Annotated in this window: 29 protein-coding genes, 1 tRNA gene, 1 rRNA gene and 1 other RNA gene (1 of these 32 only partly in view); 21 read left to right on the top strand and 11 right to left on the bottom strand. The window is 58.5% G+C overall.

The window, feature by feature from the left end; translation table 11 throughout:
* The 13 genes from OXE05_11295 to OXE05_11235 all read left to right on the top strand — a co-directional run.
* Positions 1 to 92, top strand: a 16S ribosomal RNA gene (locus tag OXE05_11295); the annotation flags it as partial.
* A gap of 288 nt (positions 93 to 380) precedes the next feature.
* On the top strand, positions 381 to 1253 hold the full coding sequence (locus OXE05_11290) for a hypothetical protein (GenBank protein ID MCY4437903.1): 873 nt from the start codon (positions 381 to 383) through the stop codon (positions 1251 to 1253).
* A gap of 132 nt (positions 1254 to 1385) precedes the next feature.
* Positions 1386 to 2546, top strand: a complete 1161-nt coding sequence (locus OXE05_11285) for a class I SAM-dependent methyltransferase (GenBank protein ID MCY4437902.1) — start codon at positions 1386 to 1388, stop codon at positions 2544 to 2546.
* Positions 2547 to 2649: 103 nt separating this feature from the next.
* Positions 2650 to 3528, top strand: a complete 879-nt coding sequence (locus tag OXE05_11280; GenBank protein MCY4437901.1) for an ABC transporter ATP-binding protein — start codon at positions 2650 to 2652, stop codon at positions 3526 to 3528.
* Entirely contained in the window at positions 3528 to 4340 is an 813-nt protein-coding gene (locus OXE05_11275; protein ID MCY4437900.1) for an ABC transporter permease, read from the top strand. Before OXE05_11280 ends, OXE05_11275 begins: the two co-directional genes overlap by 1 nt.
* A gap of 39 nt (positions 4341 to 4379) precedes the next feature.
* Positions 4380 to 5930: a class I adenylate-forming enzyme family protein gene (locus tag OXE05_11270; protein MCY4437899.1), complete on the top strand. Its 1551-nt coding sequence runs from the start codon at positions 4380 to 4382 to the stop codon at positions 5928 to 5930.
* 244 nt (positions 5931 to 6174) lie between these two features.
* An RNA gene (gene rnpB, locus OXE05_11265) (RNase P RNA component class A) lies at positions 6175 to 6500 on the top strand.
* A 55-nt stretch (positions 6501 to 6555) separates the two neighbouring features.
* Positions 6556 to 6630 (top strand) — tRNA-Met (locus OXE05_11260).
* A gap of 62 nt (positions 6631 to 6692) precedes the next feature.
* Positions 6693 to 7115 carry a hypothetical protein gene (locus tag OXE05_11255; protein MCY4437898.1) on the top strand — a complete coding sequence of 141 codons (423 nt, stop codon included), beginning with the start codon at positions 6693 to 6695 and terminating at the stop codon, positions 7113 to 7115.
* Positions 7116 to 7154: 39 nt separating this feature from the next.
* Positions 7155 to 7619: a nucleoside 2-deoxyribosyltransferase gene (locus OXE05_11250; protein ID MCY4437897.1), complete on the top strand. Its 465-nt coding sequence runs from the start codon at positions 7155 to 7157 to the stop codon at positions 7617 to 7619.
* Between the two features lie 113 nt (positions 7620 to 7732).
* Positions 7733 to 9007: a sulfite oxidase gene (locus OXE05_11245; GenBank protein MCY4437896.1), complete on the top strand. Its 1275-nt coding sequence runs from the start codon at positions 7733 to 7735 to the stop codon at positions 9005 to 9007.
* A 136-nt stretch (positions 9008 to 9143) separates the two neighbouring features.
* Positions 9144 to 10160 (top strand): ABC transporter ATP-binding protein, encoded by a 1017-nt coding sequence (locus OXE05_11240; protein MCY4437895.1) that lies wholly within the window; start codon positions 9144 to 9146, stop codon positions 10158 to 10160.
* A 33-nt stretch (positions 10161 to 10193) separates the two neighbouring features.
* The gene (locus OXE05_11235; GenBank protein ID MCY4437894.1) at positions 10194 to 10964 is read left to right on the top strand and encodes an ABC transporter permease; all 771 of its coding nucleotides are present in this window, start codon (positions 10194 to 10196) and stop codon (positions 10962 to 10964) included.
* A 172-nt stretch (positions 10965 to 11136) separates the two neighbouring features.
* Here the strand turns inward: OXE05_11235 and OXE05_11230 are convergent, their stop codons facing one another.
* Positions 11137 to 12288, bottom strand: coding sequence for an iron-containing alcohol dehydrogenase (locus OXE05_11230; protein ID MCY4437893.1), 1152 nt, complete (start codon positions 12286 to 12288; stop codon positions 11137 to 11139).
* 343 nt (positions 12289 to 12631) lie between these two features.
* Between OXE05_11230 and OXE05_11225 the strand changes: the two genes are divergently transcribed.
* From OXE05_11225 to OXE05_11205, 5 genes are all read left to right on the top strand, one after another.
* On the top strand, positions 12632 to 14029 hold the full coding sequence (locus tag OXE05_11225; protein ID MCY4437892.1) for an extracellular solute-binding protein: 1398 nt from the start codon (positions 12632 to 12634) through the stop codon (positions 14027 to 14029).
* A gap of 508 nt (positions 14030 to 14537) precedes the next feature.
* The gene (locus tag OXE05_11220) at positions 14538 to 24962 is read left to right on the top strand and encodes an SDR family NAD(P)-dependent oxidoreductase (protein ID MCY4437891.1); all 10425 of its coding nucleotides are present in this window, start codon (positions 14538 to 14540) and stop codon (positions 24960 to 24962) included.
* A gap of 152 nt (positions 24963 to 25114) precedes the next feature.
* The gene (locus tag OXE05_11215) at positions 25115 to 25360 is read left to right on the top strand and encodes an acyl carrier protein (GenBank protein ID MCY4437890.1); all 246 of its coding nucleotides are present in this window, start codon (positions 25115 to 25117) and stop codon (positions 25358 to 25360) included.
* Between the two features lie 141 nt (positions 25361 to 25501).
* Positions 25502 to 26203, top strand: coding sequence for a 4'-phosphopantetheinyl transferase superfamily protein (locus OXE05_11210; GenBank protein MCY4437889.1), 702 nt, complete (start codon positions 25502 to 25504; stop codon positions 26201 to 26203).
* Positions 26204 to 26232: 29 nt separating this feature from the next.
* Positions 26233 to 27141, top strand: coding sequence for an alpha/beta hydrolase (locus OXE05_11205; GenBank protein MCY4437888.1), 909 nt, complete (start codon positions 26233 to 26235; stop codon positions 27139 to 27141).
* A gap of 217 nt (positions 27142 to 27358) precedes the next feature.
* On the opposite strand, the gene OXE05_11200 is transcribed toward OXE05_11205, so the two are convergent.
* The 5 genes from OXE05_11200 to OXE05_11180 all read right to left on the bottom strand — a co-directional run bounded on the left by OXE05_11200 (position 27359) and on the right by OXE05_11180 (position 34212).
* Entirely contained in the window at positions 27359 to 29098 is a 1740-nt protein-coding gene (locus tag OXE05_11200; protein ID MCY4437887.1) for a hypothetical protein, read from the bottom strand.
* Positions 29099 to 29180: 82 nt separating this feature from the next.
* Positions 29181 to 29969: a phytanoyl-CoA dioxygenase family protein gene (locus OXE05_11195; GenBank protein ID MCY4437886.1), complete on the bottom strand. Its 789-nt coding sequence runs from the start codon at positions 29967 to 29969 to the stop codon at positions 29181 to 29183.
* Positions 29970 to 30210: 241 nt separating this feature from the next.
* The gene (locus OXE05_11190; protein MCY4437885.1) at positions 30211 to 31179 is read right to left on the bottom strand and encodes a hypothetical protein; all 969 of its coding nucleotides are present in this window, start codon (positions 31177 to 31179) and stop codon (positions 30211 to 30213) included.
* A gap of 214 nt (positions 31180 to 31393) precedes the next feature.
* On the bottom strand, positions 31394 to 32791 hold the full coding sequence (locus OXE05_11185; protein MCY4437884.1) for a hypothetical protein: 1398 nt from the start codon (positions 32789 to 32791) through the stop codon (positions 31394 to 31396).
* Positions 32792 to 32850: 59 nt separating this feature from the next.
* Positions 32851 to 34212, bottom strand: a complete 1362-nt coding sequence (locus OXE05_11180) for a neutral/alkaline non-lysosomal ceramidase N-terminal domain-containing protein (protein MCY4437883.1) — start codon at positions 34210 to 34212, stop codon at positions 32851 to 32853.
* A gap of 82 nt (positions 34213 to 34294) precedes the next feature.
* Between OXE05_11180 and OXE05_11175 the strand changes: the two genes are divergently transcribed.
* Entirely contained in the window at positions 34295 to 35080 is a 786-nt protein-coding gene (locus OXE05_11175) for a Nif3-like dinuclear metal center hexameric protein (protein MCY4437882.1), read from the top strand.
* 167 nt (positions 35081 to 35247) lie between these two features.
* Here OXE05_11175 and OXE05_11170 read toward each other — a convergent pair whose 3' ends face one another.
* On the bottom strand, positions 35248 to 35739 hold the full coding sequence (locus tag OXE05_11170) for a MarR family winged helix-turn-helix transcriptional regulator (protein ID MCY4437881.1): 492 nt from the start codon (positions 35737 to 35739) through the stop codon (positions 35248 to 35250).
* A gap of 524 nt (positions 35740 to 36263) precedes the next feature.
* Here OXE05_11170 and OXE05_11165 point away from each other — a divergent pair.
* Positions 36264 to 37031 (top strand): HAD-IA family hydrolase, encoded by a 768-nt coding sequence (locus tag OXE05_11165; protein ID MCY4437880.1) that lies wholly within the window; start codon positions 36264 to 36266, stop codon positions 37029 to 37031.
* A gap of 54 nt (positions 37032 to 37085) precedes the next feature.
* On the opposite strand, the gene OXE05_11160 is transcribed toward OXE05_11165, so the two are convergent.
* From OXE05_11160 to OXE05_11150, 3 genes are read right to left on the bottom strand one after another with little or no spacing between them, the layout of a single operon-like run.
* Positions 37086 to 37910, bottom strand: a complete 825-nt coding sequence (locus OXE05_11160; GenBank protein MCY4437879.1) for a phosphosulfolactate synthase — start codon at positions 37908 to 37910, stop codon at positions 37086 to 37088.
* A gap of 11 nt (positions 37911 to 37921) precedes the next feature.
* On the bottom strand, positions 37922 to 38743 hold the full coding sequence (locus OXE05_11155; protein MCY4437878.1) for an amidohydrolase family protein: 822 nt from the start codon (positions 38741 to 38743) through the stop codon (positions 37922 to 37924).
* Positions 38744 to 38757: 14 nt separating this feature from the next.
* On the bottom strand, positions 38758 to 39636 hold the full coding sequence (locus OXE05_11150; protein ID MCY4437877.1) for a sugar phosphate isomerase/epimerase: 879 nt from the start codon (positions 39634 to 39636) through the stop codon (positions 38758 to 38760).
* 254 nt (positions 39637 to 39890) lie between these two features.
* Here OXE05_11150 and OXE05_11145 point away from each other — a divergent pair, with 254 nt between their 5' ends.
* On the top strand, positions 39891 to 41249 hold the full coding sequence (locus OXE05_11145; GenBank protein MCY4437876.1) for a sulfatase: 1359 nt from the start codon (positions 39891 to 39893) through the stop codon (positions 41247 to 41249).
* 107 nt (positions 41250 to 41356) lie between these two features.
* On the opposite strand, the gene serS is transcribed toward OXE05_11145, so the two are convergent.
* On the bottom strand, positions 41357 to 41899 hold the final stretch of the coding sequence (serS, locus tag OXE05_11140; protein MCY4437875.1) for a serine--tRNA ligase. The gene runs 741 nt beyond the window's last position; 543 of the gene's 1284 nt are visible here — the last part of the coding sequence; its start codon lies beyond the right edge, outside the window — the gene reads right to left on this strand; the stop codon is at positions 41357 to 41359.

The following is a 41899-nucleotide window of genomic DNA, read 5'->3' as shown; positions in this document are numbered from 1 at the left end:
CGGGGACGCGCGTCGTGAGGGTGGGGCTGATGATGGGGGTGAAGTCGTAACAAGGTAGCCGTAGCGGAAGCTGCGGCTGGATCACCTCCTTTCTAGGGTTTTTTACCCATTCCCGCCTATCCCTTGTTCACATACTCTCTCCTACCAACACCCCCCTTCATCACCCTCCACCTGCTAAAATAGCCTTCCCCTATATCCTCATTCAGTGCCTGCCTCATTTACGGTCTTTCTTGTGCCGTGTCCGGCCCAGAGAAGTTGAGCCATTGATGAAGCCGTTCGGCCTTCGTATCCTCGCCTACGATCCCTTCTTAAGTATCCCTTTTAAATCATTTATCAGCATCATCAGATTTCTTAATCATTAAATCCTTGACATCTACAATATGATGCTGTTACTCTTCAGAAAGTACTCTGATTCCAGTATAGAAGGAGTTCTCATAGCTGCTGTTACAGTTCCTGAACCACCGCGCTCGGTACTTGCCGAGGTTGATCTTGAGGGGGAATTGAATGGGTATAGCTTAGATGGATCTGCTTTGGCCTGGTACGATGCGCCCACAAATGTAAATGGGGGAGTGATAGATTGGCAAGACGTTCCTGAGCTTGGTAATGCTATGATGGCGGCAAGCAAGTATTCCATACTTTCTATTAATTTCTGCATATACTCTAGGTCGATCAACGGCGCTGTCAATCTATTCAGCGTGATAGGATTGCCGCATCACGCTGAAGTAGACTATACGCTAGTCCATCCTGACGGGAGCGTTATCGGTCAATACCAGCAATCATCACACTTCGAGATGGCTAAGCCTTGGCATCCTGGAGAAACTATGATGAAGAGAGGCAAATCAACTGTAACGGGGCATTTTGAAGGAGATTTGCCGAAGCGCATAGAAACGTCCCCAGGCTATTCCATCTTCTTAAGCCAGTCTGATAGAGGGTTGGTACATGGAATATACGGGCAGACTATGTTCTGCGAAAATGGCGAATACTTCTATGAGTTAGTTAGGCGTCGATACATGTTTGACAACGATAACTCGCTTCCCTTCGATGAAATATGGAACTTCAAGTTCCTACGTGATCACTGGGAGGTGAAGGACGATCGCCGAATCATGGAGTATAGAGCAACTTCCTACTATACACCTGCAGAGGCTCAACATGGTCACATCGATGAGTTTGATCGAGCGTTTTCGGATGCTCTACAGGAAGAAGGGATCTCAATTCCTCAGCGGGAAGTTGCTGTTCCTGTGTTTGGAACCTAAGACCTGCCTACCGTAGTCTCTTCCAACAAAACAGAAGTGGCTGGGGGTTTACCTATGCGCCTCGTGCTGGAATTCCGGCGCGAGGCGTATGCTTTGAGTTCGTAACTGATGTCTCATCTATAGGTGGCGGTTGTGGTTCAGGCATACATACAAAGATACGTAAATCGTCTGAATATGCAGGGAGTAATATTCTCGTCCGCAATGGAAAAAGCTCTCTGTACTGTGCAAATTCATAAGCTAATCGACGATTTCTACCTGGCCAACTGTGGCAAGTATCGGAGAGCAAGACTGGATCGCCTGGCACCTGATTTTGAACATCTCAGAGCGATCTATTCTGGAGGTCCTATCATTGTGTCAGATGATACAGGGGCTCCAAGACGTACGCTCGCGGCTGAATTTGTCACATTTATGATTGAGAGTCTTGAGCTTCAAAGTGGGATGAACGTGCTTCACATCGGTACAAACACTGGTTACGAGGCGGCACTGCTCTCAGAGATTGTCGAAAGTCAATTGAAGGTAGTCACGGTAGGCGTCAACAGGAACTTGGTGGAGGGCATAACCAACCGTCTAGCGGAGGAAGGCTACGGAGACATTGAAGTTCTTCATTTGGATGGGTTCTACGGAAGAACTGCTAAAGCGCCATTCGACAGAATTTTGGTGACCGTCGGATGTACGGACATTTCACCGCATTGGATTACTCAGTTGGGTATCCATGGTTATCTGCTCGTCCCAATGTATTTTGGGGGATGGTATTCCCTTTTGAAAGTATGGCGGGAGTCTGACAAAGTCCTAGGCCGCGTGGTCGGTTCGGTTGGCGCAGCGATCGAACAGATTGAGGGTGAGGGGCAACTCTATAGCGAGGACATCAGGGGGCTCCGGTTCAAGCAGCTCGATGAAAGAGTATGTGAGTGGCCCCTTTGGGATGGAATAGTGGAGGATAGACTAGAGAGACTGAGAGATTTCTGGTTTTACGTGGGTTTGCGATCAGGGCAGTGTTGTCTAATAAATCTTAGACAAGGCCGTCAAGTAGTCGCAAGCGGCATAGGTCTCGATATGGAAGGAAAAGGGTGGGCTGCCATAACGTCCGGGGTCTACCGCCTAGTTGGTCATGAAGTTGCAATTGAGGAATTAAGCAAGCTCTACACAGAATGGCGTGACCTTGAGATGCCACAGATGGCAGAATTCAGAATAGAAATCGTTGGCGGAACGAGGGATAGAGCTATCAAGGCAAAGCCACACTGGATCGTAGATCGACCATTACACAACTATATCATTTCATTAGACGAAACATAGCAATGGTTTCGATTCATGCTCGTCTAAAGGGCAGGTTAGCAAGGTCGAGTCTAACCAGGTGTTTTTTGCCCATTTTACTAATAGCGTTGGGATTTTATTCTCTATGCAAGCACCACCCGTTGAAATCAAGCAGATCAGCAAGCGCTACAAGAACGGCACCTGGGCGAATCGAGAGCTTTCGCTAACCGTTGAACCCGGCGAGTTGCTGGGCATCCTTGGTCCCAACGGCGCGGGCAAGACCACACTCGTGCGGCAGATCACCACTGAGCTGATACCGACCTCAGGCGAAGTCTGTGTCTTTGGGATCGATGCGGTGGCCCACTACAATGAGGCTAAGGGCTATATGGGCGTCATGCCGCAAGAGGCCCAAGTCTACTACAAGCTATCGGTACGCCACCACCTGCGTATCTTCGGTAAATTACGCGGCCTCTCTGCCCGGATGGCGTCACGCCGGGCCGATGAATTGATAGCCGACCTGCGGCTTGAGGAGCACCGGGATAAGCCCGCCGAAGAGTTGTCCGGAGGCCTGAAGCGTCGCCTCCTCGTCGGCATCGCCGCGCTGGTTGACCCTCCGCTCATGGTCTTGGATGAGCCCAGCGCAGGCCTCGATCCCGAGGCGCGCCACGACTTGTGGGAACTGCTGCTTGGCTACAAGCGCAAGGGCACGACCGTTCTGCTCACGACCCACAACATGGAGGAGGCCGAAGTCTTGTGCGACCGGGTTGGCATCATCCAAGACGGCACGTTGTTGGCTCTCGATACTGTAGACAATCTCAAGGCCGGACATGGGTTCGAATTCAAGATTACATTCGACACGGAGGACAAGACCGAGACTGTCTATGGCGCCACCGACCAAGAACTCGTCGCACAGGTGCAAGCCAAGGGCATCCGCCAGTACACCGTCTCCAGGACAACCCTAGAAGACGTTTATCTCGGTCTCACGCGCAATAAACGTCCACTGGACGAAGAGGCTGCAACCTAATGGATGATTCGCCACGGCAAACCGAGGGCTGGGTAAACCCAGACCCTAACGCTACTCGGGGCCACTATCGGACCAGAGGCTTCACAAAGTTCATGTCCGATGTCGTCTCGGTCTTCGAGCTTAATTTCATACCTATTATGCGTCAGTGGTATCTGATCGTGCTGGCGGCAGCCGCCTTCCCAATTCCGTGGTTCTACGTAACCAAAGCGATTGCGCCTGACGATCCGGCCGTGGTGCGCCGCCTGCTCGCCGGCACGTTGGTTTTCGGTGTGGCTTTTTCCATCGGCATGCTCGTCGGACAGAACGCGGTCGCGCAACGATTCATGGGTTACCTCAAGCTGCTCATTACGATGCCGGTGTCAAAAGGCGCGTACATCCTCGGCTCACTGGCCTATTCATCCATATCCGGCGTCATAACGGTTGTGATGCTGCTTGGCTTCGGGGTCGCGGCCGGCGTGGATATAAGCATCACTTGGGGTCTCGTACCCTGCCTTGTCTTGACGGTTCTGACGATGGCTGGCTTAACCATTTTCGTCGTCAGCTTCGCCCCCACGCTGCAGGCCGGTAACATCAGCGCCTCTCTGTTGGCGATCGTGCTTGCGGCCTTGTCGCCCGTTTACTTCACGATGGAGCAAGCGCCCTTGCTGCTAAAGGCGCTGGGCTACATTTCGCCGCTACGCTATGCCGCTGATGGGATCACGAAGTCGTTGTCCGGTCGCACCGATGTTGTGGTCGAACTCGCTGTACTGGCAGGCTTCGCGCTAGTATGCATAGCGCTGGGGCTCTGGCGTCTGCCGTGGCGAGAAGACTAGCGGCGTAATAGCCCGAAGCAACAGAAACGAGGTGAGGCGATGAGGGCAGAGGCTATGAGGACACTCCCGGATGTAGTTCGTATGCGAGCGGCCACTCATCCTGACGAACTTGCCGTAATTGTGGATGGAGGCGAGGCAGTAACTTACGCCGAATTGGACAAGCGATCAAATGCAGTTGCTCGTGGACTGATCGAACGTGGTGTCAGAAAAGGTGATCGAATCGGTCTGCGATTTGACAATCTAAATTGGATCGATTGTTCAGTGGCATACTTTGGAGTGCAGAAGACAGGCGGAATCGCCGTGCACCTTCGAAGCGAGGGGGCTGTTGAGGATGTCAATTACAGGCTCGACCACTCTCAGGCCAGTGGCGTTATTTGTTTGCCCGAGTTGGCGCCAATTGGCTTTTCAGGGTGGATAAGTAGTCTTGATGAGCTAGAGAACGGACATCGACAAGAGCCATTCAAGAGTTCGGTCGTGCCAGACGACATATGTCATATCCTCTATACCTCTGGAACCACAGGACCACCCAAGGCCATCGCATGCTCTCATGGCAACGCCAGCTATCCCTGCCGCTATTACTACTCTCACCCTCCGGACCCAGAATTCAATGATATAGAACACCCAGTGGCCATCGTGACTATAGGGTTAGAAACAGCCGGGACTCTAATAATGCTGCACCCTTTCCTCATGCTGCCGGGAACTCTGCCACGACGTTCCATTATCATGCGTGAGTTTGATCCTGAACGTTTCTGTGCCCTCATAGAGGAGCATAGAGCTCATTTTACAGACCTGATTCCGACCATGGCACAGCAAGTACTCCTATCGGGGGCCTATGAACGTTACGATGTTTCATCATTGAGGCGCATCTTCCTCGGGTCCCTTAGAACACCCCCCGCACTACTTCCGCGGCTCCAAGCCGCATTCCCCCAAGCGCTGCTTACTATCAGATATGGCACGAATGAAGCTTCGCTTCCCGGGATTAGGGTGACCTATGATCCAGCACGCCCGTTTCCAAGCGGCCTACTTGGGCGTCCCGTGGGCATAGCAGATTCTCAAGGGTGCGTGGTTGGCAGAGAAGAAGTACGCATTTCAGACGATAATGGTCTGGAAGCACCTCCTAATCAAGAAGGAGAGATTTGGCTGAGGTGCGTCGGCTTTCCTCGGCGCTGGTATTTTCGTGATCCGAAACGCACGGCGCAGGTATTTCTTGAAGACGGTTGGATACGAACAGGAGATTTGGGGTTCGTTAATGAGAATGGAAATCTTTACCTACTTGACCGTTCGGAAGACAATATACGCAGAGGTACTCAGGGATTCTCGTCATTAGAAGTGGAGGACGTGCTGTACGAACATCCAGCCGTCGCTGAAGCGGCGGTATTTTCAGTGCCAGATGATGTTCTTGGTGAGGAAGTAGCAGCAGCGATCGTGCTTCGGACTCCTGCTACGGCTGAAGAACTCCAGCGCTTTGCTCGTGAGAGATTATTCGCATACAAAGTTCCGAGGAAGATATTCTTTTTTGATCATCTGCCTCGTAACGCGAGTGGGAAAGTGCTTAAAAGACTACTTCGCAAGCAGGTACCTAGAGCGTAAACATCGATTGCCGAATAGCAGGTCCAAATTAATCTCAAGGCTGGCCAAAACAGGAGGGTGCTGCGACCCTCCCGCATGACAGGCCCCCTGTCGATAGGGACTCGTCGGTGGGAGTGGCTTCCAAACAACTTGGTCAGGCCAAGCCGCCCGATGGCCTTTCTCCGTTTCTCACACCGAACTGTGGTGCTAACCGTAGCATCGCCCGGTTGTGTGGTGAGGCATGCCGTGCTATACTGCCTAATGCTGAGTAGACTAGACAGCCGCGCAGAGTCCACACTTCACGTTGTGGACAGAGTGAGGAAAGTCCCCACTCCAGAGAGCAGGGTAGCGGGTAACACCCGTCCGCCGTGAGGCGAGGAATAGGGCCACAGAGACTACGGCCGGTTGCCATCGTTACATGCGATTGCGACCGGAGTGAAAAGGGTAACCTCTACCTGGAGCAAGGCCAAGAGAGGGACGTTGAGGCGGCTCGCGGAGTCCCGGGTAGGCCGCAAAGAGGCGCGGCGCAAGCTGCGGCCCAAGATAGATGGCTGTCCGCGACAGAATGGGGCTTATCGGTCTACTCAACACGCACCAGAGATGTGTACTCATCTGCGATGCGGACGCATTTACAGTGCGTATGTGACGCGGGGTGGAGCAGTGGCAGCTCGTCAGGCTCATAACCTGAAGGTCGAGGGTTCGAATCCCTCCCCCGCTACCAAATTGCCAGCTTCTTCAAACCATGTGCTCGGTTGTGTCTCTATGCTGTAGGGAGGGTTCAGCATGGCTGCGCTCAAGCGTTTGGCAGGCGTTTACTTGCTCGTGGTAGGTGCTGCAGTTACCTTGCACTTCCTCGCCACCCAGTTCTACGATCCAACCTGGTCCGATGCGTCACTTCCGGTTTGGCAAGTATTGAATCCACTTCAGATCATTGGCGTGATCGCAGTCCTTCTCATAGCGATCGAACGCAAGCGCAATGCTGGTGCTGAAGGGAGCGACTCGCCGGTTACTCGGAGGTACTTGGAGGCCAACGTACTCTTCTTTTGCGCGGCAGCAGTGCTCATCGCACACCTGTGGAACTGGTTTGGCGTGCAGTGGTCGGATCCGGTTAATAGCGATACCCAGCTCTGGATCATCATCGACATAGCGCTTGCGCTGATGTTCATTCCTACGTCGATATCGCTTCTGCTCGATCCGTCCGAATAGGATCGTTGCCGCAGTCACTCTCGGCGAAAGAGGCGCGCATTGGCAAAAACCGTCTACCTCGCCAATCCTTATGGGTTCTCTGACCAGCAGAAAGCCTTGCTGCTTCCTCCGTTGATTTCCGCGCTGGAGAGTCTCGATCTGGAAGTGTGGGAGCCTTTCGAGCGCAACAACCAGGTGGACTTTTCGGCGCCCGGTTGGGCGTATCAAATCGGCCAGGCGGACTACCGTGACGTTGCGGCGGCTGATGCCATCTTTGCCGTCGTCAATGGCGTTCCCCCGGATGATGGCGTAATGGTCGAGTTAGGCATGGCCATTGCATTGGGCAAGCCGACGTTTCTCTTCCGGGATGATCTGCGCACCGCGACCGACAGCGGCATGTACCCCTTGAACCTCATGCTCTTCACGGGCCTACCCGAAGAGGGGTGGCAGGACTACTATTACACTGCGATCGAGGAACTCGCCTCGCCGCAAAAGGCGCTCGCCAGGTGGGCACGAGACCCGTAACGCGGAATGCACCTACACTTGCTCTGCCCCCGTGCATGGGGGTCTTTTCTTGTCGCCGCCCGTGCCGGCGCGTAGATTGCCAGATGTGAAAATCACTCTCAACGAGAAGCTCAATGATGCAATCAGTTTCTGAACTGCCGGATTGGCTTACTTCACTGGCCCGGGAACGAGGCGTCGACCGCCGTACGCTCCTGCATCTGTTGGGAACCGGAGGACTGGCAGCGGTCCTCATGGCGTGCGCTGAGATTCGCGTCCCCGCTGACGCTGAGCACGCGCCGGAAGAGTCTACACGTTCAATAGAGGGTTCATCCAACGCAGCTTCGGACAAACCAGCGGCCTATTTCAAAGAAACAGCGCCCTTTCTCAGGCATGGGGAGAATGGCTTGGAGTCCCGCCTGGAGAACATGCAGGGATTCATAACACCAAGCCGCCTATTCTTCGTACGCAACAACTCTGCCAGTATCGACGTCAACGTTGACGGCTGGCGGCTCTCCGTAGAAGGCGATGCGGTGACCCGCCCACGGGAATTCTCTTTCAAAGACATCCAGCGCCTGCCCAGTAGGACGGTGATTTCCTATCTCGAGTGCGCCGGTAACCAGCGGGCAATGTTCGATCTGGTGATGGGACAGGCGGCCCAGGGCACCCAATGGATGACCGGCGCCGTAGGGAACGGCGTTTGGACCGGTGTTTCCCTGGGGAACGTGCTTGAGTTGGCGGGGGTCACGTCAGACGCAGTCAGTGTGCTGCTCATCGGTCTGGACACTGAGTCGCCGGAGGAAGGCTGGCGCCGTGCCCTGCCAATTGAGAAGGCTCGGGACCCCGACACTCTGCTGGCCTACGGTTTGAACGGTGAAGACTTGCCCCAGGACCACGGTTATCCGCTGCGGGCGCTCGTGCCCGGTTGGGTGGGAAGTGCCAGCGTCAAGTGGCTGAGCCGCATTGTAGTCTCTGCTAGCCAATTCTGGACGCGTAACAACACGACCTCCTACGTGCTCATAGGCGACGCGTATCCAGGTGAGGGAGAAGCGCTGGGCAAAGTGCTCACCACCCAGGTGATCAAGAGCGCACTGGCGCTCCCGTGGCCTGCTGAATTGGACGCAGGGCCGCACCGTTTGCACGGGTACGCGCACTCGCCGTTTGGCGCGATAGCACGCGTGGACTGGAGTGTCGATGCCGGCGCAACCTGGAATGAGACCAGGGTACTTGAACCGCAGATCCAGCACTCTTGGGCGCGTTTCGAATTCGCCTGGGATGCGCAGGCAGGAGCGCACACCCTCATGACCCGGGCGACGGACACGGCCGGGAATACCCAGCCTGACAAGACTCCCTTCAATGAGAAGGGCTATCTCTTCAACCAACCGCTGCCCCATCCGATTTCGGTCAAGTAATCGGCCACGCTTAGCCCGATGCACCGTTCAACCGGCAGAGTCTGGGTCTTCCTCGACTTGGAGTGTGATGGCACAAGACGGTACAGTGGTTAAAGAGACGGGGCGAAATTACGCGATCACATTGAGGAGCACGCACTTGAAAACCCCTGGACTTGCTGTCGAGGCAACGGAACTGACCAAAGTTTACCGCAATGGCGTGCTGGCAAATGACCGACTGGACGTTGCCGTGCCTCGCGGCCAAGTTTACGGCTTGCTCGGCCCAAACGGCGCAGGCAAGAGCACATTCGTCCAGCAGGTCATGGGTCTCGTTCGGCCTACCTCGGGGAACGTCTGGGTATTTGGCGTAGACGCGGAGCAGGATCCTGAGCGCGTCAAGCGCATGATTGGCTATTTGCCGCAGACGTCGTTTGCAATGCGCGACTTGCTGGGGGAAGAAGCCATTTATTTTACCGGACGTCTCAAGGGTCTCCCGCACAAGGAGGCACTTCGCCAGCGAGACGTGTATATCGAGCAGTTTGAGGTCGATGAAATCCGGCGCAAGCCGATAAACCAGCTCTCAGGCGGCATGCAACGCATGACGGGCTTCATCATGGCCCTGCTTGGCAGCCCGCCGCTGCTGGTGCTCGACGAACCGACGAACGATCTCGATCCGTTGCGGCGTCGGGCAGTTTGGGATGCTATCCGCCGGGCAGTAGTCTATGATGGCGCCGCCTGTCTCTTGGTAACGCATAACGTGCTCGAAGCCGAGCGGGTAGTGGACAAGGTTGCCCTAATCGACGAAGGTCGCGTACTCGCCGAGGGTACGCCCGGCGCAATGAAGGGCCGCCTGGGCGATACAATCCGACTCGAACTCTGGCTGCGGGACGGCGCTGCGCTCTCTCGAGCCCAGGAAGAAAAACTGAGCACTCTCGGCGCGCTGCATCTCCCCCGACCGCAGCACGTACTCTTGCGGGTGCCGCAAGCGCGGGTAGGGCAGACCATAGACCAGGTCTTGGCTGAAATCGGCGCCGATGCGGTGGAGGACTTTCGCTTGGCAACGGCTTCTCTCGAGGACGTCTACGTAGAGGTTGTCGGTCGATCCCTGGAAGACACGGAGGGTGAAGAACCGGCAGAAGTGTCCGAGCCGGACCCTGTGGGCGCTGAACGGTTGTAGTGTGAAAGCATCATTATGACAAGCACTAGCAGTATGCAACTACATGCGGCGTGGACGAGCCTGAAGCACTTCTGGCAAAACTACGTTCATTTGTCTGCCGTGATCATATTGGAATTTCGGCAGTGGCTGACGATGATTCTCTCTATTTCAGTACTGCTCAATCTTGGTATGGTCTTTGCATTTTCATTTATCTCCGGATCGCGGGAACCGGAGTTAGGCCGGTACTTTGTATCAGGCGCAGCCGTTATGTCGCTGGTCACGCTAGGGATCATGATGGTGGCCCAAGACATGGCCCAATCAAGGCGCAACGGCGCCATTCTTTACTACGCTTCGCTGCCCATCAGCAAGACGGCCTTCATCTTGGCGGTGGTCACCGGCAACGGCATGGCCGCCATTCCCGGCATGATAATTACGCTGCTGGTGGGTAGCTGGTATTTTGGCTTTCCGCTGGCATTCAACCCGCTCATATTCGCTGTCGTACCGCTCAGCGCCATTTCGCTCGCGGGCGTGGGTGCCGCGATCGGCCTGGGAATCCCCAACTGGCGCGTCGCAGGCCTTGTGGCGCAAGCAACGATGTTCTTCATCATGTTCTTTGCGCCGGTAATGATTCCCTTCGACCGCCTTCCCGCCATCCTGCAGTACACCGGCATGGTCTTGCCGCCAACCTACGCCGCCCAGGCCTTTCGCGCCGCCCTGCAGCCGGAAATCACTGCCACCTTGCTGAGAGACTTGGCAATCTTGGCAGTCTTCGGCTTGGGCTCGTTGGCTATCGTCGCACGCTCTCTCAAGTGGCGGCTTGAATAGACTTCGTGCCATTCCAATTTCAAGGCGCGCGAGGGAAAGACAGTCGTCGTAGGGCCAACTGAGATGGTTTAGTACGCGCGCCGCCTTTCCACTTACGGCAATTGGATTGGCGTGGCAAGATTCCTTGGCAGTCACGGTGGGCAGGCTGGCAGCACTCTAAAGTGAGATGTCCCTACAGCGCCTTGTAGAGAATCTGTAGGATGTCATCTTCGGTCACTTTGCGTGGATTGATGCCGACGTTGCGGCTGCGGAAGGTGTCCTTGACAATGGCATCGAAGTGCTCGTCGGTTACACCCGTTTCACCCATCGATGCAGGAATGCCAATGTCGGACTCCAAATCTCTGATCGCGTCGATAGCCGCGAGTGCGGCTTCTCGTTCGGTTTGACCGGGAAAGGTCGCATCGAATTCGCGGGCCACTGCCGCCAATTGCGGTTCACAGCCAATGCGGTTGAAGTCGAGGCAGTGGGGGAGCAGGAGCGCATTGCTCAGCCCGTGCGGCAGGTGATGGTACGCGCCGACGGGATGGGCCATGGCGTGGACGATGCCAAGTCGTGAGTGGGCAAAGCCTATGCCTGCGATGCAGGCAGCCGCCTGCATCTCGCCAATGGCAGCCATGTCGCCGCTGTTGGCAACCGCGGCGCGGAGGTTCCGGCTGATTAGATGAATCGCGTGGAGATTGAAGGCATTGGTAAAGGGAGTCGAAAGCGGCGACGTCATGCCCTCCACCGCGTGGGTCAGGGCATCCATGCCCGAATGCGCCACGACATGAGGCGGCAACGTGGTCAGCATGGCGGGATCGAGAAAGGCTATGCGGGGCGCCAGACGCGTGCTCAGGATGGACATCTTGAACTGCTGGCTGGGTAGGGTAATCACTGCGGCAAACGTGACCTCGGAGCCGGTCCCTACAGTGGTTGGCACAGCGTAGAGCGGCGGCAGGTCGTTCTCAAATGCGTCAAAGCCCTCGTAATCGGCCACCGCGCCGCCATTAGAGACTACGACACCAGCGGCCTTGGCCACGTCCAACGAACTGCCGCCACCGACTGCCAGCAGACCGTCACAGCCGGCCTCTTGATAGGCTAAAACTACGGCCTCCACGATGCTCTCTTCCGGGTCGGCTTGCACCTCAGCGAAGATTGCATGTGCTATCCCGGCATCTTGCAGCGATTGGGTAACCGGAGCGAGCAAGCCGGCGTTTACGATGCCTTGGTCCGTGACGACGAGAACACACGTGTGATTTTGCGCCGCAAGCGCGGGGCCAATCTCTGCTATGGTCCCAGTGCCGCTGAGCACCTGGGTAGACACTTGAAAGGCGTGAACCGCCATATGTACGCGCTCCTCTTGCTGCAATGCAAAATGCTGGCATGAGTGTAGCAGGGCGATTTCGACGTGGCAAACAGCCGGTCAGATCGCCCACGGTCGTGGGGTGCCCGGAAGTGCCGTTCACTTGAGCTCTTCAAGTATGTGCAGTTCGGAGCGGCACAACGTTGCACGTCGATGCAGTCCGCCCGCAACGCCCTGGCATCCAATCCAAGACTTGGGGCTGCTTGACTAACCCGCGAATGCTTATGTATATTGCTCACAAGGCAGCTATGGCGGCAAAGCGTGTGTACGCCGCCGGGGTAGTCTTGGTTCGTATCAAAGCACCACCTTGAAGAGGGAGAGGACTATGCGAATTTCGCACATGACTCGACGTAGTTTGCTGGCTTCCGGCGCTACGATTGGCGCACTTGGCTTGCTGGCAGCCTGCGGACAAGTAGAGACACAGACCGGCGAGATGGACGGCGACCAGCCGAAGGCTGCGGAGCCGGCTGCGGAAGCAGGGCCAAAGACAGAGGAAGTCAAGCTTAGCGTGCAGGACGGCGGCCGCTGGCAGCCATGGGCGGAAGGCATCCTGAACGAACGCTTTCAAGCGAAGTATCCCAACGGCGAAGTGGTCTTTACGCCCCGTACGGGGGGACAAGCCCATACCTTTGTGGAACTTTCGGTTGGCTTGGCCGCCGGCCAGATGCCCGATCTCTTCAAGATGGGGCAGGCAATTGCGCCTTCAATCTACATGGCGGGGCTGTCAGTACCGCTCAACCCCTACTTTGCCACCTGGGGCATGGAGCCGGACTTCCTGCCCAGCACGCTGGATACCGTTCGCGTCAAAGGGCAATTGCAGGGCATGCCCATGATGGCGGCCAATCGCTCGTACTGGCTCCGAGATGACCACATGTCCGAGGCCGGTTTGACGCCGCCAACCGCGTGGACCATGGATGATCAGGCCGATTTTGCCACCACCATGACAAAGTGGAAAGTATTGGGTAAAGAAGTCGAGCGCTATGGGTTCAGCCCTGGCAATCTCGGTCGTGATCCCGAGGAAGCCGAATTGAACGGCATTGTCGAGTCGAACGGCGTGCAATGGGTCACCAATGGTAAGGCATCCGGGTTCGTCAACAGCCCTGAAGCTATCGCGGGACTGGAATTCCAATTGCGCCGCAAGCGGGGCTTCAATCCTCATGGCTCGTCCTACGTCGGGCCGGAATTCAGTGGCTACGGTGCGGGCTTTGCCGGCGGCTATGTCTCCATGATTTGGGGTAACGCCGCCATCGGCCGCCGCGTTGCAACAGATGCCCCGGAAAACGTCGACGAAATCTACGTCGCGCCGGAGCCCATGGGCGACCAGCGGGCCGTCAGCCTTTCCTTCAACGACTGGCTGGGTATGGGCGCCGCCACCAAGAACCCAGACGTCACATGGGATCTCTTGCTCACGGTACATGAAGACGACGTGCTCATCGCCTATGACGAGTTGACGTTCTTCTTGCCGCCGCGTGTGTCGGTGGCTGCCAAGGCTCCCTACGTGCAGGAAAACGCTTTCTTGTCCGGCTTGTTGAACAATCTGCAGAGTGTAGGTCTTGGTCGCCAGCCAATCCCAGGTTGGGATAGAATGCGCCCCATCATTTTGGAAGAGTTGGCGAAAGCCGGCGCTGGTGAACTCGACGCCCGTGACGCGCTCGATAACGTTGCCGCTCGTTGGGACGTCGTGCTCCAAGAGCCGGCCATCCAGGAATTCTACAACGAGTAAATTGAATTCTAGGTTAGCTTCGGACCAAGCTAAGCACACACGAGCCGGTTCTGCGAAAGAACCGGCTCGTGTGACTCTCTGGTTGGTCCATCCCGTGGCATTGCCTAGTACGAAACTGGGGACAGGCAATCCATCACCTTACACGCAGATGAGCACTGGCAAGCTGGCCTGCGGCCTGGAGCCACATGCCGTTGCATGATCGGGCACGTAGGAGGATAGTTTGTCCGACGGTAGCTGCAGCCGCTCATCGTTGAGTTCGCTTGAACCATACAACCGCACCGCGATTGACTCTCGGTTGCATCGCGGAAATTGTCGTGTTCGTTGCGAGCCCTGCCTCGCTCCAAACCCTGCCGCGTCTCGGCATGCCGGCCGGTGTATTATGGACTCTAGGTATTCGCACCGTTTCCGTTGGGGCGCATACCAAGAATGGCTAGCCTCAGACGGCCACATGCAGAGACGAGGATGCGCTCTCGCCCACACTGCTGCCCAAGAATGAAAGAGGTTGACAATGACGTCAGCTTGGAAAGGCGATGTTTCCGTGAGCACGAGTTCTCCCCTGGAAGACTCGCAACCCTGTCTGCGCCATTCTGCAGAACCGATAGCAATTGTCGGCATGGCGTGCCGGTTTCCGCAAGCGCCAGATGTGGCGGCATTCTGGGATCTGCTGGCAGCGGGCAAGACTGCGGTTATTCAAGGCGTGCCGGGGTCCGGTGCAGGACGTGTGGGCCAACTCTTCCCGGACGCCGCGGTACAGAACGAGGCGTGTCTCTTTGGGGCGTATCTTGACGAAGTCGACCAGTTTGACGCCGAGTTCTTCCGCATTTCGCCAGTCGAGGCCCAACTGCTGGACCCGCAACAGCGGCTCATGCTGGAAACGAGCTGGCGGGCCCTCGAAGACGCCGGCATCGATCCGGAAAGTCTTAAGGGCAGCCGCACCGGCGTATTCGCGGGCATCAGCAACATGGAATACCGCGACCTCGTCTTAGACTCCAGCCACACGGCTGAACCCGCGACAAGCCTCTACTCTGTCAGTGGCACCTCCTTCAACACCGCCATCGGCCGCGTTTGCTTTGCACTGGGCCTGCAGGGTCCGGCAATTGCTCTGGATACCGCCTGTTCGTCTTCTCTGGTAGCAATCCATCAAGCGGTGGTCGGCTTACAGAGACGCGAAGCGAACCTGGCTCTTGCCGGCGGCGTGCACACGATACTGTCCGGCCGATTGCTGGAACTGCGCGGCAACGCCGGCATGTTGGCGCCCGATGGACAATGCAAGACATTCGACGCGGCGGCAAACGGGTACGTGCGCGGTGAAGGGTGCGGCCTCATTGTACTCAAGCGACTCAGCGACGCCGAAGCGGACGGCGACCGCATTTGGGCGGTCATCCGAGGTTCGGCCATCAACCAGGACGGCGCGAGCCAAGGACTGACCGTGCCAAACGGTGAAGCGCAGGAAAGCGTGATTGCCGATGCGTTGCTGAGCGCCGGAATTTCGCCTACGGAGGTGGATTATGTAGAGACCCATGGCACAGGTACGCCGGTGGGCGATCCCATCGAGGCGCAAGCGACCGGCGCCGCCTATGGGATCGGGCGCGATCCAGGCCAGCCGTTGCTCATTGGCTCCGTAAAGACGAACGTGGGCCACCTGGAATCCGCGGCAGGCGTGGCCGGAGTCTTGAAGGTAGTCCTGGCGATGAACCACGGTGTCATACCCAAGCATCGCAACTTCAGCACCCCAAACCCAGAAATCGATTGGGGAAATCTCCCGTTGCACGTAGCCTCGGAGCCTACGGCCTGGCCGCGCAATGCAGACCGCCTGCCACTCGCCGGCGTGAGCGGGTTTGGCTGGTCGGGAACTAACGCCCACGTCATCGTGGAGGGTTACGCCGAACTCGATGCCGCGTCCGCCGGCACAGACACCCAGGCCTGGCCGACAGGCGCTCCCTACCCGATTGCGCCGGCGCTGCCACATGACGTCGCCGAGCCGACTCGAGCGGAAGATCTCACCCCACGCCAGACACGGCTGCTGCCAGTTTCCGGCAAGACCAACCAAGCGCTCAAGGATGCGGCAGGCCGCTATCTCGAGTGGCTCGCTACGCAGTCTACAGAGCTTGCTTCAAGTGAACCGGCCGTGAACCCGTTGCTCTCCGACTTGGCGTGGACTGCGGGCATTGGGCGCAGCCACTTCTCGCACCGCGCGGCGCTGCCTTTCCGCGATATTGCTTCACTGCGCGAGCAGCTAGGGCAGGTGGTGGACTCACCGCCGGGTACGGAGAATGCCACCCCACGCAAGATTGCGTTTATGTACACCGGACAAGGTAGCCAGTGGCTTGGTATGGGAGAGACCCTGTACGACAGTGAGCCGGTGTTCCGGGCGGTCTTGAACCGTTGTGAGGCGGTGTTTCGGGAAGAGCGGTCGGCGTCTTTGCTCGACGTCATGTTTGGAAAACCTGAGGCGGTCGGGGACTTGAATGACACCGCCTGGGCGCAACCGGCCATCTACGCGCTGGAGTGCGGCTTGACGGCACTCTGGGCCAGTGTCGGCATCTACCCCAGCGTAGTAATCGGACACAGTCTTGGCGAATTTGCCGCCGCGCACGCTGCCGGTGTGTTTAGTTTGGAAGCCGGCATGCGCTTTGTGTCCAGGCGTGGCGCATCGCTGGCGACGCTGGCCGATGCAGGGGCAATGGCGGCCATTTTTGCCACCGAGGCGCAGGTGATTGCCGCGATGGAAGAGGTAAATGCCGCGGCCGACGGCGCTGAGGTGAGCATCGCGGCCTATAACGGAGCACACCAAGTTGTCAGCGGCCCGGTGTCTAGCGTTGAAGCGATTATGGACCGCTTCGAATCGCAAGACGTCCGCGTGCGGCGCTTGAACACAAGCCAGGCGTTTCACAGCGCTTTGGTGGAACCCGCTTTGGACGATATCGAAGCCGCCCTGGAAGACATCGAAGTTGCGTCGCCGTCAGTTGATTTGATCAGCAATGTCAGCGGCCGGTTGGTGGCGCCGGGGGAGTACCTCGACGGGGCGTACTGGCGTCGGCACATGCGCCGTCCGGTGGCATTCAGGCAAGGTGTTGCAACGCTCGCCGAATTAGGCGTAGATTTGGTGATCGAGCTTGGCCCACACGCCGTGTTAGGACCCATGGCGACAATGGCCTGGCCAGAATCACCGGCAGGAAAGGTGGACGAGGGCCCGGCAGTGATCGCCAGTTTGCGCCGACCCGACAGGGAAAGTTCCACGCGGGAACCTGAGTCCAGCTTTGTAGACGCAGTCGCCGCGGGCTATGCGGCGGGTCTTGAAATCTCCTGGCAAGGCCTGTTTGCAGGTGAGAGTCGCTGCCGCATTTCGTTGCCGGACTATCCCTTCCAGCGCCGCCGTCATTGGGTTGATAGGCCGACACGCCGCCGGTCCGGCACAGACCATCCCCTATTGGGTTCACGTCATGAATCGCCACGCGGCGAAATCCATTTCGAGACTGATATATCGGCTGCCGATCCAGCATGGTTAGACGACCACCTCGTGTTTGGCCGCCACGTCGTGCCGGCAGCGCTCTGCGGAGCCATGGCGGTGTCGGCGGCTTGGCCGGACAGTGAAGGCACTGTAGTCGTTGAGGATTTCCAGCTCCACAATCCAATAGTCTTGCCGGAGCGAGATCAAGAAGAGGATGCTGAGCCGCAGAGTCGGAAACTCCAGCTCGTGCTCAGCGAGAGCGAAACGCCGTCTGCCCAACGGGTTGAGGTGTTCAGCAAAGGCAGCGAAGAAGATGGGTGGACTCTGCACGTGGAAGGCCGGGTTGCCACCGGGGCACAACAAACCGGCGGGTCAATCGATGTGGAAGCCGTGAAGCAGGGCCTGGCAGCGGAAGATGTAACGGCGTTCTATCGTGCGAGGGCCGATGTTAATGTGAATCTCGGGCCGCAGTTTCGCACACTGCAGTGGCTCTGGGCCGGGGATGGCGAGGCCGTGGGCGAGATTTCCCTCTCTCCTGAGATTGAGCAAAGCACCGCAGAAGTGCACCCGATCGCGCTGGATGGCTGCTTTCAGGTAATGGCGGCCGCGCGCCGGCAGTCAGCAAGTGAAGATGGTGATGCATATCTGCCGTTCGGTTGGGAACGGCTGTGGCTTACGGAGCAGCTACCAAACCGGCTCATCTGCCATGCGCGCATGCGAGAGAGAAATCGCGAGTCCGAGGCAGAAGGCGTTGCGGAAGCTACACCTGAAGTCATATCAGGTGATCTGCGCCTCTATACGCCGGAGGGGCGAGAGATTGGGGGATTGGACGGCTACACCGTCAAGCGCGCCACGCGCGCCGCGCTGCTGTCGGCTACTGAAAACGTAGAAGACCTCCTGTACGAAGTAGTCTGGCGAGACCGACCCCTGCCGCAAGGAATGCCGTCTGCGGACTTCCTCGCGAGTCCAACGGCTATCGCCGCCGATTCTAAGACTTTCCCGGAGTATCTGGCGGCTGAGGGCGTTGAAGCCGACGATAGGGACGCGTTGCTCTCCGACTTGGAACACCTATCGTGGCGTTGCGCGCTCGCGGCCCTCGAAGAACTGGGGTGGGAGCGTGCAGTCGGCCAAGCGATAGACCCAGAGGCGCTGCGCCAAGAGTTGGGAGTCTTGGACGAGCATCGCAAGCTCTTCCGCCGCATGCTCGAAATGCAGGTGCTCGCCAGCGTCCTGGCGGAGTCTGGAGATGACTTTGTCGTGCAATTGGGTCCCGACGACCCGTTGCCGGATGAGGTGCCATGCGATCCTGACGCATTTTCCGTCCAGATGGAGTCACGCTACGCCCACGGCACCAACGAGGTCGGCCTCTTTCGGCGCAGCGCAGGCGCATTAGCCGACGTGCTGCGCGGCGAAGCAGACCCACTTACGCTTCTCTTTAGCAGCGGCGAACCGAGCGCAGCAGACTTGTACCGCAAAGCGCCCGTAGCGCGGGCCGCCAACAAGATGCTGAGCGACGCCGTTGCCGCGCTTCTCAGCGACATGCCGGCAGATCGGCGACTAAGGGTCATAGAAGTCGGCGCCGGTACCGGCTCGGCAACGGCTTCGGTGTTGCCGGAACTCCCGGAAGGTCGCTTTGACTACGTTTACACTGACATATCCGCAGGCTTCTTTGCGGAAGCCGAAGCGCGCTTCGGCGGCACGGAGGCCGCAATTGAATACCGGGTCTTGGACGTTGAGAAAGACCCGATAGCACAGGGGTTTGACCCCCATGGCTATGACCTGGTGGTTGCGTCCAACGTCCTGCACGCCACACGGTATCTGCGAGAGACTCTCGGCCATTGCCGGGAGCTGCTGGCGCCGTCCGGCCAGCTAATTGCCCTTGAGAATCTCCGCGGTCAAGGCTGGCTGGACCTGACGTTCGGTCAGTTGGACGGCTGGTGGCGTTTTGCCGACCACTACCGACCGCACCATGCCCTCGCGAGCCCGGAAATCTGGAGTCAGGCACTGCGCGACGCAGGCTTCGGGGAAGTGGAAGTCCTTGGTGTGGAACGGACTGAAACCGGCAGGGAACCTGACCGGGGCGTCATCCTGGCGCAGGGGCCTACTCAGGTCTTGGAGCCTGCAGGAGCCTGGGTATTGACTCCCGATCGCAACGGTTTCGCAGAAGAGCTAACGGCGGCGTTGGCGGCTCGCAATCAGACCGTAGTGCTGGCAAGCTGCGAGCAACAACCGGACGCGCAGCAGGCCGAGTCGGATTCCAAGATTATCCGCACGCCTGTCGCACTCTGTGATCGCGAATCTTGGCAAAATCTCTTCATGAGCCTACCCAGTGACGTACCGCTGGAGGGCGTAGTTCATCTCGCCGCTTTGGACGGCAGCGGTCCGGAAGCCACGACCGCAGAGCTGGCGGACGACGCACAGCATGCCACGGCGAGTGCGCTGGCAGTGGTGCAGGGCATGGGCGATGCAGACGTAACCCCAGGCAAGGGAACATGGTTCATCACACGTGGCGGTCAGGTGCTGGAAAAAGAGAGCAGCGGAGAACTCTTCGGAGCGGCGCTCTGGGGTTTCGGCAAAGTGGTTGCGCGCGAAGCGGGCGACTTGCAGCCGCGTATGCTCGACGTGGAACCGGGACGGGAAATTCCCATCGCCGACCTGGAAAATGAACTGCTGTATCCGGATTCCGAGAATCACGTTGCCTACCGTGGAGGTCTGCGCCAGGCGGCACGCCTCGAACGCATCGGTGCCGTGCCCGAGCGCTTGACGCTGCCCGATAACTCAAATTGGCTGCTGGAACCGGACGCAGGCGGTGCGCTGGAAGGCATCCATGTCGGGCCGTTCCCTGCCAGGCCTTTGCAGCCGCGGGAAGTGCGCGTAGCCGTCGATGCCACCGGGCTTAACTTCTGGGATGTCTTCCGCTCGCTTGCGCTCATCGACGAAGGTCTCCTGGGTGGCGAATTCTGCGGCCGGGTGCTTGAGGTCGCAACCGATGTTACATCTGTTGCGGTCGGTGACCGCATCGTCGGTCTCGCGTTTGGTACGTTTGGGCCTGAGGCGATAACGCGGGAAGAAATGGTTGCGCTGGCTCCGCCGGGCTACACGGCCACTGAACTTGCCACCATGCCAACGGTGTTTGTTTCGGCCGCGCTCGCGTATGACATTGCAGCATTGAGGGTTGGCGAGCGTGTGTTGATCCATGCTGGCGCCGGCGGCGTGGGATTGGCAGCCATCCAATTGGCGCAGGCCTTGGGCGCGGAAGTGCACACAACGGCGAGCGCACCCAAGCAAGCATATCTCCGCTCGCTGGGTGTTGAGCACATCTACGACAGCCGGCAAACAGACTTCGGCCGGCAAATCCTCGAAGCCACCAACGGCGAAGGTGTTCACGTCGTCTTGAATAGCCTGACGAGTGAGGGCTTCATCGAGTCGAGCTTATCCTGCCTTGCGCAAGGCGGCCGGTTCGTGGAATTGGCGCGCGTGGGCATTTACAGCGAAGAAGAGATGGCCGCGGCACGGCCGGATGTGGCCTACGACATCCTGGAATTGGATACGCTCAAGGAGCACGATCCGGCGCGCCCGGGAGACGCCTTGCGGCGCATGATGGCACAACTAGCTCGGCGTGAGATTACCCCGCTCATTCACAGCAGGTGGGCGCTCAATCAAGCCGGGGCCGCCATGGACTTCATGCGTTCTGCCCGTCACATCGGCAAGATCGTCTTTTCAGTCTCGCCAATAGAAACAGGAACGCTGCGCGACGACCGCACGTATCTCGTAACGGGCGGTCTCGGTGGAATCGGATGCGCTTTGGCCGGTTGGCTGGCTGAACGTGGCGCCGGAGCTATTGTGCTGAACGGACGGCGCGACCCTGATCCCGAAGCCGTCGCGGCCATCAACGCACTGCAAGCAAGTGGCGTTAACGTGCACGTGGAATTGGCCGACGTAACGGATGGCGATGCGGTCAACGCGATGTTAGCGCGCATCGATGCCACGCAGCCGCCGCTCGGAGGCATTATTCACAGCGTTGGCGTTCTGTCGGATGCAGCCCTCACCAACCAGAGTTGGGAGAGTTTTGAGAATGTGCTGTGGCCTAAGATGCTCGGCGCATGGCACCTGCATCGCGCGACACTGGACCGGGATCTTGACCTCTTTGTCCTCTTCTCCAGCGTGACCGGCGTGCTGGGAAACGCGGGCCAGGCGAACCACGGTGCGGCGAACGCATTCCTGGACCAACTTGCCGGCCACCGGCGGGCACGTGGTCTTGCGGGTCAATCGATTGCCTGGGGCGCGTGGTCGGGTCTCGGCGAGGCCGAGGAACAGCGAGAGCGCATTGCCAGGCAGTTGGAGGCGTCGGGAACGGGCTGGATGACCCCACAGCAAGGGCTGAAAGCCTTCGAAATGCTTATGCGGCAGGATGTCACAGCAGGCATGGTCGCGGCCGTAGACTGGGACGTTCTTTCGCAGAGTCACGAAGACGATCCGCCACTGTTCGAGAATGTCGTCACTACAACATCGGAGGGAGACGAAGAGTCGGCTGAGGCCCCACAAGACTTGATGTCTCGCCTGCGGAGTGCGAACGCAGCGGAGCGGGAACAGGTGCTCGCTTCATTCCTGCAAGAGGAACTTCAGGCGGTGATGCGGCTGCCAACGGAGCCCGCCTTGTCGGTTGAGTTTGCCGACCTCGGCATGGATTCGCTCATGGCTGTAGAGATGCGCAACCGCGTCAACCGCGGCTTTGCCGGAGAGTATGTGGCATCGAACACGGTAGTCTTCGACTATCCCAGCATCGCAGGCCTCGCCCGGCATCTGGCAACTGAGCTTGGGGATGGCGAGGAGTCTCCAGCGGCCGAATCTCTGCCCGCCCCAGAGCCGCCATCGATTGACGTCGCCGAAGATGGCATTGCCATTGTCGGCATGGCCTGCCGGATACCGGGTGCAGATGACCCTGAAGGCTTCTGGAGTCTCTTAGAAACAGGCCAGAACATGGTAACCGATGGGCGTCAAGACGCTGGCTCTTGGAGCGGCATAGCCGGGGATCCCGCGGCTGACAGAGCTGCCTATCGGCACGGGGCATACCTGCAGGGGATAGACGAGTTTGATTCTCGTTTCTTCAAGATTGCCCCGATTGAAGCACAGATGATGGATCCACAACAGCGGCTTCTGCTGGAAACCTCCTGGCAGGCTTTCGAAGATGCCGGCATAGATCCCGAAAGTCTGCGGGGGAGTCGCACCGGCGTCTATGCCGGTATTGGCGGCAGCGAGTACCGCAGAGTAATCACGGAGAGCGGTAGGGACGACGACTATCTGGGAACTGCCGGTGGCGTGGCGGTGGGGCGGGTCGCCTTTACATTGGGGCTTGAGGGCCCGGCCGTTCCGATAGAACTGGCCTGTGCCGCTTCCTTGGTTGCGGTTCACCAGGCCGTAGCCGGTCTACAGCGCGGCGAAATCGATATGGCGCTGACCGGAGGGGTCAATGCGGTCCTTTCCCAGTCCGTTATGCGGTTTCTCGCGGATGCGGGGATGCTCTCGCTAAGCGGCCAGTGCTGGACGTTTGATGCCGCCGCGGATGGGTATGTGCGCGGCGAAGGGTGCGGCTTGGTGGTGTTGAAGCGCCTGAGCGAAGCCGAGGCGGACGGTGATCGCATCTGGGCCGTGATCCGCGGTACTGCCGTCAACCAGAACGGCGCCGGCTTGGGCCTGACACTGCCGAACGGTCCCGCCCAGGAACGCGCCATGAGAGAAGCACTGTCGCAGGCAGGCGTCGCGCCCGTCGAGATCGACTACGTCGAGGCACATGGCCCGGGTACTGCCGTCGGCGATGCGGTGGAACTGAACGCTGTGGCTAACGTCTATGGTCGAGACCGCGATGTCAATAACCCACTGCTCATTGGCTCTGTCAAGACGAATATCGGCCACCTGGAAGCGGCTGGGGGAATCGCAAGCCTCATGAAGACAGTGCTTGCAATGCAGCAAGGCGCCATTCCTCAACATCTCAACTTCCGAAACCCAAATCCCGATATCGATTGGGATCGCCTGCCGGTGCGCGTGACATCAGAGGCGGTCGCATGGCCGTCCGCGACCGATCGACCGCCTTTTGCGAGTGTGAATGTCTTTAGCATCTCAGGCGCGAACGCGCATGTCGTTGTCGAAGGCTGCCCCGCGCCCGATGAAGAGGAGAGCAGCGGGAACGGCAGGCGGTGGCCGGCGGGCACTCCGCGCTTGGTTGAGGTTGCGCTGCCCGATAGTGCGGACCTCGCCGAAACTTCAGATATGAACCTAGCACAACGCACCACGCGTCTGCTGCCTCTCTCCGGCAAGACCCACCAAGCACGGCGCCAGCTAGCGGAACGCTACTTAGCCTGGCTCGATGATACGTACGCAAACTCTGACCTCACAGATGCTTTAGAAGACTCCTTGCTTGCGGATATGGCGTGGACGGCCGGTGTAGGACGCAGTCACTTCTCGCAGCGCGCGGGATTGGCCTTTCAAACGTATGAGGAATTGCGAGAGAAGCTGAAGATGCTCGCTGCAGTACGTGAGGATTCCGACGAACCTGAACCGCAACCGGTCGCGAATACTGCCTTTGCCTTTGGCGGCTCGGTACATGGGGTGGCCGCCATGAGCAAGGCCCTCTATGAACGAGAACCTGTCGCCCGCGCAGTGCTGGACCGCTGCGATGCTATTCTCCGCGAGGAACGAGCATCCTCCATTTTGGACGTGTTGTTCGGTAAGAACGGTGATTCGGCTAGCGCCAACCACGATCCGGCTTGGTATCAGCCGGCAGCTTACGCTTTGGAGTGTGCGCTTACGGCGCTCTGGGCGAGTGTCGGAATTCGGCCGAGTGTAGTAACGGGGTGCGGCGTGGGCGAGCTCGCGTCGGCACAAGCCGCGGGAGCGCTCAGTCTTGAGGACGGCTTGCGCATCGCTGCCGAGTGGGGTGCGCAGATGGCGGGTGACTCTCTCAACGCGTCACAGCCAGATGTCTCACCTGGGCTGGGAGAGGCAATCGCGGCAGTAGCAATTGCACCGTCAATCACCATGGTGAGCGGCGCAACCGGACGGGTGGTAAACCCCGATAACCGGCCTGACGCGGCGTATTGGAACGAAAGCGCCGGCCCGCCTGCAGCAGCGGGCTGCGTCGAGGCTCTGGCTGAGTTGGGTGTCGACCTGCTCGTGTCAATCGAATTAGGCGCAGAGGGAGAGTCCCGGGTCGCTGAGCGGTGGCGGAGCCCGGCAGGAACAGTGACGTCCGACCGAAAGCTTGTCTACATTGAGTCATTGGCGCGCGCTGACAGTGAAGGATTGTCGCCGGCGCCTGACTGCCAATTCACCAGGGCCGTTGCGGACGCGTACGAAGCAGGACTCCAGGTCTCCTTTGCGGGACTGTTTGCCGGTGAGATGCGCAGACGCATCTCTCTGCCAAGCTATCCTTTCCAACGCCGCCGACATTGGGTAAATGCGCGCAATTCGGTAACGTCCAGCTAAGTCCAAGGCAAGCAAGGAGTGTGCATGCCACACTATTGGGTGCAGACGCGTAGAGTCAGCCCACGTGGGGCCCTCTCATTGACTAAGTGGTCGTCACTTGCTATGGTTGCAGCAGAGTTTAGCATGAGATTTTTTGTGGGAGGATTATTCATATGGCAGCGACTGCAGAGCGCATGAAGCAGCTTGTTGCGTCGAACCTAGAGGTGGATGGCAAGCCGTTGGGACCTGACTTCGACCTCGGCGCCAGTCTCGCCGATGCCGGTGTTTCATCCATGGACATCGTTGCGTTTGCGAAGGTAGTCGCCCAGGAATTCAGTGTAGAGATCACGCGCGAGAATTGCCCAACGCTTAACAGCCTTCAAGAGCTGGTTGACGCCATTGATGCCCGCGAGGGGTAGGTCGTGTCCCAATTGCCGGCAATGTAAATTCTGGGCAATTTTTTTATACTTGTGACAATTCGCCGCTCCTGCAGGAGCGGCGAATTTCTTAGCTGGGCTAGTTAGTCCGTGATGTGCCGGCTCAACAAGCGTCCGATGCCTATGCCTGCCATAGACTTGCGCTGGTGGACCCATTTCAAGACAATTGGCGCCGTCCGCGTTGCCCATGTTAACGTGCGACCTCAACCGGAGGCAGAAGCGGCTGCGTATAGATGGCTAGACGAAGGGGAACGAGGTCGGTTGCGGCGCTTCGCTTTTGACGGCCCACGACGCAGGTTTGCCCTATGTCGTTCCGCCCTGCGGGCCATCCTCTGTGAACAGTTGGGGTGTGAGAACGAAGACCTCTTCTTTGCCAGCTCTCCATTTGGTAAACCAATCGCCCGAGAGAGAGGCGCGCCGGCCACCGTCAGCTTCAACGTCAGCCACAGCGGCGATCACGGATTGGTCGCCTACGCACCAACAGGACGGCTGGGCGTGGACGTTGAAGAACGCGATGGGCGCCGCAACCTTGACGTGCTTATAGACACCGTGTTTACGTGCGACGAAAGAGCGGCAATACGGTCGCGGCAGGGACCTGGGCGCGTCCACCTCTTCTACAGGCTCTGGACGTTGAAGGAAGCCCTAATGAAGGCCCAGGGCGAGGGCATCCATCTGAACGCTGCCAGCATCCGGCTTCCTGTGTCCATGCTGCGGGGTACTCAGCAGGGCTCAATGGAATTGTCCCGGTTGCCTGGTGTTTCATGGCACGTTCAAGACCTTGGAAGCGAAGAGTTCGCGGCTGCCGTTGCCTTTGAGATAGACTGAAGTCACAAGTAACAAGAACAGAACCATTCATGGCGAATTCAAAGACGGTATGGGAGGTACCCGAGCCCCACACCACGTTGGACGTGCGGGTAGATAGCGATACAACAATTAGGTTGCGGCGCCACGGTAATTCCAACGGGCCGCGGCTGGTCTTAAGCCATGGCAACGGCCTTGCGATTGACCTCTATTATCCCTTTTGGTCGCACTTGACAAGCGAATTCGACGTGATTGTCCACGATCTGAGGAACCATGGCTGGAATGCAGTGACTTCGGCGAGGGAGCACACTATTGCTACCTTTGCGTCTGACCATGACATTTTGCTTGATGCCATTGAGATAAACTTTGGCAAGAAGCCCATCAGCGGCGTCTACCACTCCGTCTCCGCGCTGACTACTCTGGTCTCTCCCACCAAGGGCAGCCGCCACGCATCGCTCATTCTCTTCGATCCCCCGCTATGCAAGCCTGGCGCCAGCTTTGAGGAATTCGATACCGCAGCCACACGTGCAGCCAGCATGGCACGCCGCCGCACCTTCCACTTCAACTCCAGGGAGGACTTTGTGGAATTGCTTGGCTTCTCACCGATTTTTCAGCATACGGTGCCCGGAACTATCGAACTCGTGGCACAAGCGACGCTGCGGGATAGTGAGGGTGGAACGGGTTTCGAGCTATGCTGCCCTCCCGAATACGAAGCGCAGATAGTCGACTATGCCAGCCCCTATGCCGTTCTCGTGGACTTTCGAAAGTTTCACTGTCCCATTAAGGTCATTGGAGCTGACCCCACCTTGCCATATTCCTATCTGCCAACCCTGGATCTCAGTGACATCCTGAGCGTGGACTATGACTTCTTGCCCGATGCGACACACTTCCTCTCACTGGAAAAACCGGAGGAGTGCGCGGACATCGTGCGGAAATTCATTGCTGAGAATGCGTCTGACTAAAGCAGCATGTCCCATTAGAGTCGGATGGCGCGCAGGCGGGACCGTACCCCTGAAGGTGTGAGGCACAATTCAGACCGAGACTCAGGAGGATAGTCCCGCGCGGCGTGCCTGTGGGGGTTGGACGAGCCCAATTGCGCGGGCGGGGAGCGATAAAGATCGTGAGAGCGTCTCGGTCCGTCTTAGCAGAGGGGAATGCAACGCTGAGGAACTCGCTGTTCTATTGTGCTCTCTCGACTCGCACCGTTACGATGTCCATACCGTGGTACTTTTGGTGCCGCACCGCAGACGCATAGTGCCGTAGCAGCCGAAACGACACCTCTCTATCGTCGTCTGTTTCACTCTGTTCGTCGAGATGTGCCAGCCGGTCTTCCAGATTTTCTTCCGCGAACACCGCCGAGAATTCCAATTCCAGCGCATTGCCTTCCGGGCGTGTGGCAATAATCAAGCGCGGCACTTTGTCCGTGGGGTGCGCACTTTCCGGTCGCAGCAGGCTCGCGAGAGTTTCTTCACCCGCAGAGCGCAGGCGGTCAATAGACTCTTCGTTCCAACTCAGCTTGGCAGCGACTTCCTGCAGAAAAGCGTCAATCTGGGGCAGGTCGGAATTGGCCAGACGCACCTGCAAGCGCCGGCGTCGCGGTCCCGTTATGTCTAGGAGTACCGTTAACGCGATGGCACTTGCTGCACCGATGGTTATGCCATTGCCCAGCAATGCATCCCATGGCGCGCGTAAGACGCCCTCAAAGATATTCTGGTGCTGTAAGCCAACCCCAATTGAGAACGACAGCCCAACAACTAGTGCATCTTGGTACCCAAGCCCCGAGCGCGAGACAGTGCGTATGCCCTCGAAAAAGAGAATCCCAATTGCCACTAACAAGAATGCGCCCATGATGGGGTTGGGAATGGTGAGAAGCAAGCCGGTTACTTTGGGAAACAGCGCCAGGATGAAGAATATCACCCCCATGGCGTAGGCAACCCTGCGGGCGGCTACCCCAGTGAGATTGATGAGGGAGACCGTGAAAGACGAATAGGCGCTCGTGGGCGGTGTACCGGCGAGACCAGACAACAAGATGCCTACCCCGTTGGCATAAAGCGCGCCCTGAATCTTGCGAAAGTCAATTGCTCGCTGCCGGCGCTGTGAGACCTGCTGCACCACTACCGCGTCACCAATGGTCTTAATTGCCTGCACGAGGGTTACTACCAGGAACATCGGCAGCAGTGCCCAAAACCCGGCGGTCGGCGTCAATTCCAGCCCCGGAAAACCGCCTGAAGGCAACCCAACCCACGCCGCTTCACGAAGCCGATCCAATTCGTACATGCCGAAAAACGCCGCCGCCACACAGCCTGCGCCAATGCCGAGAAGCGGCGACCACAGCCGCCAGGAGACAGGCGCGCGCAATGCCAGAATGGTCGTTACTACCAGCGTAACCAGCGCCACGCCCGGACCGGCAATTGCGGGTGTGTCTGCTGGAACTTCATTCAGGCGGTCGAAGGCCACCGGCAGTATCATCGTTGCGATCAACATGAGCACGGTACCGGAAACGGCCGGTGTAATGATGCGGCGCAAACGCGGCAGCCACGCCGCAATTGCCAGATAGAAGAGCGCCGACAGGATAATCAGACTCGCGAGTGTGGCCGGTCCGCCTTCCGCAAGTGCTAAGACCGAGACTGCAACATAGTTTGGCGTGGTGCCGGTAATGAGAAGGTGGCGCGTGCCGAGCCAGCCAATGCCGGCCGCCTGCAGCGCCGTGATCGCCCCACCGACGATGAGCGACGCAAACACGGCCCACGTGAGATAGCGCTCGTCCTGGCCGGAGGCTACCGCCGTGATGGCCACAATAAGCACGGCAGGAGCCACGACAATCAAGACGCCCTGCGCTCCCACGACTACCGCCGTAAACAACGAACAAGGCTCATCCGGTTCGTAACGGATGTTCTCGCCTAGGCGGGCTGACGCCAAGCAGGGCCTCCTAACAGAGCGCCATTTAGTCTATCTCAACGCACTCACTGCAAGGGCACGTGGGCAAACTGCCAGACGCGCCTTACACGCCTCCTGGGACGTCCTGACCGCAGATGCGCAGGTAGTCCGGCTTAGGCGCGTCACCTGTGTACTGGAACTCCGCGGCCATGTAGCTCATCGTAATCGCCCGCCGCGACTGCGTCGTGAGATTTGGCGCCGTCCCGTGGAGCAGGAGGCTATGGAAGAAGAGCCCATCGCCCGCTTCCATGGGGACAGCTATCACGTCAGCCGGATCATAGTTAGATTCGTTGATGATATAGTCATCCGGCACCCGCTCATGAGGTACAGGACCGCGCTTGTGGCTGCCGGGAACGGCGGTAATGCAGCCGTTCTCCGGGGTAGCAGGCTCAAAGGGCATCCAGCATGAGCTCAATTCCATCGGCTCAATCGGCCAGTAGGGAGAATCTTGATGCATTCCCTTGGCCGAGCCAACCTGCGCCGGTTTCATTAGCACTGAGTCACGAAAGAGCTTCAGATTCTCGCTGCCGATGAGAGCCTGCATGCGCTTCACGACCTCCGGCATTGTGCCTAGCCCGCGAAAGCGGTCGTCGTGAACGACGAGCCGGTCGATCTTGCGAAATGCATCGCCGCGTCGCTCCGGCCACGGCACCTCGCCGCGTTCCACACGGGGCTCAACCTGGATCTTGACCCCTTCCGGTATGGGCAGGCGATCATACATGTACTCTTCGAGCCGCTCTTTCAGTTCTGCTATGCCCTCAGCCGATACCAGACCCTTGATCAGGAGATAGCCGTTGTCCGCGTAAAATGCTAGCTCCTCTTCAGTCACCATCGACTTCACCTCTGCCATCATTACACCTCCATGGGTCTGTTGTTAAACAATAGGATTGAATCCCAGGTCAGTTTGCCGCTTGCGTCAAGCCCGCTATAGCGGGCTTACAAAATCACCATGCCGGCGTCGCGCCTTGTGCCCCCAAGCGTGCACTGCCGACCCCTGCACGTTCTATGCATTATCGCCGATAGGCATAGTTTAGGAAAGAAACAAGAACGGAAGTATGGACGAAAGCACTACCCGGTCGTTTTGACGCAAACGACTAGAAGAGTGCCGGCTGGCGGGCTTCAAGAGGCCAAGCGTCAAAGCCTCTATCGCGCAAATGAGCGGAGAATTGTTGCGGGCCGAACATCGTGAATACCCGTTTCGGCTTAGCCTGTTCAACATACGCATTGAGTTGATTCCAGTCGCAGTGGTCGCTCAGCGGCAGCGCCTCATCGACACGCATGCGATACTTGCATGAAGGATCGACGGCCCAGCCGCTAAGAAGCACAGTGCGATAGGGAGTGAGCGCGAACGTCTCGGAGCGCCGACGCACATGAGGCGGCATCAAGACGACCGTACCTTCCTCACGCCTGCCGCGCCAGCGGATCAGTTTGCCCGGAAACCTGGCGCCCATCTGTAAGTAGACCGCCGACATCGCATACGTTGATTCGTCCACCTGAACGTCAAAACCCGCGTCCAGCAGGATATGCAAGGCCTCTTGCCCCTTGCCCAGGCTATAGGCGAGCACGACTGGCACTGCTCCCTCATTGAATGTATCGATGACCCACTCGCACAGTTGGCTGACAACGCTCGCACGAGTCGGAAAGACGTAGTCCGGGTGACCGAAAGTCGCATCAATGATGAGCGTATCGCATGGTAAGGGCTGAGCCGGTTGTCCAAAGAGATCCTGCCCGAGGTGCAGATCGCCCGTATACACAATTCGTTCACCGGTTGCATGCACGTCGATGGCGACCTGCGCCGCGCCCAGACAGTGACCGGCCGGAAAGAGCGTTAGCGTGTAATCGTCGCGCTCCAGCGGCTCACCGAACCGAAGCGGCTGCGCTTGCTTGATCTTCATGCGCTGGGCAGCCAAAGCGATAGTTTCCGCAGTCGCAAGCACGTGATGATGCGAGGCAAGGTGGTCGCTGTGCGCGTGAGAGATGTATCCTTCGGCTTTTACTCTCCGCGAATCAAGCCAGAGTTCCAGCGTGGGAAGAAAAATGCCCGGTTCAATTGGAGATTGCATGCGGTACTCATCCAAAACAGTACAGAGAGTTTCAAGAGCTCATTGTAGTGCCAGTAATTCCCTGCAATTCAAGGGGGCGTCAGTCCGCCCTTCGCGTGCACAGTCAATCTAGAGGACTTCTCAAGTCCACACGAGAAAAACCCGTTGGCGGCGTAATGGCAAGCCCCATTTCCTGATTGCAATTCCCTCTACAAAGTAGCAGTCTGACGGCAACCTAAGCGCCTGGCAATATCGAGCTCACGAGTTCAAGCGCTCGGCCAACAAAGAGGCCCTGGGTACCTGTGCGGTAATGGGCCGGAGCGAGCTCGTCATCCTGGTAGGAGCCGACTTCGTAGCCGCCGCGTGGGATTTCTCGGTCCGACGCAACGTAGCCGATCATGTCATTCGCCATGCTCACGTGGACTACATCGAGGCCGAATTCTTCCTTCACCCGCCTTCGCGTTTCCATGCCGTATTCCAGGAAGAATTCCCCAGGAAAGCCGACGAACACCAGGTGTCCCACGCGAATAACCTGGAGTTCGGTCTCCAAGCCGTCGGCCAGCGTACCGGCTTCAAGCTGACGGAGAATGCGCTGCGCCCACCGCGCTTTGCAGAAGGGGAGGCGTCTCCCAGTGTCAGGAAACGCACCTGTTTCAAGTGCCTCGCGCAGGTATTCGGCGGTAGGCGGCTCGGCGAACGGAGCAACGATGGATGTGCTGGCTGCGGCCACACCCTCTAAGGAGCGCGGGCTGATGCGTTCGCGTGTTTTTATCACTTCCGCGCCCATGATGCGGCCTTCCCGTTCGAGTTCGGGAAATATCGCTGAGCGGAAGCTGCGGCCGGTTTCGTCGGTGTAATTGGGTCGAATGTCACCATGGCAGCCGAGGAGAAAACCTACTACGCAATCATTGCCGTATACATCCTCCACAAACGACCGCGCTGGGCCGGGATAGTCGGCGCTGATGGCAAAGTTGTCGCTCATGCTCGTGGGATGGCAAGCGTAATTGAAGATGATGCCTGCCGGTTCGCCGGCATCGTTATCAAAGCGCAATACCGGCAGCGAATGGTCCACGAGGCCGTCGGGGCGGGGACAATTGACCACTTCACCGTTGCGCTCGCCGCGTCGGTTGATGGCGAGACCGTACTGCCCAGTGCCAATGCCACCGTGCACGTTCTGAAACCCTTGCATCGCCATGGCTACGACGCCCGCGAGCTTGTTCTCCAGCTCGGTCAGGTAGTCGTGGTCGAGGATCGGCAGCGCGTACGTCAGTTCCTCATCGGGAATACCACCCGGATACGGTACGCTGGCGCCCGGCAGCCCCGCGCCCCAATCTTTCGTGTTGGGGCCGCTGTGGGCATGGGTCATGCCCAGCATGACGTGGGAGCCCGGTATCCCTGTCGCCGCCGTGATTTTCCTGCGAATAGCGTGCGTGCGCTCCAAAGAAATGTCAACGAGATCGGCGCCAACAACGGCAACAGTGGTATCTCCATCGTCAAATACATAGGCAGCGGCGTAGAGTTCGTCGTGAATGTCATCAGAAGGCTGCTGGCGATTGCCATAGCCGCCGAGATGCGTACCCACCGGCGGAGTTATGTTTACTTTCGCCGCACCCATGCGGACGCTACCGGACATCATCTGCCTTTCTTGCTTCTCTAGTGCGGAATATCGGTGGAATCAGTGAATTGCGAAATCTAGTCTGCCGGTTGAGAAACCTGCTCTGCGAGAGCCAAGGCGCGACTCACCACGAATTGCTCGGTCTCCGGCCGGAACGGCGCCGGATACCAGAACCAGCGGTAAAAGTCAGCCGGTTCGGAGCCGCCTTCAGGATAGGACTTGGCAGTGCAGACGTAGCCTACTTCCGAGTTGCTGTAGCCGAGGGTGAGCGCCATCTGCGCCCGGTGGCTGTCCTGCAGCGCCCGCTCGATTGCCAGCCCGATTTCCACAAACACCTCACCACCCATGGCGACGATGCAAACACCGCCGAGCCTCACAACTTGGACTTCCATATCTACTGTTGTGGGAAGTTTCTCGCCGTTCTCCAGCTTCTCGATGAGGTAGTCTGCCCACGTGAGCCAGCGATTGCGGCCGGATTCCGTGCGATACAACTTGAGCTCCTCTATTGTGGGGGGATCTTGGAAGGGGAGCGGGAGTTGCTCTCTGGCGACGGCGATGGGATAACCCACGGCCATATGGCTCTCGCGCGCCGCGCGTACCGCCACAGCGCCGGCGCCGCGGCCGAGCGCCTGGATCTCCGCCGCCGTGCAGGGATGAAAGCGATCGCCTGCCGGTGTCAGCACTCTTGGACGGATGTTACCGCCACAGCCGGTCAGAAAGACCGCAATCGGCGCGCCCTCCGTTGCAAATGAGCGCTCAATCTCGTCTTTGGCCGGCGAAATGTAATCACCCCCAATTACGGGATTACCGCGATAGTCAAAGCCCGTGCCGTGACAAGCCGCCGAAAAGACGATAGCGAGCGCCGAGCCGTCCAGGCGATCGACGCGTATGACTCGCGCGCGGTTATCCACCGTATCCTCATAGTTGGGCAGCATGCTCGAGGTGCCATCCACTACTTTCCTGCGATTGATGGCAAACAAGCCCTCCGCCTCACCAATGGCAAGCGAGGCTGGCTCAAGAGCTGCATTAGCACGCGCCACGGTATCGGTGATGCGCTGGATGACCCACTCACGGTATTCCAAGTCCACGGGGTCCGGCGAAAGCACAGAGATGCTGGGGCCGGAATGCGTGTGGGAAGCATTCAGCAGGACGTTATCACCGGGGATGTCGGTCTGTTTGGCAATGCGCGCCCGTATCGCGGAGGCCAGCGAGGCTTCCATGTAAATGAGGTCATTGCCGACCAGCGCAACTTTTGTCGATCCATCGTCCAAAACGACGGCGGTGCTATAGAGGTCGTCAAGCACACCCGTTGATATCACCGTCATGCCGCTTTGGAGCAAGCCTCCAATTGCCGGTGTGATCTGCGTTTTGGCCGCTCCCGCCCACAGCGGGGCACGTTCTGGCAGCACCTCGTCCTCCCGCGTCAGCCAATTCTGCATTTGCTGCTCCCTCTCGTTACTATTCGCTATCATGATGCAGTGAGTTCATACATGCAAGTCATGCCAGGAGAAGGGTGCAAAAATGCGTACGTCCGAAGTACTACGGGAAATTGTAGACTCCTGCGGCCCTCAGGGCGGCGATGAAGGGATTCTCTTTGGCGACCGAGAGCAGGAAGTTGGCGGTATCCAAGTGTGCTGGATGGCGAGCCTCGATGCCATTGAACATGCGAAAGAGGCTGGCGCCAACCTCATCATTGCCCATGAGGACCTGTACTTTCCGTCGTGGCGGCCTCCGCACAGCACGACGCCGGTGGAGTATCTAAGCTGGCGTGTGAACCAGCGGCGCATCGGATTGCTTGCGGAGAGCGGTATTGCGGTCATTCGTGCCCACGGGATGCTGGATCGTCACTGCATCTTTACTGCCTTCGCCGAGAGGCTTAGCCTCGGCAAGCCGGCGGTAGACGAAGGACCTTACCTCAAGGCCTATGACCTGCCTCCGGGCACGACCTATGGGGCGCTCGTAGAGCACGTAAAATCCGCACTCGGCATGGAGGCGGTGCGAGCGACACCATACGATCCGACGGCGACGGTGCGGCGGGCGGGGTTGCCCTGGGGTGGCCTGGGCCTCTTCGTTAATGTCGGCTACATGCAGTCAACTCTCAAGTACGGCTGTGACGTATTCATTGCAGGGGAGAGCGACAACTACGGCATGCACTTTGCGCTAGACTCCGGAGTGCCGATGATCGAAACCAGCCACGAAGTGAGTGAGAACCCCGGACTTGCCATCTTTGCCCAAGAGCTCCAGGCAAGGCTACCCGAAGTACCGGTACATTACTACGAAAACCAGATGCCGTGGCGTTGGTGGTAGCGTGGAGATCTAGCCCGCACTCCGCTTGCATACGTGACATGGGTGTGCACGGGGCCAAGCATGACGTCTACGCGGTCGCGGCGTGTAACATACAATGACTCTGTAGTCTCGCCCAGGGGCTGAAGGGTCCGCATTCGAGGAGTTGCTCGGGCTCCCGCCGCCTCTACCTAATCCAACCCTTGGTCGGCCTCTCCCTCTTCCCACTTCTGCGAGAAGTTCAAAACTATTCTCTCGGAGACCGCGATGAATACGGCCCGTTCTTCCGGTGTAATGCCTTCCGCCAGCATGGCATTGTGCTCTTGAACCCGTTCAATGAGTATAGGAACCAGGCGGAGCCCTTCCTCTGTCAATCCAAGACTCACCACCCGCCGGTCCCCCCGCAGACGCCTCCTCGTTAGCATTCCCTGTTCGAAGAGCTTGTTCACGGTACGACTGACGCTGCCGGCATCAACCGGCGCCACTTTCGCCAATTGGGAAACCGTAGTTGTCCCGGAACGGAAGCAGACGCCGAGAATGATGAACTCTATCGGAGAAACGCCAAGGGGCATGAGTTGCTTCGCAATGCCCTTTGTTACCGCGTTTGCCAGGCCGGAGACATAGACCCCGAGATAGTCGGGCGTCGGTCCCCAAATCTCATCCTTTAGTGATGCTTGGCTCAAAGCGCTTGAACTTTCTACGAATAATTAATGTCAGGCAAACTATCTGGAGCCATTGTATCATACGCAACTCATGCCATTCATACGGTGCAATCCATGCCCTACGTTTCAGTAATGCGAGAGCATCCCCACAGCAGAATATCTATAGCACTTGGTGCGATTTGAGGTGTTGCCCGCGTACGGTTCCATGTATCCTCTCCCAATTCAATAGACTCAGGCGTGGCCATCGGGTACGATTGCAGCGCAGCCATGGGAGAGGACCGGGTGTGAAGGGATAGACCTGCCAGTCTCTCATTATGCAGAATCTCTACTCTTGCGCTCGCCAAACGACGCTGGATGACAAAGCACGCAATCCAATTTCGTGAAAAAGGGGCCTAGGCGCGCTTCTCCGTGATGGTCCGCCGCGGCAGCAATCAGCAAGTCCCACGCTTCGGTTGTCCAGCCGCCGGAACGTGGAATAGGAGGGTTCGCTCCCCAATTCTTGGGCGGGGAATCCTCAGTGCTCAGACTAAGCGGGGAGCGGAGCCATGAGATCGACGAGTGCGGCGGCCACGGGCAAGGCCGTGAACAATGCGCACCCGCAAAGCCCGGCACTTTGCGATCGGCCCGCGCTTGTGCTATTGGACGCCTACGGCACGCTATTCGCGCCGGTTTCCTATGGCTCACCGGTAGTGCGCCTCTGCCAGTTGCTGGCGGCAGATGGCGTACATGTTGACCCAAAGAGTGCAGAGAGAGCACTCTTTGCGGAAATCAGACTATACCGCGAGCGGTTTCCCTATATTCGCGACCAGCAGGAACTAGGACAACTAGAGCTTGCAGCTAGCGATGTCATGTTGGCGGAGCTGGCAATCAAACAGTTCCCGCGCAAACGCATGCGCCAGCACCTGCTTGATCTATTTCGCCTTGAGGTCTTTTCCGATGTGAATCCGGCGCTTGGTCGCCTGCAAGAACGCAGACTAGCGCTCGGCGTGGTAAGCAATTTCAATGCAATGCTCGGTGACTACCTGGCACAACTCGACCTAAAAGAGTGGTTCAGCGTGGTTGTGTGCTCAGCCGACGTGGGCGTAACCAAGCCGGATCCTGTAATCTTCCATGCGGCAATCAAGCAACTTGGGATGCAACCCGAGCAGGCGATCTACGTCGGAGACGACTTGCACAATGATTACCACGGCGCACGGCAAGCGGGCCTCCACGCGGTGTGGCTCAACCGCGATGGTGCGCCAACGCCGGAGGGAGTGCGTTCAATTACGACTCTTGCGGAACTTCCCGGGCTATTGGGCCATGAGAACTCGTGACCACAACGCAGAGGATGGCCGCGTTATACTGGGTCCACGTTTCAGAGCATGCCGTCATCCACAGCTTCCCTCCATGCCTTCATCGCGCATGAGCCCACTGGGAAGTTCCCCGCCCGCATTGACGCCCAAGCCTCTGCGGGCGGTTTCAATGCGGAGCAAGCTATCCGGCAAGACATTGCCAATGTTTACGTTGGGGCCAAGAGTCTGCATGAGCCAGCGGGCCAGGGTATCCGGCTCTGAGTAGGTGGTGCCTTCAATCCACGGGCCCGTAAGCTCGAACATGAGCTTCTCGAGCGGCGCCGCCTTTGTGAGTTGTGCGGCCAAGGACTTGTCTCGCCCATGGCCGAATATTTCCGCCGCCTCCACAAGCACCTTGCTGCTGCCGGCCTCCAGGCACGCCGCAATGTCCTCTTCGAGGCTTACCGTGACGGCCAATCCCTCTTTCTTACCCACTTCGCCATAGACTTCGAGGCCGTACGTCGCTCGCGCCTTGGCGATTAGCGCCTTCTTTTCGTCCAGGGAAATTGAGAGTAAGTTGTCAGAGACCTCAACGGCATGGAATCCGATCGCTCGTGTTTCTCCAAAATACTCGTCCACCTTCCCACAGAGCACGGCGTACTCGAGGAACTGCCCGCCAGGATAGGGCGCCACGTCAAACTGCTGGTAGAGGCTGATCTTTTGCATTACCAACTCACGCGGCAACAATCGCGCCACACCCACGGCAAGTTTGGCGGAATCGATATATGCGCTCGCGAGCCGAAGGATGTCCTCCTGCTGGCTAAGCCCGAGGCCAAAGTCAATCATCATTGTTTGACCGGACGTCCGCGGCTTAGCGGGACGCTCCAGCATGGGGATTGCGGAAAAAGCGTATTCAGACATTGCAGTATTGCCTAGAGAATGCCAAGAATGCGGGCCATGTTGCCATAGTACACCTGGTCTTTGTCCAGCGAATCCGCGCCGAGGCGGTCTAAGAACGCATCGTAAGCGGTGACAACGTCTGGAATCTCCGGTGCCGTTACATCGGAGCCGAACACCAGCTTGTGGGTAATCCCTGCGCCAGCCACCGCGTTGTACATCATCTCGTGCACGACTTTGCGATTGCCGTAGCGAATAGTGATCGGCCCGCTGAGGTCCCAGTAGACGTTCTCATTCCAACGGGCTACCCACGCGGCTTCAGCAAATGAGGGTGAGCCAAGATGCGCTCCAATGAGCGTGAGCTTCGGAAACGCCCGCGCAATCGGATCGAGCATCCAGGGCATCATGCGCGCGGTGCTCACGTCTTCTGCCCGCGACCCGCTGCCAGGAGCGCGAAAAAGCTGCCCCGTGTGAAAGAGAATTGGCATATTGCGGGCTTCCGCCCGCTCGTAGAGCGGATAATACGACTTACTGTCGTAGTTTTCCAAGGGGCGAATCGTCTTGAGGCCGCGAAATCCCATGTCGCCAAGCTCATCGACAATGGTCGGTTCATCGACCCCAAGGCGAATATAGCCAAAACCTGTGATTAAGTCGGGTTGGTCTTTGATGAGTCTCGCTACAGCATCATGTACGGGCGGATCGCCGGTGGAAAGCAAACATAGCCGCTGGCAGCCAAGCGCGCGCTCCATGCTGAGAAGATCATCGAGCTGGCGTTCAATAGGAACTTGCGAACCCGTCGGATCGAAGGCCGTCTGCGGATAGTGGACGTGGGCATCGATGAAACGTCGGTACGCCATTGCGGTGTCCCCTGCTACACACCGAGAGTTTCACGAATACACTGGCGGCTCAAGACGGCATCTTCCTTAACCGAGCGATGGGCTTCCATGCCATGACCTGGCTCAATTTCGACCACCACCCAGCCGCTGTAGTCCGAACTCCTGAGCGATCCGGCTACGGCATGCCAGTCGATAGCGCCGTCTCCGATTGCCTCCACGAGCACGCCGTCGGGCCGGCAGTCCTTGTAATGCACGTACCCGATGCGGGAGCGAAACGAGTCAATGAAGCTTACTGCGTCAGCCGTGCCGATAACGCGCGCGGCATTGGCAATGTCGTAAGCCAAGCTGATATACCCAGGATCAAGCTCGAGAATGCGGCGCATTTCACGGAATTCGTCTTCCAATTCTGGCCCGTGGGTATGATGGAAGCAGTGTGCGCCATGGTCGTTGAAGAGCGCGCACGCTTGCTGCAGGTACGTGTTCTGGGTGGCAAGTTCCTCATCCGTCTTCGACTCGTCCTTCTTTGCCGCCGGGCTGATCAAGACGGTACCGCAGCCGATGGCTTGGGCAAACGTGGCAATGATCTGCAAATTGGGTAACGTTTGCTCGCTGGCAACGTCGTCCGCATAGAAGACGCCGCCGGTATGCAACGCCGCCAAAGTCAGACCGTGTTCGGCAATAAGCGCGCCTACCTCCGCCGGATCGGGCATGGTGGTAGTTTCGCTGTCGCCGGCCGTCGGCGCGCCGCCGGGACGCAAGGCGTTGAACCGGCCTCCGGCCAAGAAATGATAGCCAATCTCCACACCGCTATAGCCAGATTCCGCAATTTGCTGCAGAACGGTATCGAGATTCTCCGCAATTGGAAACTCGCGGAGCCACGCGTTCGCTTGTATGCCAACCTGTATCTCAGCCATTGCACCATCCTTTGCACAGTCTCATCGGGTCACCGCCATGGTGAATCTCATCTATTGCCGGCGCGGTCAGTGTCCAGGCAGAGTAGACGTGGACGCGGCCGGCGCATTGAGTGTGTGGCGGGTCTAGGATACCATGAATTGCGGTCAGTGATTGAATGTGCGCGAGTGTGGCAACCTGCTCGCTGCGTCGCATTTGCCGCTGCCGAACAGAGGATCCACCCCGCTATCGAGCAGGAGGAGTTTTGGAATAACCGATGAACATCATCTATATCGTCTCCGATACGTTTCGCTACGACCACATTGGCGCGAACGGCAATCCGGACATTCGCACACCGTATCTCGACGCTTTTGCCGCAGAGAGTGTCAGCTTCGACAATTGCTACGTGGGCTCGTTTCCCACCGTGCCCCATCGCACTGACCTGCTCGCAAGCCACTATGTCTACCATACCCGGGGCTGGGCGCCTCTAGCGCAAGGGGAAGACACGCTGGCCACAATTCTCGGGCGTGATGGCTATGTCAATCAGATGGTGGTCGATCACGTGCAGCTCTTCCGCCCGGGCATGAACTTTCACGCCGGTTTTGACGGCTGGCAAGCTGTGCGGGGCCAAGCCGGCGAGCCGTACGTCACCGATCCCGTGCCGGTAGAACTACCCTGCGCGCCGGAGAAGATCCGCATGCCCGAAGCGGCAATTCGCTACCTCAAGAACGTCTACTACCGCACCCACGAGCGTGAACACTTTGTGGCGCAGACTTTTGCGCAAGCTGCTGACTGGCTCGAGCGCAACTACACCCACGAGAAATTCTTCCTCTATGTCGACACCTTCACGCCGCACGAGCCATGGGACCCGCCCCAGCACTACACGGACATGTACGATCCCGGCTACGAGGGGGAGAAGATCTTCTGGCCGCGCTACGACCGTTGCGACTATCTGACGGAGCCGGAGCTACGGCACGCCCGCGCGCTGTATGCCGGTTCAGTCTCGCTGGTGGATACGTGGTTCGGCCACTTCATCGAGCGGGTCAAGCACCTGGACCTCTGGGACGACACCATCATCGTCTTCAACGCGGACCACGGCTTCTACATCGGTGAGCACGGCTACATCGGCAAGCATACCGTTCTGGAACCAAAGCAAGGCTGGCCGATGTACCGTGAGGTGTCCCGCGTGCCTCTGCTCGCCCACGTGCCGGGCATGGCGCCGCGGCGGACGAACGCGCTCGTACAAGCCATTGACGTAACGCCAACTGTCTTAGAGTTGATCGGCGCGCCGGCGCCGGACGGACTCCACGGCCGGTCGCTCGCGCCGCTGCTGCGCGGTGAGACCGATGCCCACCGCGACGCCGTCATCAGCTCACCGCTCTTGCCCACACAAGAGGACGTGTTGCTCTACAGCACCGTCAACGACGGCGAATGGACGCTCATGGACCCGGGCAAGCGCGGCTTGGAAGCTGCTGAACTCTACAATCTGGCAGCGGACCCCGGCGAGGAGCACAACGTGATCGCGGACCATCCGGACGTGGCGCAACGGCTCCACGAGCGGTACCTGCAAGAACTGGCGGCATTGGGCACGGAGAGTGCGCGGGTTGACCTGCGCCACTGGCCTGGTGATTCATAGACAGATGCCAAGAGAAGATGGATTCCCGCGTGCGCGGGAATGACGGACAAGGTGCGGGAATTGCGGAGTCTGTCGAGCTATTTCAATGATAGTGGCAAGCCCGTGGCTTAGCCGGAGGACGATATCCGCTCCATGCCGCCGAGATACGGGCGCAAAACCGCAGGGATGATCACGCTGCCATCGGGCTGCTGGTTGTTTTCCAGAACGGCAGCGTAGAGGCGAGCGGAAAAGGCCAGGCCGGAGCCGTTGAGCGTGTGCACGAATTCGGGCCGTGCCTGCGCGCTGGGGCGATAGCGCACGTTGATGCGCCGGGCTTGAAAGTCCTCGAAATTCGAGCACGAAGAGACTTCCTGCCACTTCTCGATGCCAGGACACCAGACCTCCAGGTCGTAGCACTTTGTCGCGGCAAAGCCAAGCTCGCCGCCGCACAATTCCAACACGCGATACGGCAGTTCGAGCTGCTGCAGGACTGCCTCGGCGTCGTCTCGGAGCGTCTCCAGTTCGTCGTAGGAAGTCTCTGGCGCGACGAACTTTACCATCTCGATCTTTTCGAATTGATGCAGACGTAGCAGACCGCGCGTATCCTTGCCCGCGGCGCCTGCTTCCCGTCGAAAACAGGGCGTGTACGCGGTGTACTTAAGGGGCAGTTG

The sequence above is a fragment of the Chloroflexota bacterium genome, from assembly GCA_026710945.1.
Taxonomy (GTDB): Bacteria; Chloroflexota; UBA11872; order VXOZ01; family VXOZ01; genus VXOZ01.
The sequence above is the reverse complement of the archived record's forward strand: the minus strand, read 5'-3'. Positions and strand labels throughout refer to the sequence as shown.

What these genes read in the sequence shown, in the direction of transcription:
- OXE05_11290 (MCY4437903.1), top strand. Translation starts at nt 381, where the DNA reads ATGATGCTGTTACTCTTCAGAAAGTACTCTGATTCCAGTATAGAAGGA.
- OXE05_11280 (MCY4437901.1), top strand. Translation starts at nt 2,650, where the DNA reads ATGCAAGCACCACCCGTTGAAATCAAGCAGATCAGCAAGCGCTACAAG.
- OXE05_11275 (MCY4437900.1), top strand. Translation starts at nt 3,528, where the DNA reads ATGGATGATTCGCCACGGCAAACCGAGGGCTGGGTAAACCCAGACCCT.
- OXE05_11270 (MCY4437899.1), top strand. Translation starts at nt 4,380, where the DNA reads ATGAGGGCAGAGGCTATGAGGACACTCCCGGATGTAGTTCGTATGCGA.
- OXE05_11255 (MCY4437898.1), top strand. Translation starts at nt 6,693, where the DNA reads ATGGCTGCGCTCAAGCGTTTGGCAGGCGTTTACTTGCTCGTGGTAGGT.
- OXE05_11245 (MCY4437896.1), top strand. Translation starts at nt 7,733, where the DNA reads ATGATGCAATCAGTTTCTGAACTGCCGGATTGGCTTACTTCACTGGCC.
- OXE05_11235 (MCY4437894.1), top strand. Translation starts at nt 10,194, where the DNA reads ATGCAACTACATGCGGCGTGGACGAGCCTGAAGCACTTCTGGCAAAAC.
- OXE05_11230 (MCY4437893.1), bottom strand. Translation starts at nt 12,288, where the DNA reads ATGGCGGTTCACGCCTTTCAAGTGTCTACCCAGGTGCTCAGCGGCACT.
- OXE05_11225 (MCY4437892.1), top strand. Translation starts at nt 12,632, where the DNA reads ATGCGAATTTCGCACATGACTCGACGTAGTTTGCTGGCTTCCGGCGCT.
- OXE05_11220 (MCY4437891.1), top strand. Translation starts at nt 14,538, where the DNA reads ATGACGTCAGCTTGGAAAGGCGATGTTTCCGTGAGCACGAGTTCTCCC.
- OXE05_11215 (MCY4437890.1), top strand. Translation starts at nt 25,115, where the DNA reads ATGGCAGCGACTGCAGAGCGCATGAAGCAGCTTGTTGCGTCGAACCTA.
- OXE05_11210 (MCY4437889.1), top strand. Translation starts at nt 25,502, where the DNA reads ATGCCTGCCATAGACTTGCGCTGGTGGACCCATTTCAAGACAATTGGC.
- OXE05_11205 (MCY4437888.1), top strand. Translation starts at nt 26,233, where the DNA reads ATGGCGAATTCAAAGACGGTATGGGAGGTACCCGAGCCCCACACCACG.
- OXE05_11195 (MCY4437886.1), bottom strand. Translation starts at nt 29,969, where the DNA reads ATGATGGCAGAGGTGAAGTCGATGGTGACTGAAGAGGAGCTAGCATTT.
- OXE05_11190 (MCY4437885.1), bottom strand. Translation starts at nt 31,179, where the DNA reads ATGCAATCTCCAATTGAACCGGGCATTTTTCTTCCCACGCTGGAACTC.
- OXE05_11185 (MCY4437884.1), bottom strand. Translation starts at nt 32,791, where the DNA reads ATGTCCGGTAGCGTCCGCATGGGTGCGGCGAAAGTAAACATAACTCCG.
- OXE05_11180 (MCY4437883.1), bottom strand. Translation starts at nt 34,212, where the DNA reads ATGCAGAATTGGCTGACGCGGGAGGACGAGGTGCTGCCAGAACGTGCC.
- OXE05_11175 (MCY4437882.1), top strand. Translation starts at nt 34,295, where the DNA reads ATGCGTACGTCCGAAGTACTACGGGAAATTGTAGACTCCTGCGGCCCT.
- OXE05_11165 (MCY4437880.1), top strand. Translation starts at nt 36,264, where the DNA reads ATGAGATCGACGAGTGCGGCGGCCACGGGCAAGGCCGTGAACAATGCG.
- OXE05_11160 (MCY4437879.1), bottom strand. Translation starts at nt 37,910, where the DNA reads ATGTCTGAATACGCTTTTTCCGCAATCCCCATGCTGGAGCGTCCCGCT.
- OXE05_11155 (MCY4437878.1), bottom strand. Translation starts at nt 38,743, where the DNA reads ATGGCGTACCGACGTTTCATCGATGCCCACGTCCACTATCCGCAGACG.
- OXE05_11150 (MCY4437877.1), bottom strand. Translation starts at nt 39,636, where the DNA reads ATGGCTGAGATACAGGTTGGCATACAAGCGAACGCGTGGCTCCGCGAG.
- OXE05_11145 (MCY4437876.1), top strand. Translation starts at nt 39,891, where the DNA reads ATGAACATCATCTATATCGTCTCCGATACGTTTCGCTACGACCACATT.